Source organism: Streptomyces sp. NPDC048370 (assembly GCF_043200825.1).
GTDB lineage: Bacteria > Actinomycetota > Actinomycetes > Streptomycetales > Streptomycetaceae > Streptomyces.
Genome location: NZ_JBICYI010000013.1, coordinates 166,366 through 224,036, shown reverse-complemented (window position 1 = coordinate 224,036; position 57,671 = coordinate 166,366). Strand labels below are relative to the sequence as shown.

The 57,671-nt window shown below is 70.1% G+C and carries 44 protein-coding genes and 1 pseudogene (2 of these 45 only partly in view); 28 read left to right on the top strand and 17 right to left on the bottom strand.

What is annotated here, in order from left to right; all coding sequences use genetic code 11:
• Positions 1–1,752: the 3' portion of a xanthine dehydrogenase subunit D gene (pucD, locus tag ACGFYP_RS26640; RefSeq protein ID WP_393498381.1), read on the top strand. The gene continues 660 nt to the left of window position 1, outside the view; 1,752 of the gene's 2,412 nt are visible here — the last part of the coding sequence; the start codon falls outside the window, past its left edge; the stop codon is at positions 1,750–1,752.
• 386 nt (positions 1,753–2,138) lie between these two features.
• Here the strand turns inward: pucD and ACGFYP_RS26635 are convergent, their stop codons facing one another.
• Entirely contained in the window at positions 2,139–4,799 is a 2,661-nt protein-coding gene (locus ACGFYP_RS26635; protein WP_393498378.1) for a hypothetical protein, read from the bottom strand.
• A 188-nt stretch (positions 4,800–4,987) separates the two neighbouring features.
• Here ACGFYP_RS26635 and ACGFYP_RS26630 point away from each other — a divergent pair, with 188 nt between their 5' ends.
• Positions 4,988–5,554: a hypothetical protein gene (locus ACGFYP_RS26630; RefSeq protein WP_393498375.1), complete on the top strand. Its 567-nt coding sequence runs from the start codon at positions 4,988–4,990 to the stop codon at positions 5,552–5,554.
• A gap of 217 nt (positions 5,555–5,771) precedes the next feature.
• On the opposite strand, the gene ACGFYP_RS26625 is transcribed toward ACGFYP_RS26630, so the two are convergent.
• Positions 5,772–6,308, bottom strand: a complete 537-nt coding sequence (locus ACGFYP_RS26625; protein WP_393498372.1) for a hypothetical protein — start codon at positions 6,306–6,308, stop codon at positions 5,772–5,774.
• Positions 6,309–6,332: 24 nt separating this feature from the next.
• Between ACGFYP_RS26625 and ACGFYP_RS26620 the strand changes: the two genes are divergently transcribed.
• Positions 6,333–7,295 (top strand): helix-turn-helix domain-containing protein, encoded by a 963-nt coding sequence (locus ACGFYP_RS26620; protein ID WP_393498369.1) that lies wholly within the window; start codon positions 6,333–6,335, stop codon positions 7,293–7,295.
• Between the two features lie 21 nt (positions 7,296–7,316).
• Here ACGFYP_RS26620 and ACGFYP_RS26615 read toward each other — a convergent pair whose 3' ends face one another.
• From ACGFYP_RS26615 to ACGFYP_RS26590, 6 genes are all read right to left on the bottom strand, one after another.
• A complete protein-coding gene (locus tag ACGFYP_RS26615; protein ID WP_393498366.1) occupies positions 7,317–9,053 on the bottom strand; it encodes a type IV secretory system conjugative DNA transfer family protein in 1,737 nt (578 codons plus the stop codon).
• 39 nt (positions 9,054–9,092) lie between these two features.
• A complete protein-coding gene (locus ACGFYP_RS26610) occupies positions 9,093–11,222 on the bottom strand; it encodes a peptidoglycan DD-metalloendopeptidase family protein (RefSeq protein ID WP_393498363.1) in 2,130 nt (709 codons plus the stop codon).
• Between the two features lie 6 nt (positions 11,223–11,228).
• Positions 11,229–11,921: a hypothetical protein gene (locus tag ACGFYP_RS26605; RefSeq protein ID WP_393498360.1), complete on the bottom strand. Its 693-nt coding sequence runs from the start codon at positions 11,919–11,921 to the stop codon at positions 11,229–11,231.
• A gap of 290 nt (positions 11,922–12,211) precedes the next feature.
• A complete protein-coding gene (locus ACGFYP_RS26600) occupies positions 12,212–12,997 on the bottom strand; it encodes a DUF4913 domain-containing protein (RefSeq protein ID WP_393498357.1) in 786 nt (261 codons plus the stop codon).
• Positions 12,994–13,620, bottom strand: a complete 627-nt coding sequence (locus ACGFYP_RS26595; RefSeq protein ID WP_393498354.1) for a hypothetical protein — start codon at positions 13,618–13,620, stop codon at positions 12,994–12,996. Before ACGFYP_RS26595 ends, ACGFYP_RS26600 begins: the two co-directional genes overlap by 4 nt.
• Positions 13,621–13,634: 14 nt before the next feature.
• Entirely contained in the window at positions 13,635–14,180 is a 546-nt protein-coding gene (locus ACGFYP_RS26590; RefSeq protein WP_393498352.1) for a hypothetical protein, read from the bottom strand.
• A gap of 291 nt (positions 14,181–14,471) precedes the next feature.
• Between ACGFYP_RS26590 and ACGFYP_RS26585 the strand changes: the two genes are divergently transcribed.
• The 10 genes and pseudogenes from ACGFYP_RS26585 to ACGFYP_RS26540 all read left to right on the top strand — a co-directional run bounded on the left by ACGFYP_RS26585 (position 14,472) and on the right by ACGFYP_RS26540 (position 25,449).
• Complete coding sequence (locus ACGFYP_RS26585) at positions 14,472–16,160, top strand: conjugal transfer protein (RefSeq protein WP_393498349.1); 1,689 nt, start codon at positions 14,472–14,474, stop codon at positions 16,158–16,160.
• A 24-nt stretch (positions 16,161–16,184) separates the two neighbouring features.
• Positions 16,185–16,514, top strand: coding sequence for a TrbC/VirB2 family protein (locus ACGFYP_RS26580; RefSeq protein WP_393498423.1), 330 nt, complete (start codon positions 16,185–16,187; stop codon positions 16,512–16,514).
• 73 nt (positions 16,515–16,587) lie between these two features.
• A complete protein-coding gene (locus tag ACGFYP_RS26575; RefSeq protein WP_361965801.1) occupies positions 16,588–17,157 on the top strand; it encodes a hypothetical protein in 570 nt (189 codons plus the stop codon).
• Positions 17,158–17,164: 7 nt separating this feature from the next.
• Complete coding sequence (locus tag ACGFYP_RS26570) at positions 17,165–20,176, top strand: ATP-binding protein (protein WP_393498345.1); 3,012 nt, start codon at positions 17,165–17,167, stop codon at positions 20,174–20,176.
• 42 nt (positions 20,177–20,218) lie between these two features.
• Positions 20,219–20,758, top strand: coding sequence for a hypothetical protein (locus tag ACGFYP_RS26565; protein WP_393498343.1), 540 nt, complete (start codon positions 20,219–20,221; stop codon positions 20,756–20,758).
• Positions 20,759–20,918: 160 nt separating this feature from the next.
• Positions 20,919–23,048 carry a hypothetical protein gene (locus ACGFYP_RS26560; protein WP_393498341.1) on the top strand — a complete coding sequence of 710 codons (2,130 nt, stop codon included), beginning with the start codon at positions 20,919–20,921 and terminating at the stop codon, positions 23,046–23,048.
• An 11-nt stretch (positions 23,049–23,059) separates the two neighbouring features.
• On the top strand, positions 23,060–23,674 hold the full coding sequence (locus ACGFYP_RS26555) for a hypothetical protein (protein WP_393498338.1): 615 nt from the start codon (positions 23,060–23,062) through the stop codon (positions 23,672–23,674).
• Positions 23,675–23,789: 115 nt separating this feature from the next.
• Positions 23,790–24,026 (top strand): annotated as a pseudogene (locus ACGFYP_RS26550) (hypothetical protein); the annotation flags it as partial.
• Positions 24,027–24,410: 384 nt separating this feature from the next.
• Positions 24,411–25,196: a hypothetical protein gene (locus ACGFYP_RS26545; RefSeq protein WP_393498426.1), complete on the top strand. Its 786-nt coding sequence runs from the start codon at positions 24,411–24,413 to the stop codon at positions 25,194–25,196.
• Positions 25,197–25,209: 13 nt separating this feature from the next.
• Complete coding sequence (locus ACGFYP_RS26540; protein WP_361668352.1) at positions 25,210–25,449, top strand: hypothetical protein; 240 nt, start codon at positions 25,210–25,212, stop codon at positions 25,447–25,449.
• Here the strand turns inward: ACGFYP_RS26540 and ACGFYP_RS26535 are convergent.
• Complete coding sequence (locus ACGFYP_RS26535; RefSeq protein WP_393498334.1) at positions 25,446–26,576, bottom strand: threonine synthase; 1,131 nt, start codon at positions 26,574–26,576, stop codon at positions 25,446–25,448. The genes ACGFYP_RS26540 and ACGFYP_RS26535 overlap by 4 nt on opposite strands.
• 178 nt (positions 26,577–26,754) lie before the next feature.
• On the opposite strand from ACGFYP_RS26535, the gene ACGFYP_RS26530 reads away from it, so the two are divergent.
• Positions 26,755–28,332 carry a S8 family serine peptidase gene (locus tag ACGFYP_RS26530; protein WP_361965789.1) on the top strand — a complete coding sequence of 526 codons (1,578 nt, stop codon included), beginning with the start codon at positions 26,755–26,757 and terminating at the stop codon, positions 28,330–28,332.
• An 83-nt stretch (positions 28,333–28,415) separates the two neighbouring features.
• Here ACGFYP_RS26530 and ACGFYP_RS26525 read toward each other — a convergent pair whose 3' ends face one another.
• On the bottom strand, positions 28,416–29,900 hold the full coding sequence (locus ACGFYP_RS26525) for a translation initiation factor 2 (RefSeq protein WP_393498331.1): 1,485 nt from the start codon (positions 29,898–29,900) through the stop codon (positions 28,416–28,418).
• 90 nt (positions 29,901–29,990) lie between these two features.
• Between ACGFYP_RS26525 and ACGFYP_RS26520 the strand changes: the two genes are divergently transcribed.
• Positions 29,991–31,187 (top strand): DUF4190 domain-containing protein, encoded by a 1,197-nt coding sequence (locus ACGFYP_RS26520; protein ID WP_393498328.1) that lies wholly within the window; start codon positions 29,991–29,993, stop codon positions 31,185–31,187.
• Between the two features lie 119 nt (positions 31,188–31,306).
• Here the strand turns inward: ACGFYP_RS26520 and ACGFYP_RS26515 are convergent, their stop codons facing one another.
• A complete protein-coding gene (locus ACGFYP_RS26515; RefSeq protein ID WP_393498325.1) occupies positions 31,307–32,680 on the bottom strand; it encodes a glycoside hydrolase family 18 protein in 1,374 nt (457 codons plus the stop codon).
• A 225-nt stretch (positions 32,681–32,905) separates the two neighbouring features.
• Here ACGFYP_RS26515 and ACGFYP_RS26510 point away from each other — a divergent pair, with 225 nt between their 5' ends.
• The 6 genes from ACGFYP_RS26510 (at position 32,906) to ACGFYP_RS26485 (ending at position 39,783) form a co-directional block, all read left to right on the top strand.
• On the top strand, positions 32,906–33,658 hold the full coding sequence (locus ACGFYP_RS26510) for a GntR family transcriptional regulator (RefSeq protein ID WP_393498322.1): 753 nt from the start codon (positions 32,906–32,908) through the stop codon (positions 33,656–33,658).
• Positions 33,659–33,957: 299 nt separating this feature from the next.
• Entirely contained in the window at positions 33,958–35,667 is a 1,710-nt protein-coding gene (locus ACGFYP_RS26505) for a purine-cytosine permease family protein (RefSeq protein WP_393498318.1), read from the top strand.
• A 156-nt stretch (positions 35,668–35,823) separates the two neighbouring features.
• A complete protein-coding gene (locus ACGFYP_RS26500; RefSeq protein ID WP_361965777.1) occupies positions 35,824–36,003 on the top strand; it encodes an SPOR domain-containing protein in 180 nt (59 codons plus the stop codon).
• A 46-nt stretch (positions 36,004–36,049) separates the two neighbouring features.
• Positions 36,050–36,493, top strand: a complete 444-nt coding sequence (locus ACGFYP_RS26495) for a (deoxy)nucleoside triphosphate pyrophosphohydrolase (protein ID WP_361965775.1) — start codon at positions 36,050–36,052, stop codon at positions 36,491–36,493.
• Positions 36,494–36,636: 143 nt separating this feature from the next.
• A complete protein-coding gene (locus ACGFYP_RS26490) occupies positions 36,637–37,056 on the top strand; it encodes an ATP-binding protein (protein ID WP_361965773.1) in 420 nt (139 codons plus the stop codon).
• 147 nt (positions 37,057–37,203) lie between these two features.
• Positions 37,204–39,783 (top strand): SpoIIE family protein phosphatase, encoded by a 2,580-nt coding sequence (locus ACGFYP_RS26485; protein ID WP_393498312.1) that lies wholly within the window; start codon positions 37,204–37,206, stop codon positions 39,781–39,783.
• Positions 39,784–39,860: 77 nt separating this feature from the next.
• On the opposite strand, the gene ACGFYP_RS26480 is transcribed toward ACGFYP_RS26485, so the two are convergent.
• Together ACGFYP_RS26480 and ACGFYP_RS26475 are read right to left on the bottom strand one after the other, a co-directional pair.
• Complete coding sequence (locus ACGFYP_RS26480; RefSeq protein ID WP_393498309.1) at positions 39,861–40,568, bottom strand: PspA/IM30 family protein; 708 nt, start codon at positions 40,566–40,568, stop codon at positions 39,861–39,863.
• Positions 40,569–40,603: 35 nt separating this feature from the next.
• Positions 40,604–42,676 carry a TPM domain-containing protein gene (locus ACGFYP_RS26475; protein WP_393498420.1) on the bottom strand — a complete coding sequence of 691 codons (2,073 nt, stop codon included), beginning with the start codon at positions 42,674–42,676 and terminating at the stop codon, positions 40,604–40,606.
• A 150-nt stretch (positions 42,677–42,826) separates the two neighbouring features.
• Here ACGFYP_RS26475 and ACGFYP_RS26470 point away from each other — a divergent pair, with 150 nt between their 5' ends.
• Positions 42,827–43,867: a hypothetical protein gene (locus ACGFYP_RS26470; RefSeq protein ID WP_393498306.1), complete on the top strand. Its 1,041-nt coding sequence runs from the start codon at positions 42,827–42,829 to the stop codon at positions 43,865–43,867.
• A 62-nt stretch (positions 43,868–43,929) separates the two neighbouring features.
• Here ACGFYP_RS26470 and ACGFYP_RS26465 read toward each other — a convergent pair whose 3' ends face one another.
• The 4 genes from ACGFYP_RS26465 to ACGFYP_RS26450 all read right to left on the bottom strand — a co-directional run bounded on the left by ACGFYP_RS26465 (position 43,930) and on the right by ACGFYP_RS26450 (position 47,790).
• Complete coding sequence (locus ACGFYP_RS26465; RefSeq protein ID WP_393498303.1) at positions 43,930–44,700, bottom strand: succinate dehydrogenase/fumarate reductase iron-sulfur subunit; 771 nt, start codon at positions 44,698–44,700, stop codon at positions 43,930–43,932.
• The gene (locus ACGFYP_RS26460; protein ID WP_393498300.1) at positions 44,697–46,589 is read right to left on the bottom strand and encodes a fumarate reductase/succinate dehydrogenase flavoprotein subunit; all 1,893 of its coding nucleotides are present in this window, start codon (positions 46,587–46,589) and stop codon (positions 44,697–44,699) included. The genes ACGFYP_RS26465 and ACGFYP_RS26460 overlap by 4 nt, the downstream gene beginning before the upstream one ends.
• Position 46,590: 1 nt before the next feature.
• Entirely contained in the window at positions 46,591–47,427 is an 837-nt protein-coding gene (locus ACGFYP_RS26455; RefSeq protein WP_393498297.1) for a hypothetical protein, read from the bottom strand.
• Positions 47,428–47,562: 135 nt separating this feature from the next.
• Positions 47,563–47,790 carry a hypothetical protein gene (locus ACGFYP_RS26450; protein ID WP_393498295.1) on the bottom strand — a complete coding sequence of 76 codons (228 nt, stop codon included), beginning with the start codon at positions 47,788–47,790 and terminating at the stop codon, positions 47,563–47,565.
• A gap of 264 nt (positions 47,791–48,054) precedes the next feature.
• On the opposite strand from ACGFYP_RS26450, the gene ACGFYP_RS26445 reads away from it, so the two are divergent.
• The 6 genes from ACGFYP_RS26445 to ACGFYP_RS26420 form a co-directional block, all read left to right on the top strand.
• Complete coding sequence (locus ACGFYP_RS26445) at positions 48,055–50,562, top strand: ABC transporter substrate-binding protein (RefSeq protein ID WP_393498292.1); 2,508 nt, start codon at positions 48,055–48,057, stop codon at positions 50,560–50,562.
• Positions 50,563–50,961: 399 nt separating this feature from the next.
• Complete coding sequence (gene typA / locus ACGFYP_RS26440; RefSeq protein ID WP_393498289.1) at positions 50,962–52,863, top strand: translational GTPase TypA; 1,902 nt, start codon at positions 50,962–50,964, stop codon at positions 52,861–52,863.
• A 490-nt stretch (positions 52,864–53,353) separates the two neighbouring features.
• Positions 53,354–54,973 carry an ABC transporter substrate-binding protein gene (locus tag ACGFYP_RS26435; RefSeq protein WP_361965753.1) on the top strand — a complete coding sequence of 540 codons (1,620 nt, stop codon included), beginning with the start codon at positions 53,354–53,356 and terminating at the stop codon, positions 54,971–54,973.
• A gap of 128 nt (positions 54,974–55,101) precedes the next feature.
• Complete coding sequence (locus tag ACGFYP_RS26430) at positions 55,102–56,031, top strand: ABC transporter permease (protein ID WP_361965751.1); 930 nt, start codon at positions 55,102–55,104, stop codon at positions 56,029–56,031.
• Positions 56,024–56,968 carry an ABC transporter permease gene (locus tag ACGFYP_RS26425; RefSeq protein ID WP_393498284.1) on the top strand — a complete coding sequence of 315 codons (945 nt, stop codon included), beginning with the start codon at positions 56,024–56,026 and terminating at the stop codon, positions 56,966–56,968. Before ACGFYP_RS26430 ends, ACGFYP_RS26425 begins: the two co-directional genes overlap by 8 nt.
• A 14-nt stretch (positions 56,969–56,982) precedes the next feature.
• Positions 56,983–57,671, top strand: partial view of an ABC transporter ATP-binding protein gene (locus ACGFYP_RS26420; RefSeq protein ID WP_393498281.1) — the 5' portion only. It continues 370 nt past the right edge of the window; the window shows 689 of its 1,059 coding nt (coding positions 1–689); its start codon is at positions 56,983–56,985; its stop codon lies beyond the right edge, outside the window.

The following is a 57,671-nucleotide window of genomic DNA, read 5'->3' as shown; positions in this document are numbered from 1 at the left end:
GGCCTCGCCGTGCCGTCCGAGGACGGTGGTGTCGACCTGTACGTCGCCACCCAGTGGCTGCACTCGGACCTCAAGCAGATCGCCCCCGTCCTCGGCCTGCCCGAGGAGAAGGTCCGTATGACGATGGCGGGCGTCGGTGGCGCGTTCGGTGGCCGTGAGGACATCTCGATGCAGATCCTCGCCTCCGTACTCGCGCTGCGCACGGGCAAGCCGGTGAAGATGGTCTACAACCGCTACGAGTCCTTCTTCGGCCACGTCCACCGGCACCCGGCGAAGCTCTGGTACGAGCACGGTGCCACCAGGGACGGCAAGTTGACGCACATGCGGTGCAGGATCGTCCTCGACGGCGGCGCCTACGCGTCGTCCACCGCCTCCGTCGTCGGCAACGCCGCGTCCCTGTCCGTCGGCCCGTACGTCGTCGACGACGTCGAGATCGAGGCGATCGGCCTCTACACGAACAACCCGCCGTGCGGCGCGATGCGCGGTTTCGGCGCGGTGCAGGCGTGCTTCGCGTACGAGGCGCAGATGGACAAGCTGGCGGCGAAGCTGGGCATGGACCCGGTGGAGCTGCGCCGGATCAACGCCATGGAGCAGGGCACGATCATGCCGACCGGCCAGGTCGTGGACTCGCCCGCCCCGGTCGCCGAGCTGCTGCGGATGGTCAAGGAGCGTCCGCTGCCGCCCGAGCACCAGTGGGCGGTCGCCGACGGCGACGCCGACGTACGCGCGCTCCCGGGCGGTCTGTCGAACACCACCCACGGCGAGGGCGTCGTACGGGGCGTCGGGTACGCGGTCGGCGTCAAGAACGTCGGCTTCTCCGAGGGCTTCGACGACTACTCGACCGCGAAGGTACGGCTGCAGGTCATCAACGGCGAGCCCGTCGCGATGGTCCACACGGCCATGGCGGAGGTCGGCCAGGGCGGTGTCACCATCCACGCCCAGATCGCCCGCACCGAGCTCGGCGTCCAGCAGGTCACCATCCACCCCGCCGACACCCAGGTGGGGTCGGCCGGTTCGACCTCGGCGGCCCGCCAGACGTACATGACAGGTGGTTCCGTCAAGAACTCCTGCGGGCTCGTCCGGGAGCGGGTCATGGAGATCGGCCGGCGCAAGTTCGGCTCGCACCAGCCGGCGTGGGCCGCCGCCGACCTGCTCCTGGAGGGCGGCAAGGTCGTCACCGGCCGAGGCGAGGTCCTGGCCACCCTCGCGGACGTCCTGGAGGACGAGGTCGTGGAGATCGAGGCCGAGTGGCGGCACCGCCCCACCGAGCCCTTCGACCTGGTCACCGGCCAGGGCGACGGCCACGTCCAGTACTCGTTCGCCGCGCACCGCGCGGTGGTGGAGGTCGACACGGAGCTCGGCCTGGTCAAGGTCGTCGAACTGGCCGTCGCCCAGGACGTCGGCAAGGCGCTCAACCCGCTGTCCGTCGTCGGCCAGATCCAGGGCGGCACCGTCCAGGGCCTGGGCGTCGCCGTGATGGAGGAGATCATCGTGGACCCGAAGACGGCGAAGGTGAAGAACCCTTCCTTCACGGACTACCTGCTCCCGACGATCCTCGACACGCCCACGATCCCGGTCGACTACCTCGAACTCGCCGACCCGAACGCCCCGTACGGAGTCCGGGGCATCGGCGAGGCCCCGACCCTGTCCTCCACCCCGGCCGTCCTCGCGGCGATCCGGAACGCGACGGGCCTGGAGCTCAACAAGACACCGGTCAGGCCGGAGCACCTGATCCGGGGGCTCGCGAGCTAGGGCCTTTCGTTTGGATCAGGCCGGATCAGGGAGCGGGGTCTGGTGCGTGCGATCGCAAGGCGGAGGAGGGAGTCAACGCGGAGCGTTGGCGACCGACGACAACGCGGCGAGCGCGCGTGCCAGGGCCCGCGAGCCCGGCATGATCCAAACGAAAGGCCCTAGTTGTCGAAGTACGGTTCCCAACCGTTCCACGTGTCCGTGTCCGCGTCAGCGTGGGCGACTGCCGATGGGTGATGGCGCCTCGGGCTGCGGGACTGGGTACGGACGAGGGTCCGGGGGTGGGTTCCGGGGTCGGTTCCGGGGTGGTTCAGGTCGTTCCAGGTCCAGGGGGAGCGTCCGCTCGAACCCGGCGTACGGCTGATCGGCGAATCTCCGGCCACCTCTCGTCAGTCACCCAGACCGGGCCCCCGGTTGGGCCCTGGGCGGTGGTGGTCCGGGGGCGACTGCTGGGGCTGGGGCTGGGGCTGGGTGGGGGCGGGCCTGCTCGGCCTGCGGGTCTGGGGGATGCCCACCTGCCACTGGTGCCCGGGGCGCGGCTCTTGGGGGGCCGGTGCCGGCGCAGGCTGCTTCGGGATCTCGGGCGCGGCCTCCCGCTGGGGCGTCGTGGGCGTGAGAGTGGGCGTGAGGGTGGGTGCGGACCCGGGTGTGGGTGAGGGCGTGGTGGCGGACTCCGCTGCCGTCTCCGGGCCCGGCCGCTTCCAGCGGTCCGGGACGTCGGGCCTTCGCCGTACGGCGTTGGCGTCCCCGGCCTGTTCCGCCGCCGCGGCGCGCGCCCGGAGCGCGCTCTGCCGGGCGATGGGGGAGAAGCCGGGCGCGGCGTTGCCGGTCTCGGCCGGCAGTGCGCGGGCGCCCATCCGGTTCAGTTCTCCCTGCAGGCCGAGCTCAGGGGGGAACACCTCGCGCGGAAGCTGCCAGGAGGCTGCTCCGTCCACGTCCACGCGGTGTTCCCGGCCGTTCTCGGTACGGAACGTGAGCCCGTAGCCGATGTACTGGTCGTCCTTGTCGAACATCAGGTCGCCGCTGACCGCCCCGCCGTTGTCCCGGACGTTGTCGGCCAGTTCCTGTACGGCGGGCGGGAGCGGGTTGGTGCGGCCGAGACTGGAGACGAACCCGTCGCCTTCGAGGGCTCCCGGCTCATTGGTCCCCCTGAGCACGTAGGGGAGCCGGAACGAAGCCTGCCCGTTCCCGTCCCGGACCGTTTCGATGGCACCCACGTCCGCTTCGATGAAGGTCAGACGGTCCTCGAAGTCCTTGCGCATCTGCGGGTACTGCACCTGGTGCATCAACGCGCCCGGTGGTCGTCCGCCGATGATGGTCACCTTCGCGTCAGGGTTGCTCGTCAGGATGATCTCCGCGTTGGCGACCCCCGTGCCGCCCGAACCGGCGACGATCCAGAACTCGGCGTCCCCCGCGTCGAAGCGGTTCTCGGCGACCTCGTCACCCATCAGCGCCCGCCCGGGTGCGGCCTCCCGAGCGGCCTCCCACTGCTCGGTGGCTTCGAGGGCGGTGAAGCAGCTGTGCATGCGCGCGGTGGGGGCGCCTTCTGCAAGACCTTCGAAGAGGGCTTCCCGTAGCTGGGGGGAGTTCAGCTCATGGAGGACCGTCGCGGCGCCGGATCCGTTCCGTTCGCCTGCGGTGAGCCGCTCGCGAAGTTCGTGTACTCCGGCGACACCCTGCTCCTCGAGCGTGTGGAGCCGCTCGCTGATCAGCCGTACGGCCTCGCTGCGGCTCTCCACGCCAGGCACGTCGGCGGTGTCGCGAACGATCCCGGGGACCACCTCAGGCGTCAGGCCGGTCGCGATGCGGGGAGTTCCGTCGACAGCCACCCACAGAGGGGCTCCATCGCGTTCGTTGCGGTCCCGATCGAACGGCCGTACCTCGGCCCAAAGGTCACCGCTCTCGCTGATCCTCAGCAGTGCGCGGCCGTTCACCACGTCTCCCTGGGTGGCCAGTTGGTCCTCCCAGAGCCGTACCGCGTCGATGGAGATCCGGTCGCCGGGCTTCCTGACGGCCTGGTACGGATCGACGCCCATCCACTGCGCCAGGTCCCTGTCCTGGTCCGCCGACTGCACGATCCCGTCACCGGGGTCCAGGTGCCACCGGCCCACGCCGTCCACGAGCAGGGCGCTCGGGTCCAGCCCGGTCAGGCTCGCGCCACCGCCGATCACGACCTGGCGGGGCGGGAACTGCTGGGCCGCGTTCTGGTTCTCCAGCGCCTGGACGGTCCGGTCACTCACCTGCGCGCGGTACTCCGCCCACTGCTGGGCGGCCGTTTCCAACTGCTCGCGGGGGAGCGGCACCCCGTTCTGGTCGTAGCCCGGCATGGGCATGGTCACCTCGCGACGCCCGATGAACGCCTCGACCTGCCGCTGCGCGACGAGCGCCGCCTCCCGGGAGGCTTGGAGGGCGGCGGCGTCGGTGGGGGCGAGTTGTTCTATGGGGCGGGCGAGCTCGCGGAGGAGATCCTTGGCCTCGACGGACAGGTGGCCCCTCGAGGCGAAGTGCCGGGCCCGTGCCGCTTCGCCTTCGGACTCGTGCGCCTCAAGATCGTTCATCGGCGCGATCGGCCGGAGGCCGCATTGATCAAGGTAGGCGGACATCTCCGCACGTGCCGCAGTCCGCTGCTGCTCCGGAAGCGTCGCGTCAGCGGCGAGGCCGGCAAGCCAGTTCAGTTCGCCGATGCGTCCGTGGTCCTGACTGGACAGCTCGGGCCGCTCGCCGATCTCTGCCCCTTGTTCCAGAAGGCTCTGGCGTACGGGCGCCATTCCTTGGCTGGACCGGTCTCGTACGGCGATCAGTTCACCGAGCTCGTGGGCGAGGATCCGGGGTAGATGCTCCTGGGGGAGTCGGTCGGACATGTGCAGGCTGTAGTGGTTCGACGTCGTGTTCGTCGCCGTCTCGGCGATGGTGCCCGTCACCATCGGAACGGCATCGATCAGGATGTTCGCCGACTGCCCTTGGATGTCCTTGAGGACGAAGATTTCCCGCCCGCGGACCTGTTTCCTGTCCAGCGAAGCGAACCGTTCGCCCAAGACTGCGGCTGCCACTGTCGCCAGCTCACTCGCGGCGGCGTCCACCAGCGCTGCCTGACGGGCACTCCACTCCAACCCGTCGGCCCGTTCGGAATCCGATGGCAGTACGTCCGCCGGCAACCGGGGATCGGCCGACCTGTCCATGCGATGCTCCCCCGTACTCTTCCTCTACGCATTCAACGAACAGCCCGTAGAATCATGCCATGTTGACTGCGCGTTCGTCGTTCGAAGCACATCTGTACATGGATCTGCATCACTGTCCGTCGTGCGGTTCTGGCGACTTCGATCGCCGGCATCGGCTGGAGCAGCAGGGTGATGACTTCGTGGCGGTGTACGAGGGTGCTTGCGGGCAGTGTGGGACGAATCGGCGTTTCGAGTTCCGGATGGCCGAGGAAGTTCCCCCGCCGCCACCCGCTTTCGGTGGGGCTCAGCCGTCGCAGATCATCGACCCCGGGGAATTCGAGGAGGTCGCGTTCCGTATTTCTGAGTCTGCCGGCATCCAGCTTCTCAACACTCCGAAGTCCGAGCGCTACAAGCTGCGTGATGCGGTGGCATATGCGGTTTCGGCGTTCGAGGAGATGCTGAAGTTCTTGCCCCCGGGAGAGGACGCCATTCCCGCCAGTGCGTTCACCTCTGAGGTGGGCAAGGCCCGCTACCGTCGTGAACCGCGTAACTTCGGTCGCAGGATGCTGGAGATGAACGTTCAGCAAGCCCGCGAGGTCCTCGCCGACGTCGACAGGGCCGGCCGTCCCCCTCATGACTCGAATTGAGCCTGGCGCCGTACGCTCGGTCCGCACTCGATTGTTGCTGCTTAGTGGTCGGCTCCGGAAGTCCTTCGGGCGTTGACTCTGACGTCGGCTTCGTCCCGTACTCGGGGTAACTGTCGAGTGTTGATGGCACGCTGGAAGCCCCCTGGCGATCTGAGGCTCTCCGAAACCTGCCCGTCGGACTCCTCAGCTGTGGGCCGCTCGCGTCCGTGGGTTCGGGTCAGTGATGCGGTGTCGTCCGGCTGCGGTAGGAGTGCGCAGCGATGAGAAGGCCAATTCCCCAGACCAAGAACTGTGGGATCCCGTAGGCAACGATCCACCGGCTGAAGATGCCGGGGGCGTTCCATTGAATGACGGTCAGGATGGCGGCCCAGACGGTGTAGAGAAGCAGGAGAGCCGCGACCGTGAAGGCCGTGGAGGCCAGTATCCGTGGCGGGACCCTGCGTCCGGCCACAAGCGGCACCCAACTCGGGAACACAAGCCCCCACGGCCGGACCAGGCTCAACGCCAGGACGCCAGCCATCACGGCCATCCCACTGAGCACGAACAGGTAGGGACCGCCGCCGACGGCGTACCAGTCGCGAAACTTGTTCTTGTCGACCCACAGCGGAATGCCGAGTGCCCACACCAAGTGCAACGGGATGAAGCCTACAGTCGCGGAGAACGCAGAGGCGTACGCGGCCCTCACGGCCCGCCGTGAGGGCCGCGGAATATCGGCTACTGCGGGTTCGGGGCGTAGAACGGCGGCCTTGGACATGAACGGACCCTCCTGGAACAGGCAATGAATAACGCGCTCACGTCGCACTGTTCCAGAGGCCCGCCGACCACCACATCCGCGCTCAGGTTGACGACCACTCATGCCCGAGAGCGACTCCGGCGTGGGCTTCCTCCCCCACGGAGGGGAGACCATCGGCAGGCCTGTTCGCAGTTGTCCCAGGCATCTGGCCGCCGTCTTGATTGCGCGGCGTGTCGCGTGGGCTGGTCTCGTCCGAGGCGTCAGGCTGCGGTTCGCCGTGATCTACTTCTCTTGATTGGCCTGTCTGCCATGCCTGTTGCCGCCCGCCCGATATCTCCGACGGCCGCCGAGCAGCACAGGTTGAAGAAGGCGGCCTGGGGCCACAAGACACCCCACCAGCTACGGCAACGCGCTCACATCGTGCTGCTGGCGGCGCATGGGCGCTCGAATGCCGCCATCGCCGCAGAAATGGGCGTGCACCCGGACACCGTCCGCCGCTGGCGCGGCCGGTGCGCCGACCAGCGACTACCAGGTCTGGCCGACCGCAAGCGATCCGGCCGGCCTCGCTCCTTCACTGCCTTGCAGCGAGCTGAGGCCAAGGTGCTGGCCTGCCAGCTCCCCGCCGAGACCGGAGTACCGCTGTCGCGCTGGTCATGCTCGGAACTGGCGGCCGAACTGACCGCGCGCGGGATCACCGGCACCATCTCGGCGTCCACCGTGCGCCGCTGGCTGCACCGGGACGCACTCAAGCCCTGGCAGCACCGCTCGTGGATCTTCATCACCGACCCGCGCTTCCGCGACAAGGCTGAGCGCGGCCCGATACCGGCGCGATCCGGGCAACTTCGATCGCGACATCCTGGAGATGAATGTCCGGCAAGCGCGCGCCGTGCTCGACGACATCGACGAAGTCAGCCGGCCCCCGCACACCCCCCAATAGCCGAAAGCGGCGAGGCCCCTGTGCCCCGCCGCTCTCTCCGTATCAACCGATCCGTAACAGCTGATTCGTGACAACCGATCCGTGACAACCGGTCAGCGCCTCGCGCCCGGGTCGTACTTGGCCAAGGAGGCCTGGACCGAGGGGGCGTAGGGGCCTTCCCACCAGGGGATCGTTTCCACCAGGACCGGCTTCGTGCCCGAGGCCAGGACCAGGGCTCGGCCGGGGGGCATGGAGCCGAGGTCCGAGACGTGGAGGACGCGTTCGCGGCGGACGGACTCGTTGACCGTGCGGTTGCCCGACCATGAGCCGTGTTCCGACTCTCGGGTCGTGGAGTAGTCGCGGTGTTCGTACTCGCCCGCCAGGTCCGAGAGGTCGCCCAGGAAGCGGGTGTCCGAGACGCCGCCGCCGTACACGCGGATGTTCGCGGCCGACCACAGCTTCTCCATGCCGCGGTCGCCCCACACCTCGACCCCCTGCGCCCAGGACTGCAGGATCGTCATGAGGATGATGCCGCGCGAGCCGTAGTGCGAGTACAGGTCGGGCAGGGCCCGCCAGCGGCAGACGTTCGCCGCCTCGTCCAGGACGCCGACCAGGGGCTGCGGGAGGCGGCCGCCGCGCTGGGTGGTCGCGTACTCCTCGGCCGCCTCGACCGTCGCCACCGTCAGGGCCGTCACCAGGGGGCCCGCCGAGTCCGTGCCCTCGCGGGAGAGGGAGTACAGGGTGCTGGGGCTGCGGACGAACTCGTGCGGGTTGAACTGCGGGCGGGTGTCGTCCGGGCCGAGCGGGGTGACCCACTTGTTGATCTCGGGGTTGATCAGGCAGGACGCCATCTGCTGGGCCACGCCGTAGATGCCGCTGCGCTGCTTGTCGGGCGCGGTGATGACGCCGTTCAGGGCGTCGGCCGGCATCGTGTGGCCCGCGCCGCGCAGGATGCGCTCCGGGGTGTCGTCCTTGGGGTTGGAGAGCCAGGTGTAGATCTGGGTGACGGGGGCGTTTCCGGTGGCCGCGGCGAGGAGCAGGTTGGCGAGCAGGTCCTGGCCGGCCGGGTCGAAGAACGCGTCCGTCGAGGCGTTCGGGTCGCGCGAGCCCGACGCGAAGTGGTCGGCGAGCTTGCGGGCCTTGGCGACGTCCGTGACGTACGAGAGCGGGTTCCACCACCACGCCGGCGGCTCCGTCGCCACCTGCTGCGGGTCGAACACCCAGACCTGGCCGACGGCCTGGCGCGGGCCGCGCGTGGCGTCGACGATGTCCCGCTTGTTGGACGTCACGAGGACCGCGCCCGGGCCGTCGAGGATCGCCGGGATGGCGCGCCGCGTGGTCTTACCCGTACGCGGACCCCAGATGTCGACGTGCATGTCCTCGAAGGAACCGAAGAGCGGCTGCTTGCCCTTGACCGAACGGCCGATGAAGACGCCGGGGACGCGGCTCATCACGCCCAGGCGCTCGGCGATGGCCGCCGCGCCCTTCATCGTGAGCTTGCCCAGCTGCTCGCCCTTGGCCAGGTGGTGGGCGGCCGCGTCGACGTCCGGCTTCTTCTTCGCGCGCTGGCGCAGGCGGTAGCCCGCCAGGATCAGGATGCCCAGCAGGACCGCTTCGCCCGCCGCCACCGCGCTCGCCGCGCTGCCCGGCCACTCGTAGTCGCCCTTCGCGAGGGCCACCGCGAACGAGAAGGGGTTGCCGGGCGGAGTCGGCGCGTCGTCGAAGGACGCGCCGAGGTGTGCGGCGCCCCACGCGCCGCACAGCACGACCAGGACGACGGCGACGAGACCGGCTATCTCGTACGTCCAGTCGTTCTCCGCGCGCGGTTTCTTCTTCTGCTCAGCGGACATCTCTCTCAGACCTTCCTTGGGTCACGCAGGTCACGCAGGTCACGCATGCTCGTTGCCGTTGGCCTCGCCCGGGTCGGTGCCGGCCGGGATCGGAACCCGGTACACGCCCGTGATCTTGTCCTGGACGTCCCAGGTGCTGAACTCGACGTTCTTGCCGGGGCGCGGAGCGTGCAGGATCTTCTTGCCCTTCGGGTCCCAGACGAGCCCGACGTGCTCCGAGCCCCTGGGGCCGGGCCGGAAGAAGATCACGTCGCCGGGCTGAGCCTCGCTGAGGTCGACCTTGTACGCGGCGAGCTTCTTCTCCTGCTCGTACGTCACGACCCCGATGTTGATCTTGCCGCCGCTCGCCTGGTAGTACGCCCACTGCGTGAGGCTGGAGCAGTCGAACGATACGGGGTTGTCGCCCTGGAGGCGCGGCGCGCCCCACACGTACGGGAGGCCGACGCCCCGCTGCGCCCAGCCGAGCGCCGCGCGGACCACCGGGTTGTCGGAGTCGGGCAGGACGCCCGTGATGCCCGCGTTGTCGGGCGCGACCGGGGTGCCGCCGCTGCCCTCGGCGCAGTTGGCGTAGTCGGCGTCCCGCCCGTCGCCGTTGTCGCCGCCCGGCACACTGCCGTAGTCGGGGTTGGCGGTGATCTTGCCGTTCAGCCAGTCCTGGGGGTCGACCATGCCGGGGCCGTTGTCCTGGCCGCCGACGAACGGGTTGTCGACGCCGGGGACCCGGACCTCCCAGTGCAGGTGCGGTCCGCTGGTGTTGCCGGTCATGCCGACGGCACCGATCTGGTCACCGCGCTTGACCTGGTCGCCGACCTTGACGTCGAACCGGGACTGGTGGGCGTACTGCGTGATGACGCCGTTCGCGTGCTGGATGTGGGTCTCGTTGCCGTACGCGCCGCCGGAGCCGGCCTTCACGATCTTGCCGTCGGCCGGGGCGTAGATCCCCGTCCCGACGGAGGCCCTGAGGTCGAGGCCGGTGTGGTAGCCGAGGCTCCACATGCCGCCGCTCTGCTTGTACTTGGCGCCGAGCGTGTACGTGCCGTCCTTCAGCGGCCACTGCCAGTCCTTGCCGGTCGCGGGGCCGGTCGGGTCGTCGGGCTTGGCGGGAGCGAGAGGCGCGGCGGCGAGAGAGAGCGGGACGACGTCGGAGCCGCCCTGGGCGTCCTGGAGGCGGTACGAGGCGGCCATCGCCTGCGTGGTCGTCCCGCCGTCACCCGGCAGCGGCGGCGTGGACCAGGAGCGGGCCGGGGACGTCGAGATGCTGAGGGCCGTGTTCGGGTCGGCGTTGTTGCCGACGGGCTCCGGGATGTCCGACTGCTGGCCGAGCGTCGGGAAGGCGGGGTTCTTGTCGACCGTCGTCTTGAGGTGCGCGTACCACTTCTTGATCAGGTCCTGGTCGCCGGTCAGGGGGCCGCGGTAGCGGGCGGCCTGCGTCAGGACGACACGCATGTAGATCGTGTTGCTCGGGCGGGAACCCGAGTAGCGCATCAGCGCCTTCCAGGCGTTGGTCTCCGCCTTCATGGCGTGCAGGAAGTTGGCGGCGGCGAAGGCCGCGTCGTCGACGTTGTAGAGGTCCTTCACGCCGTCGCCGTTGCCGTCGGCGCCGTAGTCGTGCCAGGCCGGCTTGCCGAACTGGAGGATGCCCATGTACCCGGCGCTGTTCTTGCCGCCGGGCGCCGCGGACGGGTCCTGCCCGTACTTGGTCTCCTGGTACATCTGTCCGGCGATGAGCGTCCAGTCGAGCCCGTCGTAGCGGGCGGCCGCACGCATGGCGGCGAGGATCATCTTCGGGGGTATCTCGTGCCGGGCCGTCTCGCTCGGCATGTACATCTTGCCCGCAGGCATGATCGGCGAAGTGGCGGCCGCGTCACCGGTGTTGCCGGCCTGCGCGTTGTCGCTGTAGTCACCGCAGGCCGCCTGCGCCCCACCGCCGCCGAGTCCGCCGACCAGTCCGCCGATCATGACGAGGACGACGAAGCCGACGCCGCCGATCGGCAGCGCCCCGCCGGCCCCGAGGAGCAGCAACCACTTGAGGTTGCTCTTCTTCTGTTCGCCGGGGCCCTGTCCGCCGCCGCCTCCGCGCGCGGTCTGGGCGGCGTCCTTGGCGGCCTTCGCGGCCTTGGCGACCTTGGCGGCCTTGGCGGCGGCCGCGAGAACGGCAGGAGCAACCATCGGTGCCTACCCTCCCGCCTGGTCGGACGCGCCCACGTCGCCGAGTCCGAAGATCGAGACCGAGGACACCCGCCACGTGCCGCCGCTGTCGCCGCGGACCGTCACGAGCCAGGAGTTGGTCTCCGTGCCGGAGTTACGGCCGTCCTCGCTCCGGGTCGCCGTGACCTCGACCAGGCTGGAGAGCGTACGGCCCCCACCGCGGACGAGATCGTCGGCGACCATCGCGTCGCGGAGCACCTTCGCCGTGCCGCGCGAGGCGCACTTGGCGGCCACGCAGGTGTCCCAGGCCTTGCCGGTGGGCAGGGCCGTGTCCTGCTTCAGCTGGGGGTCGTTGGTGGTGAGCGCGAGCAGGGGCGTGGCCCATGCGGAGCTCTTGTCGGTGTGCGTGTACGTGTTGATGCCGGCCATGTAGTCGGTCATCAACTTGTGCGCCTCGGCGGCCTCGGCCTGCGAGAGGATGGGCGCGACCGCGCCCGCGCCGGACGCGTTGCCGTTCGAGGGCTTGCCGTCCGTGCCGGCCGTGCCGCCGCCGGAACTCCCCTCGGGGGCCGTGCTGGTGGACGGGTTCCCGGACGCGTCGTCCGAGGTGTCGTCGTCCCCGTCGAAGACGGTCAGCACCACGAGGGCGCCGACCATCAGGAGCCCCAATATCGCCAGGGCGAGTGCCGCAGTTCGCTTGTTCTCGGCGGGTGACTCCACCGTCCCGGGCCTCCCTCAGTCAGGTTGCCGAGACACGGTAGGGGGAGAGAGGTGCTGGGGACCGCATGTTTTCCCCGGCGAGGAAAGTGGGGGAATGGGTGAGGAAAGAAGGGGAATCGGGGGCGGGTCGGGCAGGTGGGGAGGGGTGTGGCGAAGTGGTGCAGGCCTGGGTGAAGGATCATCACGGACTCTTCAGGACCGACTCTTCAGGGGGCGGTCCCTCCGGACCCCCGGCTCCGGACCCCCGGCTCCGGGCTCCCGGCTCCGGACCACGGCTCCGGACTCCGTACTCAGACCAGCGGGTCCTGGCTCGCGTCGTACGGCTCCACGGGCAGGGGATCGAAGGGGTAGGCCGTGTGCCCGTCCTTGGGCGAACACGCGGCGAACGGCCCCATGTCCGGGTCCAGGAGCACCCGCAGGTGCGGGTCCGCGTGGTGCAGCCACCAGGTGGACATGCCGGTGCCGGGCTCCTGCCGCAGGTACTCCCACGCCAGCCAGAGAGCGGTCAGCCGCGCACCGGCCTCGGGGTGCGCCCACCAGCGGGGACACCAGGTGGCGGACGAGCCGTTGATGCGGCGGCGCAGCATCTGGGAGAGGTACTCGGTGACGAAGACGAAGACGTCCGCGTAGAGGAACTCGGGCTCACCGCCCTCCTCCGTCACCTCCGCCGACGTCTGGGAGTACTCCGCTTGCTGGACCGCATGCTGCTGGGGCGGCTGCGGGGGCTGCGCGGGCTGCGAGACCGGCGCAGCGGGCTGGTTGAGCATCGGGAAGGCGGCCAGCAGCTGGGCCGTGGCATCGCCGCGGTGACGCAGTTCGGCGAGGACCATGCCGCTCAGCTCGGCCTGGGCGTTCGTATCGGCCATCGGGTCCCCGGTCGCGCGAGCGCCGAGCAGGCGGGCCTTCCACAGGTGCAGTTGATGGCTGTGGTGCGCTTCCTCGTGGGAGGACCGGGCTCCGGCCAGGAAGAACGTCAGGTTCCGGTGCATGGACTCCCAGGCCTGGGAGTCCGCGAGGAGGACCACCTGCTGTGCCGTGGCCTGGGCCAGGAGGGTGTGGTCGGTGTCGCTGGTCATGAGGTCTCCGAAGACTCGGGCGGTGCCCAGAGGTTGAGCGTCAGGGCGGAGCCGCCGGGCCTGGTCGTGGTCCGGGTCGCGGGGTGGATCGACTGGTGCAGCACGACCCACGGCCGCCCCACCTCGTCCTCGGCCGGCTTCCAGTGCGCCAGCGCGTGAGGACTGCGGTGCTCGAGCCGGTAGGACCCGTCCGCCCAGTACGAGCGGTCCGGGGGCTCGGGGAAGTCCGGCGCGTTCCACGACCCCGACCAGGTGGGGGTGCCCAGGACGGATTCGACGGCCTTCACGTGGAGCGGCCAGTCCTGTGTGGCGCGGGTCAGGACCGCGTCGTTCTCGGTCGGATCGCCTGCCCTTGTGCGCCACGCGTCATGGACCACCCTCCGGACCCGGAAGAGGGTGTCCATCTCGATGGTGAGATGTGCGCCCGTACGGGTCCGTACGGGGACGCTTCCGCGTTCGTGAACGGGGACGTCGTACTCCCAGCCGTACCCCTCGAACAGCCTGTGGAATTCCGGCCCCCCGAGCTGCGGCAGCCCCTGCCACAGCCCGGGCCAGTCGACCGCCAACTCGTCCTTCAGCTCGGCGACCAGGTCCTGAGGGGTTCGCCCCGTGTCTGTCGGCATCGTTCGTGTCCCTGTCAGGTGAGGAAGATGCCGAGGAGCAGCAGCGCCACCACCACGCCGCCCATGATGTAGCGGGCCTTGGGGTCCTCGCTCTCCCAGAGCTCGTGGACGACCGCCCAGCCTGTGAGGCGGGCGGCGCGGCCCTCGTGGAGGCTGGCGGCGGAGGACGCGTCGGGGCGGTCCTCGTCCGCCGGGCCGCCGACGGCGTCCGGGTCGTCCGGGTCGAGGTCGCCGGTGATGCCCTGCTGCTCCTGGGCCACCATCACCAGGCCCTCGAGGAGTTCCGGCATCGTGTTCGGGGTGAGGGGGTACGCGACGGTGCCGAACTCGGTCTGGAGGACGAGGCGCGACTGCCAGGGGTTGCCGGGTTCGTAGCCGTCGATCCAGGCGTGCTGGGCGTCGTACGACGGCACAGCGGGCGCGGCCGGCGCGACGGGCGCGACGGGCGCCGCCGGCTCGGCCGGCGTGGCCGGTGTGACGGGTGCGTACTGCTGGGGCGGCGCCGCTGCCGCCTGGGCGGCAGGTGCGGGGTGCTGAGGTCCTGCGGTCTGGTCGCTCAACTCTCGTCCTTGGAAGGTCGGGGACGCTTCGGCGCGCCCGGCGGCGCGTGGCCAACCCCCGCATTGTGCCGAGCCCGCCCGAGGGCCGGGTCTTCTTGAGTCCCGGGGGCACGTCACCACTCCCGTCCGGATTCCTCGACTTTCCTCGGCCGCGTGCCTCCTTTTCCTCGATGGGGAAAACGAGGCGTTGTTGTCCCCTCCGTTTGCCACACTGCCCTCCGCACCTGAGCTCACCAGGGCCCGCCGCGCCCGATCGGCGGCCGGGATCACACGCGGGGGGAGATCGAGCCGATGACGGACCACAACAGCCCTGCCGGCGGCAACGGCGGGAATCAACCACCCGTGCAGCCCGAGCAGTTCGGGCCGCCGAACATGGCCGCCGGGCAGCAGCAGCCGCCGCAGCCGCAACAGCAGCAGCAGCCTCAGCAGGCCCAGCAGGTGCCGCCGCAGGCGCCCGGGCCGTACGGCTACCCGGCCCCGGCTGCCCAGGGCCCCGCGCCCGCCCAGCAGCCGCCGATGGCTTCCGAGGCCGCGCGTGCCCAGGTGGCCGCCGCCTGGACGCGGCGTGCCCCGCAGGCCGCCGTGCCGCCGGGCGAAGCCGCCGTACCGACTCTTCCGCCGCGCCAGAGCACTGCCCCGGGCGCTGCGGGTTCGAGCAAGAAGGACCGGCGCGAGCAGGCGAAGGCCGAGCGGAAGGCCGCGTACGAGGCGAAGAAGGCCCAGCGGGAGAGCCGTAAACGCGGCGGAGCCCCGGCGGCCGCGCCCGCGCCGGTCGGAGTCTCGGCCACGCACGCCCCCACCGGTACCGCCTCCACCGGCACCGCCCCCGCGCGCCCCTCCGCCGGTTCCTCCTTCGACGTCCCCCGGCCCGGTGGCCGGCTGCCGGCGACGGGCCGCGGTACCCACGTCGCCCTCCGCGCCACCCTGCTCTTCACCACCTGCGCCTTCGCGCTCGGTTCGTGCGGGGTCGTCGGCCTGGCGATCGGCAAGTCCTCCACCGCGCCGACGGCCGCGCTCGACAAGAAGGACGTCCAGAAGTACCGGCTCACCGAGTTCCCGACCCGGTCCGCCGCGACCTTCGCGGAGAAGTACGCGACGCTCTGTCTGACGTACGACGCCAAGACGGCCGACCAGCGGCGCGAGGAGCTCGCCCGCTACACGACCGCAGGCGTGGACCGCGAGTGCGGCTGGAACGGTCAGGGCACGCAGACCGTCACGGGCGCCGCCTGGGACGGCAGCATCGAGGACCTGCCCGAGTACGGGAAGAACGGCCGCTACCTCGGCGTCCAGGTCACGCTCTCGACCGGGCGCGTCACCACCGTCTCCGTACCGGTGTACGTGGCGAACACCGTCTCCGGCTCGGGGCTGCGGGTCGTCGGCAACGTCGGCGAGATGCCGCTGCCCGGCCGGGGCACCGCACCCGAGGTCGACCGTGACTCCGAGATCGTCGACGACGCCCTCTCGGACCAGCTCAAGGAGAAGGTCCTCCAGGGCTACTTCATCGCCTGGGGTGCCTCCGACACCACCTCGATGTCCCGCTTCACGACCACCGACGCCACTGCAGCCGCCACCTCCGGGCTCGCCGGCGCGCTGTCGGCGCCCCAGGTCGAGACGGTCGAGGCGCTCGCCCCGGCCGGTACGGACGACAACGAGACGATCACGTACAAGTACGGGCAGTCCGTGCCGGTACGGGTCACGGTCGTCTGGGGCGGGGCCCGTGCCGAGGGCGGTACCGGTGAGGCAGCCACGACCGAGGTCAAGCGCTCGTACCGGGTGACGGTCGTGAACACCGCTCAGGGCTGGTTCATCAAGGACGTCCGTGGCGCCGTCCTCGACCCGGCGGGCGGACGCGGCGACGGCGAGGAGCCGAGCGCCACCCCGTCCCCGGGTGCAACCGGTACCGGTACGCCGCCGCCCGCCACGGGCGCGGCCAAGCCGCCCACGAACAAACCCGCCACGAAGCCGTCCGGCAAGTCCTGACGGAGGCCCGGCGGTTCCGGGTCCCTGTCCGTCTTCGCCTTCCCGGCTTTTCTTCTCACCACCCCCAGATCGAAAGGACACTTCATGTACCTGGCAGCGACCACGCTGGAGGGCATGTTCGGCGAGATCCAGGACATCCTCCGCACCATCGGAACGATGGTCGCGGTGATCGCCCTGCTCATCCTCGGCATCCGCATGCTGATGTCGATGAAGCGCGGTGACGGTATGCGCGAGGCCTTCCAGGGCTTCGGCATGATCGCGCTCGCCGCTCTGATCATCGGTGGCGCGACCGGCCTCGCCGGCGTCCTGATCAGCCTCGGCGGTCAGATCGGTGGCGGTGGCGGCGGCAACTGAGCCACGCGGCCGGGACCGTGGCGTCCCGGCCCTCGGAGAGGCCGAGGCCGTCGAGAGAGAGGGGGAGTGACCGATGGCGCAGAACGTACAGGGCGAGCCGGAGCCGATGGTCGCGTACGACCACACGGATCTGCTCAACCGGCCCAAGCGCATCTGGAACTGGGGCAACATCCCGCTTCCCGGCCTGCTGCTGCCCGCGCTCGGCGCGGCCTTCGGCTTCGGTGTGGTGTGGATGGTGGCCCTGCTCTCCCTCTCCGCCTTCGTGCCCTTCCTGGGCATGTCGATGCTGACGTCGGTGCTCTACTTCGGGCCGCCCTTCGGCGTCTACTTCATCTGGGGCCGGCCGCTCCCCTCCGCCCTGACCCTCAGCCAGCAGCTGGTGGTCTGGGCCGACTACTGGTGGCAGCCGAAGCGGCTGCAGGGCCTGGCCGCGGACCGTGAGCCGGAGGAGCTGCACTGGCAGGTCATCCTCTGGCAGCCGGGTTCGCGGCGCTGGCAGCAGAGTTACGAGCAGGCGCTCGCCGAGGCGGCGGCGCACGGTTCGTCGTACGCCGGTACGGGCCCGGTGATCCCCGCGCCCGGCACGGCTGCCCACGGGTCCCTGGCGAACACCGCCGTACCTTCCTCCGAGACTGCGGGATGACTCCTCCATGTTCATGATGATCCTTCTGGGCGGGGCGGTCGCCTTCTTCGTGATCGCCATGATCATGGCCGCCAGCTCCTCCAAGGCCAAGGCCGCAGGCGGCAACCAGGGCGGCGGGAAGCAGGGCTCCGGCTCACGCGGCTCCGGCTCCGGCAACCGCGGGCGGTCGCAGAGCGACCGCGAGCAGGCCCGCCGCGAAGAGATGCGGCTGCCGTACCGCTACGCCGACGACATGATCTTCGTCCACGGCGACTCGGTGTGGACCGGCATCGTCCTGCCGACCTCCATCGACGAGTACCTCAACGCCACCGAGCTCCAGGCCATGGCCGAGGCCCCGGCCCGTGCGCTGCTCAACCTCGCGCGCGGTGACCGGAACGTCGAGTGCCACTACCGCAAGGTGTACCGGCCGATCACCGCCGTCGGCTGGGCCGAGGAGCTCAACGCCGTCGCCTGGGACCCGACCGAGAACTACAAGGCGTACAACTTCCGCAAGGCCGAGTACCAGGAGCGCATCGGTGCGATGCGCGAGCGGAACATCCTGCTGGTCAAGCTGGGTTCGCTGAAGCGCGGTTCCAACGACGGCAGTGGAGTGCTGCCCGGCGGCGACGACCCGGTCGAGGAGCTGGCGCTGTCCCGTGCCCTGACCGGTGCGGCGGACAAGGCGGCGGCCGGCGCGACCGGTGTCCACGGTGAGTACCTGTCGCCGGGTCTGCTGGCCCAGTGGACGCAGGTCGCGCGTGAGGTGCACGAGAGCCTGGAGAGCCTCGGCGGTACGCCGCTGGCCCGCGAGGAGCTGGTCTGGCTGATCCGCAAGCCGCTCCACGGCGACCTGCCGGTGCCGCCCGAGCCGGTGCTCGGCTCGCGGTCGTGGGGGCCGGACCAGTTCGACCTGGTGGTCGACTTCTCCGGCGAGAACCGTAAGACGCACATCGTGCTGCACCAGTACGACGAGGTCACGGGCGAGAAGCACACCAGCTACACGACGACGCTCGTCGCCGCCAACTGGCCGACGGAGACCCGCTTCCGCCAGTCCACGGCGTGGGCGCGGTACGCGTCGCAGAACGTGGAGTTCCCCGTCGAGATCGACATGCGCTTCACCCTCATCCCGTACATGAGGTTCAAGGACCGCGCCGGAAAGATCAGCGGCAACCTCGTCGACGAGATGAACGACATGGCCAACTCGGGCCGTTCGCCCGACACCCGGCTCGCCAACCAGGTCACCCGCGCCCAGCACCTCGTCGACGACATCGAGGAGCACAAGATGCCGGGGATGGAGGCGCAGATCCGTTTCACCGTCTCTGCGTCCGACCCGGCGGAGCTGGAGCGGCGGCGCCGCATCCTGGAGATGCAGTTCAAGCAGGACCTGAAGGTGACGCTGCTGCGTCCGACGCGCCAGCAGTGGCGGCTGCTCCAGTCGCAGCTGCCGGGCAACGCGCCGAAGCTGCCGATCGCGCCGTACCTGCGGCTGCAGGAGGTGGAGCAGCTCGGCGCCGGGCTGCCGACGGCCGGCACGGAGCTGGGCGACAACCCCGAGCAGCGCTCGGGCAAGAAGCTCGGCTGGGTGGGCAACCTGGTCGGCTGGGCGGGCAAGATGCCGGTCCACTACTCGCTGCACGTCGGCCCCGCCCGTAACGACGGCGGTGGCCTCGCCATCGTCGGCGCGTCCGGTGGTGGAAAGTCCTCGCTGGCGCTGCAGAAGTTCTACGAGGAGTCCGAGTCGGGCGTCCGCTGCCTGGTCATCGACCCGAAGACGGACTTCGCGCAGCTCTGCTACTACCTCGGCTACGGCGCCCAGGTGAACGACCCCGAGTTCGCGGCGGACGCGGAGCGGGGTGTGCTGGGGACGCCGGAGAGCCGGTTCCAGCCGGTGAACCCGGAGTTCTGGGCGGAGACGGAGGTCGTCGACCTCCTCAAGGGCCAGGCCGGTGTGCTGGACCCGTGGGTGATCGCCCGCGACGTGCCGTCGGGCCGGCTGCTGGCCGAGTCGATGCTCCGGGGCTTCCTCGGCGACGAGGACTACCAGCGCGTACGACTGCCCGTCATCGAGGCGATGGCGACGGTCGTCGGTTGGTACAACTCGGCGATGCGGCAGGCGACGGAGCAGGGCCTGAGCGCCCGCGACGCCGAACAGCGGGTGCCGAGGCCGACGCTGTGGAGCGTCGTCGACGAGGTGGTACGGGCGTACGACCACGCGCTCGCGACGAACGACCGCGAGGCGGCCAAGGACCTGAAGCTCGCGCAGATGCTGCTCACGGAGCTGCGGACGCTGCCGTACGCGCGACTGGCGTTCGCGGAGACGCCGCAGACCCTGTCGGCGATGCGCAAGCGCCGTACGGTCATCACGCTGCGAGGCTTCCAGTCGCCGGCGGCCTCCGACCCGCGCAACTGGAACCCGGCCGAGCGGCTCGCGGCGACGGCGCTGATGGCGGTCGTGGAGCTGGGCAGCCAGATGCTCGACGTCGGGTACGAGAAGAACCCGGTGACGGGCGAGATCGGTCTGCGCCCGAAGGCGCTGTTCGTCGACGAGGCGTACGTCGTCACGGCGACGGAGAGCGGCCGGGACCTGATGCGACGGGCGCTGAAGCAGGGCCGTTCGTACCTGGCGGTGACGGTACTGATCACCCAGCAGGCCATCGACCTGGTCCAGATCGAGGACTCCGAGGCCCGGAGCGGTGGCGCGAACCAGATCCACACGGTGTTCGCGTTCAAGCAGAAGTCCGCGCAGGAGGCGTCCCTGGTGGCGCCGCTCCTCGGCCGCCCGGAGTCGGACGCGAAGGTGGTGGCCGCCCTCCAGGAGCTGCGTACCGGTGTCTGCCTCCAGCGGGACGCGGACAAGCGGGTGGGGACGGTGGCGGTGGACCTGGTCTTCAAGGAGATCCTCGCGGCCACGGACACCAACGGCACGACCCGCCCGTCGCGCCAGGGCGTGAACCCTCCGCTGAGCGTCTGGGACTGGACGTTCCTGCAGGAGGCGAACGACCCGTCGCCGACCCCGTCCCAGGCCACGGCCACGGTCTGACCAACCCGGCCCACCCCCGAACCGACCCAAGGAGAAACCCTCATGCGCCTGACCAAGACCGTCGCAGCCGGAGCCGTCGCGCTGAGTGCGCTCGTGACCCTGACGGGGTGCGGCGGCAACGACAACCCCACGGACGACCTGGGGCTCCCGGAGGCGAGCGACATGACCTCGCTTCAGAAGGTCGTCGAGGACCGGGGAGTGTCCTGCACCGAGCTCCAGACAACATCGAGCGGCGCGGTCGAGGAGATGGAGAAAGAGGCGAAGGACCCTGCCTGGTCCATCAAGGAACGCGGGATCTGCAAGGGGGCGCCCGGCGAGTGGATCGTTCTGCTGTCCATCGACGACATGTCGAAGTTCCAGACGGCCCTCAGCCAAGCACAGGCGAAGGGGCAGGGGGACGCTTTCCTGGTCGGAAAGAACTTCGCGATCGCGCCTCAGGAGGAAGACACCGTGGCGGCGCTGATGCAGGGCGGTCTGCTCATGATGTCCTGCGACCCCAAGCATCGTGAGGGCATCCCCAGCGGATCCAAGGTCCACGAGGCCCAGGTCAAGCCCTGCTTCCTGACTGACCGCATCTCCTAGCAGCGGATCTGCACCCGTCTCCATGTCGTGAATCTCCGGAAGGAAACCGATACCCGTGCGTCGTAGGGCCACGTCACGTGGAGCCATCGCCGATGCTCCTTCACTGCGCCATCGGGTGCGCGGGGCCGGGCGGATCGTCAGGACTGGCCTCTTCCTGGTCATGGCGCTGTTCGCGCTGACCATGGCCGCGCCCGGCACCGCGCACGCGGACTTCACATGCCAGTTCACGGGCGACGACGACTATGAGATGGACTCGCCGGGTGCCAACGGCGAGGGGATCTTCCCCGCGGTCAACCAGTGGACCGACGGCACGCAAGCCAAGAGTCTCAGTGAGAACACCGGCATGGTCACCGGAGCGGTGAACATGCCGAAGGATCCTGAGAAGTACACGATGTACGAGCTCAACGGCGTGCGGGGGCTGAACTGGTCAGGGACGCAGCGGGGAATCGAGGATGCCTCTCAGACGGACTCGCGATGGGATGCCAGCGGCGCCGACAATTGCTCGATCATGGACATGGTCAACAACGGGATCGCGAACATGGTCTTCGACGGGACCAAGCTCCTGACCCGTGTGGCCATCTCCATCAAGGAGGCCGCGTCCAACCCGAGTCCCCTCAGCGGCCTGTACGAGGGGCGCGACACCGTCGTGAACACCCTCAAGCAGAACGTGTTCATTCCTGCCGTACCCGTCATGGTCATGCTCACCGGCCTCTGGGTGTTCACCAAGTGGCGCCAACAACAGATGCGCGAGGTCTGGTCGGGTGTCGGCTGGGCTTCGCTCACGACCATCGCCGTAGTGGCCCTGCTGACGGGCAGCAATTACGACAAGGTCATCAGAGAAGCCGACTCGAGTATCGCCCAAGCCAATGCGTTCCTCACCGAAGCGGCGCTCAGCGGAGCAGGCGGAACCATGGAGCCTCCCTGCGATCTGCCGGCCGGTGAGAAGCCCAATCGAGGTCTCCGCACGTCGAGCTGCGCGATGTACGACACCCTGGCCTTCAGGCCGTGGGCACTCGGCCAGTTCGGTTCAGGCGGGACCAACTGCATCTTCAGGAAGGACGGGGGCGAGGTTGTCAATGGCGAATGCAAGCCCGCCGACCCCGGAGAAGACTGCTACTGGGGCTTGGGTGCCCGCTGTGAGGACGTGCGGGTGCGTCAGTTGGTCTCCCAGTCCATGACGAACAAGGATGTGTTCCCCGAGAAGAACCGGGGGGACATCAACAAATACAAGGGCGAGTGGTACGACGTTCGGCAGGACATGGCTGGTGGGGAGGGTGCGAATGACGCGAAGAAGAACCAGGCCATCTACCCCGTGGCATTCGAGGAATGGGCAGGGAAGAACGCCGGCAGTCGCGTCGGCATCGCCTTCTACTCCCTCATAGCCGCCCTGATCGTCGGCCTAATGGTCATCGTGCTCAGCGCGCTCACCCTGCTGTGGCATGCCGTCACACTCATCTTGATCATCCTGCTGCCGTTGATCGCGACGCTCGGTATCCACCCGTCCCAGCAGAAGCTGCTCAAGGGCTGGCTGCAGACGTTCATCCACAGCTTCGTACTGCGGGCCGGCTTCGGAATCATCCTGACCGTGCTGTTGGTGCTCTACCAGATGATCCTGCCCGCCCGGATCTCCCTGGGTATGCAGCTCCTGATGCTCCTCCTCGTCACGGTCGCCGTCGTGATGATGCTGAAGAAGCTCATCGCCGGGAACTTCAGCCCGCAGATAGCCGGCGCCGCCGACCTCGGCATCGGGGACATGCCGGGTGCGGTCACCGGGAAGGCCGGCTCGATGATCGGGGCGGCCGGAAGCACTGTGAAGTCCACGACGGGGCGGGTCGCCTCCGCTGCAGGCGCCGAGGCTACGCGCAACTTCGACAAGAAGGTGCTCGGGGGACGGCTGCAGAAGGGTGGCTGGATCGGGGACTCCAAGCGCCAGCAGCGGAAGGACGGCATCGAGGCGCGCGAGGCCTCGCGGAGGCAGCAACGCCCCGACGCCAACCCTTCGCAGCAGGGGCAGGGAGAGGCCGCACCTTCCGGAGAAGGCGCACCGCAGCAGCAGGCCCCCCGCCGCACCGGCCGCGTCAGCCAGGGCAGTACCCCTCCGGCCGCAGCCACGGCGCCCACCGCCACACCCGCTCCGGCGCCCGCCCCCGTGCCGCAGCAGCCCGAGGCGCCCCGCCCCCCGCGGGTTCAGCCGCCGCAGCAGCCCGTGGTGCAGCCGCCCGCGCAGACGCAGCCGCCGCAGTTGCCGCCGCAGCAGCCGCCGCGTGACGGCAACCGGATGCCCCGATAGGAGGACCGTTCATGTCACGATTCGACTCGGTCGCCGGGGCTCTGCGCCGGCTCGTCCGGCAGGAGAAGAGCGACGCGTGGGCTGTGAAGCTCCTGCCCCGCGTCGTCCTCGGGATCGCGGGCGCGTACACGCTCTTCATCCTGGCCTCCTCCAGCATGAGCTCGTTGATCACGATCAGCGCGCTGATCGTTCTCGGGCTGGTCGTGTTCCTGTTGCGCCGCCGCGGTCAGTTGCTGCTTGCGGTCGGGTCGACGGTCGTGACCGCCGCGTTCGCCGGGTACCTGGCGGCCGTGGGGGACATCGCACGAGGTACTTCGTCCGGACTGCTCAGCGGGCAGGCCGTGTTCGGGTACTGGGCGCTCGCCGGGATGGCGCTGCTCGGGGCATGGGTGGTCAAGGAGCATCCCGGGCGGCGCGGGGTCACCGTCGTGTTCGCCGATGTCGTGATCCTGCTGGTGGCCGCGGTGGGCACGGTCGTCCCCGCGGCCGCCGTGCCGCTCGGTTTCGCGGGCATCGTCGCCGTGCTCATGTTGCGAGGTGGTGGCGGCGCGGCCGCCGGCCGTCTGGTGCGCCGCGTGCTGCGACGGTCCACGCCCGACGCCAAGGCGAAGAGCAAGCGGGCCTGATGCCGGGTCAAGGAGTTTTGGAGCAACTCGGTTACGGTTTGGAACAGCTTTGCGGTCGCCATTTGCACTGCTCTAGAGTCCCCAGGTATCAAAAATTGCCACGGGGGGCACTTTCATGGTCACAACCGCTCGCAGGACCCTTCCCTCACCAGCCATATCCACCGGAGCCGGCGCCGGCACCGCTTCCCTGCCCTGCCACCGCCGACCGGATATTTTCCGCCATCCCCTTCTGGAGAACCCGCCCGTCGCCGCCGCCGAGCTGCCCCTGCAGGGTCGGCGCGTCCAGGCGCTCGCGCACGCGGCGCGGCAGCTCTGCGCCTCCTGCCCGCTCCGGCAGGAGTGCCTGCGGGACGCCGTCCTCCGCCCGGATCCGGGCGGGTACCTCGCCGGGACCACCGAGCAGGACCGGCGGCTCATCCGCCGTCGGCTCGGCATCGGTACGCCGCAGGGGGACCTGACCACACCCGTCGACCTCCGGCACCGTGCCGCCGAACTGGCCGCCGTACTCGACGCTTTCGCGCCACTGCACGCGACCGCACTGCACGCGACCGGTCACGCGACCGCACTGCACGCGACCGGTCACGCGACCGCACAGCACGGCGCCGGTCACGCTGCCGCACAGCACGCGGCCGGTCATGTGGCCGGTCAGTCGGCGCGGCCCGCGCGCTGGCCCGCCCGTTCAGGTCCCCGGCCCGTGATTCCACCCCAGAAGACACACCACGTAGCAGAGGTATCCATGGCGGTTCCGGCAGGCGAACGGATCACCTTCGCTCTCGACGATCCCGTTCTCGCCGTGCGGAAGGGCGTCCTCGCGCCGCTGCTGCACGCCGCGCTCCCCGCCGTCGAAGCCACCGAGCAGCTCGCCGGGATGCTGGCACACGTGCCGTCCGCCGGGCTGACGCCCGAGCTCGCCGAGGCCTGCCGGCGCGCGCGTGGCTGCCTGGAGACCTGGCGCGCCGAGAACGGCGAGGACGCGTCCCGGCTTCCGGCGGACACCGGGCTCGTCGGCTCGGTCAGCGTCGAGCTGGCGACCAGCGACCCGATCACCGCCCTGCGTCAGGACCTTTTCGAGCCACTGCTGCGCCGGGTCTCGGAGTCGATCGTCCGTATCGAGGCGGTCATGTCGGTCCTCGACGGACCGGACCGTACCGACGGGACGACTCCGACGGACCTGCGGGTCGCCCTGCGCGAACTCGCCGTCCGCATCGAGGCGTACGAGGCTGTCGCGCCCGCCACCACCGCCGTCCCGCGCCTGCGCGCCGTGGACAGCGGGGACGCGGTCGTACGTCCCTTCCTGCCCACCACGAGCCTGCGCCAGGCCGTGGACCGGGCGGTCGCGTCGTTCCCCGGCCCGTTCACGGCCCGCGACGTCCTGCTCGCGCTGCCTCCTGAGGTCTTCCAGGAGTCGGCCAAGTCGATCAGCAACGTTCTCTCCGCCCTGGTGAAGTCCGGGCGGCTGCGGCGCGTGTCCCGGGGTACGTACACCATGGATCCCGAGCACCCCCTTGCCGCGCACTCCTGAAAGGACCCCAGTCGTGCAGCCCACGCCCCCGGCGGCCGAAGTCCGCATCTTCTCTCCCAACGCGGGCCTGATCGACGGAGTTCCCGTCACCGCGCCTCCGTACGGCGACATACAGGAGGTCGTCATCTCGATCCTCCAGCAGCGCGCCCAGCAGTTCGGCGCCCCGGCCGCCGCCTCCATCACCGACGACCGGTACGGCGGCGCGATCCGTCTGCTCATCCACCCGGACGGCACCACGGAAGCCCTGGACTAGGGCCTGTCCGTACGGGCAGGGCTCAGCCCCGTCTTCGCCCCCGCCCCGCACAGCGGCAGCACCGTGAGGCCCGACCGGGCGGGTGTCGCGCGGACCGCTGCCCAGCAGGCGACGCCCGTCGACTCGACGAAGAGGCCACGTCGGGCCAGGTCGACCTGGGCGGAGTGGAGTTGGTCCTCCGTCACGGTCAGGAAGGTGCCGCCCGTCGCCCGTACCGCCCGGAGGATCTGGGCGGCGCGCGGTGGGTTCGGGATCGCGATGCCCTCCGCGAGGGTGGGGCGTGCGGGGGCCGGCTCCAGGAGGGCGTCGGCGCCCGCTTCGAAGGCCCGCGCCAGCGGAGCCACCGCCTCCGCCTGGACGGCGATCAGCGCGGGGCGCGTGTCGATCAGGCCGTGACCGTACAGCTCCTCGACGGCCAGGGCCGCGCCCAGGAGGAGCGTGCCGTTGCCGACCGGGACGACGAGCGTGTCCGGGAGGCGGCCGCCGAGGTCCTCCCAGAGTTCGTACACGTACGTCTTCGTCCCGTGCAGGAAGTGCGGGTTGTACACGTGCGAGGCGTAGAAGGTGCCCGGCTCGTCGGCGGCCGCGCGGGCCGCCCGCGCCGTCGCCTCGCGGTCGCCGGGCACGACGGTCAGCCGTGCTCCGTGCGCCCGGATCTGCTCCAGCTTCTTGGCGGACGTGCCCTGCGGTACGTAGACGACGCAGTCGAGGCCCGCCCGCGCGCAGTACGCGGCGATCGCCGTGCCCGCGTTGCCGCTGCTGTCGGCGAGGACGCGGTCCGGAGCGAGCCGGCGCGCGAGCTCGGCGAGCATGACCGCGCCCCGGTCCTTGAAGGACAACGTCGGCATGAGGAAGTCCAGTTTGGCCGAAACGTCCTCGGTCAGCGGGATCAGGGGCGTGCGGCCTTCCCCGAGGGTCACCTCCGGGGCGCCCGTCGCCAGGGGCAGCGCTTCCTTGTAACGCCACAATGAATTCACGCGTGACGCAAGGGACGTGAGTGAAACGGGGGCGCTCGTGAATTCGAGGTCCCACGGGCCCCGGCACCGCGGACAGCACCAGGTGAGGGCGTCGGCGGGGGCGTGAATCCGGCATCGGGGGCACACGTAGGCCGTCATGGGCGCCAGCATGGCAGCTGTGTGGCACACGTGTTACGGGGCGCTCAGGACTCTTGTGTGATTCCTATGGATCCGTCAATCTTTCGCTCGGCGGCCGGATGTACGAAGCGGCTTGGACACTTCACGTCGCTTTGTCATGCGCCTGCCATACCCCCACAGCAGCGCACCACCTATGAGGAGGATCCCTCACATGTCAGTGATGCGTGACTCGCGGCGCAGACTCGCCGCGGCCAGCGCCATAGCCGTCGCCGCCCTGGCTCTCGGCACCGCCGCCACCTTCCCGGCCACCGCGGCCGAGGCGGCTCCCGAAGGCGTGATCCAGAACGCCGGAGCCCCCGGCACGATCGCGGGCAGCTACATCGTCACCCTGAAGGAGTCCGCCCCGGCGGAGACCTCGAAGGGCCGGGCGGTCGCGGCCAAGCACGGCGCGACGATCAAGAAGACGTACACCGCGGCGCTCAACGGCTACAACGTCGAGCTCTCCGAGGCGCAGGCGAAGAAGCTCGCCGGCGACCCGTCGGTCGCCTCCGTCGTGCAGAACCGCGTCTTCACGGTCGACGGCACGCAGCCCTCCCCGCCGTCCTGGGGCCTGGACCGCATCGACCAGCGGGCCCTCCCGCTGAACCAGAGCTACACCTACCCGGACAGCGCGGGCCAGGGCGTGACGGCGTACATCATCGACACCGGTGTCCGCATCTCGCACAGCGACTTCGGCGGCCGGGCGTTCAACGGCTACGACGCCATCGACAACGACAACGTGGCCCAGGACGGCCACGGCCACGGCACGCACGTCGCCGGCACCGTCGCGGGATCCTCCTACGGTGTCGCCAAGAAGGCCAAGATCGTCGGCGTCCGCGTGCTCAACAACCAGGGCTCCGGCACGACCGCCCAGGTCGTCGCCGGCATCGACTGGGTCACGCAGAACGCCGTGAAGCCGGCCGTCGCCAACATGAGCCTCGGCGGTGGCGTCGACACCGCCCTCGACACGGCCGTGCGCAACTCGATCGCCTCCGGCGTCACCTACGCCGTGGCGGCGGGCAACGACAACTCCAACGCCTCCAACTACTCGCCGGCGCGGGTCTCCGAGGCCATCACGGTCGGCTCCACGACCAACACCGACGCCCGCTCCAGCTTCTCCAACTACGGCAGCGTGCTGGACATCTTCGCCCCGGGCTCGTCGATCACCTCGTCCTGGAACACGAACGACACCGCCACCAACACCATCTCCGGTACGTCGATGGCCACCCCGCACGTCGCGGGCGCCGCCGCCGTCTACCTCGCCGACAACCCGTCGGCCACGCCGGCCCAGGTGTCGACGGCCCTGACCGGCGCCGCCACCCCGAACGTGGTCGGCAACCCCGGCAGCGGCTCGCCGAACCGCCTGCTCTTCGTCGGTGGCGGCGGCACCACCCCGCCGCCCGGCAAGAAGTTCGAGAACACCGCGGACTTCGCCATCAACGACAACTCGACCGTCGAGTCCCCGGTCACCGTCAGCGGCGTCACGGGCAACGCCCCCGCCGCCCTGCAGGTGCCCGTGAACATCGTCCACACGTACATCGGTGACCTCCAGGTCCAGCTGATCGCCCCCGACGGCTCGGCGTACACGCTGAAGGGCTTCGGCACCGGCGGCAGCTCCGACAACATCAACACCACGTACACCGTCAACGCCTCCTCGGAGGTCGCGAACGGCACGTGGAAGCTGCGGGTCACGGACAACGCGAACATCGACACCGGAAAGATCGACTCCTGGGCGCTTCAGTTCCCGTGAGCACGGACAGGGACTGACAAGGACTGACCAGGGATGACTACTGGGGGCGGTCGCCGGCTTCGGCGACCGCCCTCTCGTGCGTGTCAGGGGCAGTCGAGCGGAGGGCGGTCGAGCAGCCCGTACATGGTCTCCCTGGGAAGACCCGGATTCGCGGCCGCCTCCTTGGACAGCTCCTCGTCTTCGAGGAGTTGAAGAAGCCGCTTCGGCGGGAGGGCGGGGTTGCGGGCCGCCCCGGCACGCACGCGTGCGTCCGGATCCCGTGTGAGCGCGTCCAGGAGCGTCGGGTCCGTCTTCGGGTCCAGGGTGGCCAGCAGGCGTACGGCGGGGTCCTCGGCGGTCCCGAAGCGCGCCCCGAGCCCGGCGACAGGGAAGCGCGGCAGGCCGAGCAGCCGGTCGCGGTTCTTCCCTCCGTACTCCAGATAGCAGCGCAGGAGCAGCTCGGCGGGGGCCTCGGGGTGGTGCTGCGCGAGGATGATCCGTACACCCGGGTCCTCGTCGGCGGCGAGGAGCGCGACGAGCTCGGTCGGCAGCTTCGGGTTGTACGCGACGCGGCGGCGCAACAGGGGATGCGCCGAGCGGGCGAGCGCGAGCGGCGCCCGGTACGGATCCTGGCCCACCTGGGCGACCTCGTGCGGCTCGACGACGTAGTCGATGGCGGCCCGTTCGGCCTCGGTCAGTTCGGGGCGTACGGAGACGGCGGTACGGACGCCGGGGTCCGGGTCGCGCGCGAGGAGGTCCACCAGTTCGTGCGGGAGGTCCTTCCGCCGGGCGACCTCCCGCCGGGCCTCGGGGTCGCCGACGCGGGCCACGTGCGCCACGACGTCCGGCGGGGTGCTGTAGTTGTGCGCCAGACACCACAGGTCGTCGTCCTCGCGCTCCTTCAGCAGCTCGTCGACGACGGCCCGGGAGAGGCGGCAGTTGACGAGGATGTGGTTGCGGGCGTGCGAACGAGTCTTGGGCATGGCGCGCAGTCGCCGTTCCATCTCCGCCGCGTCGTCCTCCTCCGCCCGCCGGGCCCGCGTCCGCGCGGCGGCGGCCCGCACGTCGGGGTCGGGGTCGGCGAGCAGGGCCGCTCGGCGTTCCTCGGTCAAGGCCGACCACATCTCGGTCCCGTGCACGCGGATCTCGGCGACCGGGTGGGTGGCGTGCGCGAGGCTCGTGCTGTACGGCACCTGGCGGGAGGCGAAGAGCTCCTGGAGTTCCTCCCCGTTGTACGTCGTGAGCATCCGGTCGATCACGTGGTCCGGCAGGTACCGCGGCCAGACCTCGTACCCCGGCCCCGAGGCCAGGAGTCCGCGGACGAGCCAGTGCTCGTCGTCGACGAGCCGTCCCCGCACCTCCCCGGGCACGTGCGGGTTGCGCGCGAGAGCTCCACGCGCGCGTGGAGCCGGGTGCGCGACGATCGCGTCCACGACCTCCGGGGGCAGCTCCCGGCGCCACCGGCAGAGGGCCGACCAGACCGCCTCGTAGGGCGGTCCGAGCAGCCGCAGGAGGAGGTCGACAGGGGCAGCCGGATTGAGGGCGAGGCCCTCCAGGGCCGCCGGTGTCCCGATCGTCGTGGATGTCACCCGTATACCGTCCCCGCCCCTTGACCACGTACGATGCGCGCGCCCGATCGCACGTTCGTACCACCCCGCCTCTACAGGAGCACCGTACTCGTGGAGCCCTCCCAGCCGCCCCAGGATTCCCAGCCGCCCCGTCAGGGCTGGCCCGCCCCCGGGGTCCCGCCGGCTCCCGGGCCGTACACCTCCGGCACCTACGGCCCGTACGGGCCCTACGGGCCCGGTGCCGCGGGTCCTGGCGCCGGTCCTGGTCCCGGCCCCTACGGGATGCCGCAGCAGGGCACCACGAACGGGATGGCGATCGCGTCCCTGGTCTCCGGCATCGTCTGCTGCCTCCCGCCCCTGGGCCTGATCTTCGGCCTGATCGCCCTGCCGCAGATCAGGAAGAGGAACCAGACGGGCAAGGGCCTCGCCGTCACCGGCATCGTCCTGTCCTCCCTCAGCTGCCTCCTCATAGTCGTCGGTCTCGTCTCCGGCGCCTTCGGCGACGTGTGGCGCGGCTTCCAGAAGGGCATGGACGAGGCGGCGCGGTCGGATTCCGCGTTCTCCCTGCGTACGGGCCAGTGCTACAACGTCGACGGCGAACTGGAGGCGGAGACCTCCGAGGTCGAGGTCGTCGACTGCGCGAAGCCGCACGAGGGCGAGGTCACCGGCGGCTTCAAGCTCACCGGCTTCTCCAAGTGGCCGGGCGAGACGTCCATCGACGACATCGCCGCGAAGCGCTGCGGCGACATCGGCAACGCGTACGCGCTCGACAGCTGGGCCTTCCCCGAGTCGGTCTACGACTTCTACTACATGCCGAGCCCCGAGAGTTGGCGTCTCGGCGACCGCGCCGTGACCTGCTCGTTCGTCATCGACGGCGGCGACCCGATGAAGGGCTCGCTGCGCGCCGACAAGACCACCCTCGACGCCCACCAGCTCCACTTCCTCACCACCATGAACCGGATCGACGACGCCCTGGGCGAGGAACCTGAGGACGACGCGGAGGAGGACCTGGCCGCCAACAAGGCCTGGGCGGGGAAGGTCCACGACGCCGTCACCGCCGCGAGCCGGGGCCTGAAGGACCACTCCTGGCCGGCCGCCTCCACGACCGACGTGCGGGGGCTCGTCAAGGAGCTGGACGCCTCCGCGAAGCAGTGGGACAAGCTGGCGAAGTCGGCCGACGCGGACGCCTTCTGGGAGCTCTACGACCAGGCCTACGCCGAGACCTCCTGGCACTCGGAGCCGAAGGTGCGGGCGACCCTGAAGCTGGCGGCGACCGCGCCGGTGTCCGAGTCCGATTCCTCCGCCTGAGCGGTGCCCGAGCGCTGAGCGGTGCCCGCGCGCGCGACGGGGCCGGGGCTCCTTCCTGGAGTCCCGGCCCCGTCGTCGTACCGGTGGGCGGGCCGCCGGAGCGGGCCGCCCGACAGCCTCTAGCGGCGGCCGAGGACGCGGTCGACGGCCGTGATCAGCTCACCGTCGGGGGTGTCCCCGTCCAGCGACCAGAACATTGCGCCGCCGAGCCCCTTCGCCCGGACGTACGCCGACTTGGTGCCCAGCACCCACGGGTCGTCGTACGTCCACAGGGTCGTGCCGTCGAAGAGCCAGGCGTGGCCGTTGCGCCAGTCGCGGTGCACCTTGTACGTGCCCGAGTCCGCGAGCTTCCGCAGCGCCTTGTAGTCCTCGTAGCCGTTCGCCCAGGTGGCGGGTGCGGGGCCGGTCGCGGGCCTGCCGAGTCCGTTGCCGCCGCCCGTGACGCCCGTCCAGCCCTGGCCGTAGAACGGCATGCCCACGACGAGCTTGCGGGCGGGCGCGCCGCGCCGCAGCCAGTCGTTCACGGTCTGGTCGACGCTGAAGTCGCCGGCCTTGGCGAAGAGCGCGGACTGCTGGGCCGTCGTGGACTCCCAGGAGCCGTGGAAGTCGTAGCCCTGGAGGTTCACGAAGTCGAGGTCCCGCATGATCCGGGGGACTTCGAAGCCCGCGTCGATCTTGGCGGGCGCGGTGGGGACGAAGGCGGTCAGTTCGTAGTGCGTGCGCTTGCCGCCGCGCTGCTGCTCCTGTTGCCGCGACGTGGCGTACGCGTCGAGCTGCGTGCGGAACTCCCGTACGAGCGCGGTGAAGTTCTGCTTGTCCTCGGGGCGGAACACGGTGTCGACGTCGCCGGCCGAGCCGGGCCACTCCCAGTCGAGGTCGATGCCGTCGAAGAGACCCGCGGCGGCTCCCGCGCCGCCACGGGCGCCGTCGGTGGGCAGGTTGCCCTTGATGTAGAGGTCGATGCAGGAGGCGACGAAGGCCTTGCGGGAGGCGGGTGTGCGGGCCGCGTCGGAGAAGTGGGTCGACCAGCTCCAACCGCCCAGCGAGATCAGGACCTTGAGCCCGGGGTGCTTCGCCTTGAGCTCGCGCAGCTGGTTGAAGTTGCCTGCGAGGGGCTGGTCGGCGGTGTCGGCGACGCCGTCCACGGAGCCCGCCGCGTCGAGCGGACGCACGTAGTCGGCCCACGCGTCGGCCTCGCCGGGCGTGTTGCCGGTGAAGCACTTTCCGTCCGGACTCACGTTGCCGAAGGCGTAGTTGATGTGGGTGAGTTTGGCCGCCGTGCCACTGGTCTCCAGGTCCTTGACCTGGAAGTTCCGTCCGTAGACGCCCCATTGGGTGAAATAGCCGACCCGCTTGTACGCCGCGCTGTGCGACGTGCGGTCGTCGTCGCCGCGCGACGGCGCGGGGTCGGCGCCCGCGGCGGGGGCGAGGCCGGCCACGAGGCCGAGGGAGAGGGCGGCGATCGTCAGCCGGGCAAGGGTTGTTCGACGCATGAGGCTCGTTTCCTGTGCGTGTGCCGGAAGGGAGCGGTGCTCAGCGGTGCGCACAGGAAGTTATTGGTCTGGACCATTTACGTCAAGATGTTGGGCGGCTATACCTGCGGTAAGCGCAGGCGTAAAGGCAAATCATCACTTCGAGTGAAACCTTGGCCCATGCTTGCGGGTGGACACCGAGGGTTGTCAGTCTGTAGCTGTCCGTCAACCTGAGGGGAGTGTCCTGTGACGTTCGGTGAGCAGCCCGCCTATTTGCGCGTGGCGAGCGATCTCCGGAAGAAGATCGCCAACGGCTCGCTTCCGCCGCATACCCGTCTCCCGTCGCAGGCGCGTATCCGCGAGGAGTACGGAGTCTCGGACACCGTGGCCCTGGAGGCCCGCAAGGTGCTGATGGCCGAGGGGCTCGTCGAGGGCCGCTCGGGTTCGGGGACGTACGTCCGGGAGCGGCCGGTGCCGCGCCGGATCGCCCGCTCCGGATACCGGCCGCCGTCCGGAGCCAACCCCTTCCGGCAGGAGCAGGCGGCCGACGGGGCGCGCGGCACATGGGAGTCCAGCAGCGAGCAGGACCACGCGAGCGCCGCGGTGGCCGCCCGGCTCGGCATCGAGCCCGGGGAGCGGGTGATGCGCACGCGGTACGTGTACCGGGACGCGGGCGAGCCGATGATGCTCTCCACCTCCTGGGAGCCCCTCTCGGTCACCGGGCGGACGCCCGTGATGCTGCCCGAGGAGGGGCCGCTCGGCGGCTGCGGGGTCGTGGAGCGGATGGCGGCGATCGACGTGGTCGTGGACAACGTGGTGGAGGAGGTCGGCGCCCGCCCGGGGCTCGCGGAGGAGCTCCTCGCGCTCGGTGGCGTCCCGGGGCACGTGGTGATGGTCGTGGAGCGGACGTACTACGCCTCGGGGCGGGCCGTGGAGACGGCCGACGTCGTGGTCCCGGCCGACCGCTACCGCATCGCCTACCACCTGCCGGTGCGGTGACGGGGTCTTGTCGGAGGCGCGGGGGTGCGGGGGCGCGGAGGCGTGGTGACCCGGGAGGCGGGGGCGCGGGGGCGTGGTGACCCGGGAGGCGGGGGTGCGGGGGGGTGCGGTGACCCGGGAGGTGGGGGAGTCGTCGTGACCGCTGGGCGGACGGGGTCGTCCGTCGCGCGTTTCCCGGAGTTTACGAGGCGTCAACTCCCGTAACCCCGAGGCAACCGTGCGCTGTCCCGCGCCGTCACGCCCCGCTCCTACCTTCCTCGTCCGTACCCGCAATCCGGTCGGACGACAGGAACCCTCACATGACCGATACGGTCACCCCAGCCGAGTCCCCGGCGGCCGAGGCACCGCCCCGCCGCAGTTACGCCAAGCTGGCCGCCGACGAGAGCCGCGAGGACTACTCGCTCCGCTACGCGCCGCACTCCTTCCGGCGCTGGTCCCCGTCGATGGTGGCCGGCACGGCGCTCGGCGGCATCGCGTATCTCGCGGACTTCGCCATCGGTGCCTCGATCGTCTTCACCTACGGCTTCACGAGCGGCTTCGCCTCGATCCTCACCGCGGCGGCGATCATCTTCCTCACCGGCATCCCCATCGCCAAGGCGTGCGCGACGTACGGCCTGGACATGGACCTGGTGACCCGCGGCGCCGGCTTCGGCTACTTCGGCTCCACCCTCACCTCCCTCATCTACGCCTCCTTCACCTTCATCTTCTTCGCGCTCGAAGGCTCGATCATGGCCCAGGCCATGCATCAGGCCGTGGGTCTTCCGGTCGAGATCGGCTATCTGGTCACGACCCTCATCGTGATCCCGATCGTCTTCCGGGGCATGGGCGCCCTCGCCAAGGTGCAGGCGTGGACCCAGCCGATCTGGCTCGTCGGCATGGTGCTGCCCTTCGTCGTGCTCGCCTTCGAGGCCCCGGACGCCTGGGGGGCCTTCGGCTCCTTCGGCGGTACGGAAGGCGCGGGCTCGGGCTTCTCGTGGATCGGCTTCGGCCTCGGCACGGGCGTCGCTCTCTCCCTCATCGCCCAGATCGGCGAGCAGGCCGACTATCTGCGCTTCATGCCCGCGAAGACCGAGGCCAACAAGCGGCGCTGGAACCTGGCCGTGCTCGCCGCAGGGCCCGGCTGGGTCATCATCGGCGCGGCGAAGCAGCTCGGCGGCGCCTTCCTCGCCTTCGTCGCCCTGGAAGCCGTCGGCAAGACCCACGCCCTGGAGCCGATCGCCCCGCAGATCGAGGCGCTCAAGCCGTGGCTCGGCACGTTCGCCCTGCCCGCCGCGGCGATCTTCGTGGTCGTCTCGCAGATCAAGATCAATGTGACCAACGCCTACAGCGGCTCGCTGTCCTGGTCGAACTTCTTCTCCCGCGTCACCCACCGGCACCCCGGTCGGGTCTGGTACATCTTCCTCAACCTCGCCATCGCCCTGACGCTGATGGAGATGAACATGTTCGCGGCGCTGGGCAAGCTGCTCGGCTTCTACTCGAACGTCGGCATCGCGTGGATCGCCGCCGTCGCCGCCGACCTGGTCATCAACAAGCGGGCCGGCTGGAGCCCGCCGTACATCGAGTTCAAGCGGGCGTACCTCTACTCCGTGAACCCGGCCGGTTTCGGGTCCATGGTGATCGCCTCGACCGTCTCGATCCTCGCCTTCTTCGGTCTCTTCGGTCCGTACGCGCAGGCCTTCTCCACCTTCATCGCCGCCGGTCTCGCGCTGGTCCTCTGCCCGCTGATCGCCTGGGCCACCAAGGGCCGCTACTACCTGGCCCGTCCCAATCCGGTCAACGGACCGGGTGTCGACGTCCAGGACGTGACGGCCACGCACACCTGCTCCGTCTGCGAGACGGCGTACGAGCTTCCGGACATCGCCGACTGTCCCGTGCAGTCCGGGCCGATCTGCTCGCTGTGCTGCTCGCTCGACGCCGAGTGCGGCGACGTCTGCCGCAAGGACCCCGAGGCCGCCGGACCGGTGCTGATGCCCGTGCCGACCGTCCCGCAGGCCGCCCCCAGGGCCTGATCTTCGGCCTCCCTCCGTCGGTTCCCGGCCGGATCCGTACCTCTTTGTGAAAACCCGTATCCGCTGTGTAAAGGTCAGGCGTAAGGTCGGGCATATGCGGATTGCCATTTCGGGGAGATCCAAAGAGAGGTCCGGACCGGCGGAGGGAGTAACCCGATGACCGACAGCGGCCCTGTCCTGCCCTGGTTGGTCATACGGCAGGACGACAACGGCAACCGCTATCGGGTCGGGCGGTACGCAACGGAGGACGAGGCGCAGAAGGTGGCCGACAGCCTCGACGACCGGGGGCACAAGCAGCTCTACTGGGTGGAACGCATCGGCCAACCTGCGGTCTGACCCGCACCGCCCCGCGCTCCGACCCGCGCGGGTTACGCTCCGGCACATGACAGAGAGCACGTCCGACCACGTGGCCGACCACGTGGTCGTGGTCGCCGGAGCCCTGTACGACCGGGGGCGCCTGCTGGCCGCGCGCCGCAGCGCCCCCGCCGAGCTCGCGGGCCGCTGGGAGCTCCCCGGCGGCAAGCTGGAGCCGGGGGAGAGCCCCGAGGAAGCCCTGGTCCGCGAATTGCGCGAGGAACTCGGCGTGGAAACCGCGCCCGGCGAGCGCATCCCCGGCGAGTGGCCGCTGAAGCCCGGATACGTCCTCCAGGTGTGGACGGCCCGCCTGCTTTCCGGCGAACCCCGCCCGCTGGAGGACCACGACGAGCTGCGCTGGCTGGCCCGCCACGAGCTGGACTCCGTCGACTGGCTCGACCAGGACCGGCCCGCCGTCGCCGAGGCCGGCCTGCGCTGGCCGTCCGGCGCAGCCGACGGAGCGCGCGGCTGAGGTTCTACGCCGTTCGTGCCACCGTGCGCCCACTGAGCCCCTCCCCGCGATATCCCGCCCCGAATATCGGGTATGTGCTGATTAACCCCCCGAAAAAGGACGTGGGCCTTCCTTCTGGTGATGGGCTGGGGAAGTGATCGGGCGTGATCGACACCGAGGGCGACTGCGTCGAGTGGAAATTCCCGGCGGAGGCCAATGCCGTGCGCACGGCACGCCACGCGGTGCGCGACACGCTCCGGAGCTGGCAGATCGACTCGGTGGTCGGTGATGTCACCGTCCTGCTGGTCAGCGAGCTGGTGACCAACTCCCTGCGGTACGCCTCCGGCCCGATCGGGGTCCGGCTCGCCCACCTCCGGCCCGGCGCGGACGACACCGCCCACCGCCCCGCCTTGCTCGTGGAAGTCTCCGATCCGCTTCCGGATGCGCCCACCGAACGCGCCGCCGGCCCCGACGACGAGGGCGGTCGCGGACTCCAGCTCGTGGCTTGTTCCGCGCAGCGCTGGGGCATCCGCAAGGGCAGATCGGGCAAGACAGTGTGGTTCGAGCTGGCCCTGCCGGGTTAAGAGAGGGTTGGGACAACGATCACCATGGTCTCGGCCGGAAATGAACGAGACCACCCTGTGATCGTGAACGTCGTGCCGTCGGGGGCCGTAGTGCTGAATACTGCGGGCATGGCCGGTCCGGTGCGGTGAGCTGGAGGGGACGGTCGCGTGAGCGAGATACCTGAGACGGCGAGCGGCGTCGTGTGGCAGAGCAGCCCGCCCGGCTCGATCTATGACTACATCCGGGTCGCCTCCTTCTCGATAGGCCCCGACGGGCTCGTCGACCAGTGGAGCAGGCGGGCCGTCGACCTCTTCGGCGTGCCCGTCGAGCAAGCCGTCGGCAAGGACCCGGTCGAGGCCTTCATGCCCGCCGACCTGCGAGAGCGTGGTCGGCGCAGGGTCGCGGAGATCCTCGACGGCAGGGAGTGGACGGGCCTCGTCCCGTTCCGGATACCCGGGCCGAACCGGCGAGACGGAATCGCCGAGATGTACGTCATGCCGAGCCGGACGCCGACCGGTGAGCGGGCCGCGCTCTGCATCGTCGTGGACGTGCGGGCGCTTCGGCACATCGAGACCGACCTCGCCGCCTCGCAGGCGATTTTCGGCCAATCGCCCTTCGGCTTTCTTCTCTTCGGCACCGACCTCACCGTGCAGCGGGCCAACCGGCGCTTCGCCACGGTCTTCGGCGGCTCGGCCGACGACCACCGGGGCCGTACCGTCCACGACTACCTCTCGCGCCCCGAGGCCGATCGCATGACCGCCGCGCTCCAGCGGGTCCTGGAGACGGGCGAGTCCGTCACCGAGCTGCAGATCGTCGGCGCCCCGCCCGGCTCCACCGACCGGCGCCACTGGTCGATCAACCTCTACCGCGTGCACAGCGGCTCCGGCCGGGCCGTCGGCGTCGCCGGTCTCGGCATCGACGTGACCCGCAGACACAACGCGGCCCGCGAGGCGGCCAGCGCCCGCCGCAACCTCGCCCTCCTCAACGAGGCAGGGGCCCGCATCGGCAACTCCCTCGACCTGGAGGCCACCGCCCGCGAGCTGCTCGACGTGGCCGTCCCCGGCTTCTGCGACCTCGCCTCCGTCGACCTCTACCAGGGCCTGCTGACCGGGGACGAGGCCCCGCCCGGACGCTGGGGCAGCTCCCACGACGTCGGCTACGGGGCGGGCAGCGCCGAACTGCGCCGGGTCGCCTTCGCCAGCGCCGTCTCCGACACCCCGCTCCGGACCCCCGAGGTCACCGCCGGCTCCGACGCCGACGAGGGCTGTTGCGGCACAGGGCCCGTCGAGGTCGGATCCGTCCACCGCTACCCGTTCAACTCGCCCTGCGCCGGGGCGCTCCGCACCGGCCGCGTACGAGCGATCCCGGGCGGCGACGGCAGTCTCGTCCAGTCCACCCTCGTGGTGCCGATGGTCGCCCACGACACCGTCGTCGGCCTCGTGCAGTTCTCCCGGACCAAGGGCAGTGAGCCCTTCGGGGAGCGGGACCGGGCCCTCGCCGTCGAACTGGCCGCCCGCGCGGCGGTCTGCATCGACAACGCCCGGCTCTACCGCCGCGAACACGAGCGGGCCCTGATCCTGCAGCGCAGCCTGCTCCCGCCCGGCGACCCCGAGGCCGCCGGCCTCGACATCGCCTGCCGCTACCTCCCCGGCACCACCGCCACCGAGGTCGGCGGCGACTGGTTCGACGTCATCGAACTCCCCGGCCACCGCACCGCCCTGGTCATCGGCGACGTCATGGGCCGCGGTCTGCGCGCCGCCGTCGCCATGGGCGAACTGCGCACCGCCGTCCGCACCCTGGCCCAGCTCGACCTGGAACCCGCCGAGGTCCTCTCCCACCTCGACGAGATCGCCCGCGGCCTCGGCGCCCCCGCGGGCGCCCAGCAGAGCGCCCGCGCCCACAAGGCCAGAGGCCCGGAACTCTCCGAGGTCTACCTCGCCACCTGCGTCTACGCCGTCTACGACCCGGTCACCCGGCGCTGCACCTTCGCCAACGCAGGCCACCTTCCGCCGGTCCTCGTGGAACCGGGCGAGAAGGCCCTGCTGCTCGACGTGCCCCCGGGGATGCCGCTCGGCGTCGGCGGCGAGCCCTTCGAGGAGGTCGAGGTCGAGCTGCCCGAGGGCGCCCTGCTCGCCCTCTACACCGACGGCCTCGTCGAGTCCCGCGACCATCCCCTCGACGAGGGACTGACCGCTTTCCGGGGCGCGCTCACGGACACCGTCCTGCCGCTCGAAGACGTCTGCGACCGCGTGCTGACCACCCTCCACACCGGGCACGGCGAGGACGACATCGCCCTCCTGATGGCCCGTATCCAGGGACTGCCGTCCGAGGCGGTGGGGGACTGGCGGCTGCCGAGAGAACCCCGCTCGGTCGGCCGGGCCCGCGAACTGGCCCGCGCCCAGCTCAACGCCTGGGACCTCGACGCACTCGTGGACACCGTCGAACTGCTCGTCAGCGAGCTGGTCACCAACGCGCTGCGCTACGGCGAGGGCGAGATCAGGCTCCGGCTGCTGCGCGACCGCACCCTCGTGTGCGAGGTCTGGGACTCCGGGCTCGTCCAGCCGAGACGCCGCCGCGCCCGCGACACCGACGAGGGCGGGCGCGGACTGCAACTGGTCGGACTCCTCAGCGCCGCCTGGGGCTCGCGCCGCACCCCCCGGGGCAAGACCGTCTGGTTCGAACTGCCCCTGCCGGACGGCGACGGAGCGGCGGAGCCCACGGTGGAGCAGCTCCTGAGCATGTTCTGACCAGCGCCGCAGCTTCCCGCGGGCGCGGTCGAACAGCCACCGTGCCCGCGAGCCCCGCCCGGGCGGCGGGCCGGCCGCTACCTCTTGAGCGCGGCGAGCCGCGCCTCGATCTCCGCGCTGTCGCCGAGCGTGTCCAACTGCTCGAACTGGGCGTCCAGCGAGGAGGCGGCCAGCTCCTGCTTGCCCATGGCCTTCGCCTCCTCGCGCCTGACCTTGTCCTCGAAGCGGTTCAGCTCGCTCGTCGGGTCCAGCACGTCGATGTTCTTCACGGCGTCCATCATCGTGTTCTGCGCCTGCGCGGTCCTGGCGCGGGCCACCAGCTCGTCGCGCTTCGACCGGAGCTCGCCCAGCTTGCCCTTCATCTGGTCGAGTCCGCTCTTGAGCTTCTCCACGACCTCGGTCTGCGCCGCGATCGTCGGCTCGGCCGTGCCGGCCTCCTTCTCCGACTGGAGCTGACGCCCCAGCGCGACCTTCGCCAGCTGGTCGAACCGGTCCGCCTCCGCCGTCTGCCCGGCGGCCCGCAGCTCGTCCCCCTTCCTGCTCGCGGCCCGTGCCTTCTCGCCCCACTCCTTCGCCGCGCCCACGTCCTCCTGATGGTCCTGCTCCATCAGCCGCAGATTGCCGATCGTCGTCGCGACCGCCTGCTCGGCCTCCGAGATGTTGTTGCTGTAGTCGCGGATCAGCTGGTCCAGCATCTTCTGCGGATCCTCGGCCTGGTCCAGCAGGGCGTTGATGTTGGCCTTCGCCAGCTGGGTGACACGGCCCAGGACGGTCTGCTTGCTCATGGTCCTTCTCCTTGAACACGAGGGAACTGAAAGGGTCAGAAACGGCCGCCGCCGCCCAGCCGGCCGCGGGTTCCTCCGCCACCGAAACTTCCGGGTCCCCCACCGAACCCGCCCCCGCCGAAACCTCCACCGAACCCCCCGCCATGGCTGCCGCCTCCCCTTCCGCCGCCGAACAGTCCGCCGAGGATGATGCCGCCGAGCACCGCACCGCCGAGCCCGCCGCCGCCACCTCCTACCCCTGTTACACCGCCCAGGCCGTTCGGGTTCCCATACGTACGGACGTCCTGCTCGGCGAGTTCCTGCGCGAGCCGGGCCAGCGCGTCGGCCTGCTGGGCCTCGGCGAGCGCGGACTGCGGGTCGTCGGCGGCCGCGAGGGCGTTGGCCTTCTCCAGCCGCCGCTGGGCCTCGGCCAGTCGGGTCCTGGCCTCGCTGCCGACGGCGCCGCGGTGGGTCGTGACGTAGTCGGCGGCCGCCCCGATCGCGGAGCGGGCGGTCAGCATCGCCTGGTCGAGGAGCGCGCGGGCGCGCCGCGTGCCCGACTCGCGCTCCCGTGCGCCGGTCAGCGCCTCGTCGAGCGCCGCGTCGGCCTCCTCGACCCGGCGCAGCGCGTCGAGCGGGTCGTAGCGGCCCGCGTCGACCGTCCGCCGTACGTCGGCGAGGACCGCGTCCGCCCGGGCGATGCGGCCCTGGAGGTCGGCGGTGGAGACGCCCTCGGCCGTGCCCTGGAGCAGGCCGCGCGCGTCGGCGAGGTCCGCCTCGGTCTCGGAGAGCGCGGTCGGCAGCTTGCCCACGGCCTCGGCCAGCTCCTGCGCCCGGCGGTCCACGGCCTCGCTCAGCCGGGCCGCCTGGTCGACCGCCCCCTCGGCCGCCCGGATGTGGACCGCCGCCGCGCCGTTGTCGCCCGCGTCCACGGCCTGCCGGGCCTGGTTCAGATGGGTCGTCGCGAACACCAGCCGGTCCTTGGCCTGTTCCGCGTCGCCGGCGACCGGCGAGGCGGCCGACTCGGCGTACCGCTCCCGCATCGCGGCGAGCGCCGCCTCCGCCGTACCGACCCGCCCGGTCTGCTCGCGGAACGCGGCCTCCGCGTGGGCGAGCGCCTCGGGGGCGTTGTGTTCCAGAGCCCGGAGCTGGTCGAAGGCCTCGGACTCGGCGTCGAGCCGGGTGTTCGCCTCGTCGCAGCGCCGGAGGATCTCGTCCAGCATCGACCGGCGGGTCGCGTCGTCCTCGGGGAAGGCGTCGTCGAGCTTCTGCCGCAGCCGGAACGCGGCCGTCAGCTCCTCCTTCGCGAACGCCACCGCGTCGGTGAAGGGACGGGCCGCCTCCTCGCCGAACTGGGCGGTCGCGAAGCCGAGTTCCTCCTGGCTCGTACGGACGGCGTCGTCGGTGTCGACGAGCGCCTGCCGCGCCTGCGCGTCCAGTTCGTTCAGCGAGGGGGGCGCGGGCTCCTTCGGAGCGCCCCAGCCCGGCCCGGCCTGTGGCTTCGTGGTGCCGCCCGGGCGGGTGCCGCGTCGGCGCCGGGTCCAGGCGTACGCCGCGACGGCGCCCGCCCCGCCGACGAGGACGACGGGGAGGACGAGGTCCGTCCCGGACGCGCTCCCGTCCGCGGCGCCGCCGGGGTCGGCGGGGCCGGGGGTGATCGTGGGCGTGGGCACGGGCTGTCCCGCGAGCACGGCGCCGTAGCCGTTCGCCGCGCCGATCGCGGCGCCCGCCCAGTCGTTCTGCCGCAGCGCGGGCTCGATCGCGGTCCGCGCGACGTCGTCGAGCTGGGTGGTGGTGAACCGGGAGTCGGGGTCGGCCGAGTAGCCGTACTGCCGGTCGTGCGTGGCCACCGCGAGCAGGACGTCGTCGACGCCGAGTCCGTTGCGGACGGCGGTGGCGTCGGCCCAGCTCTGGCCCGAGCGCCCGGAGAAGTCCCGTACGTACACGACGAAGAGCTGCACCCGCCGGTCGTCGTAGAGCTGGTCGAGGGCCTGGGTGACCGCGGTCCTGCGGTCGCCCAGCGCACCCACCTTGTCGGTGATCTGCCCGTCTCGGGAGAGCACGACGGGGTCGTCGGCCCGGGCGCCGTGAACGGCCGGCACGACCAGCCACCACGCCGCCACCAACATCGCGAGAAGGGCTCGGGTGGCTGTTCGCGTCACAGGGGGAGGTTATGTCCCGGTACGTCCGCTCGCGACCGGGGCTGAAACCATTCTCCACAGCCCTGCGTCACTGTCTGTAGCCGCCGCTACGGTGGTGCTCACGTAAGGAACACGATCTTGGGGGCTCGGGTGGACGGTCGCGTACGACGTTGGTGGCGGCGGGGGCGCTGGGTCGCGCTCGGCCTGGTCCTGCTCCTGGTCCTGCCCACGGCGGGCAGCGCGGTGGCGCTGCGCCTCAACTACGCGGGCGACCTTCGGGAAGGGACCAAGACCCGCGGCAAGGACGCGATCTGGCTGGGCCACGCCTGGGTGGACGGCCGGAAGAAGGACGCCGACCTCGCCGCCTTCGCCGCCCGCATCAAGGGGACGGGGATACGGGACCTGTACGTGCACGCGGGCCCGCTGGAGCACGACGGCACCCTGCCCGCCGCCAAGTACCCGCGCGCCAAGTGGTTGATCGACGGCGTCCACCGGACGATGCCCGGCATACGCGTGCACGCCTGGCTCGGCGACATCCTGGCCAACGAGGGCCCTGACGGCCCCGAAGGGCTGCGCCTGGAGGTCGCGGCCTCACGGGCCGCCGTCGTCGGCTCGGCCCGGCAGATCCTCGACGCCGGCTTCGACGGGGTCCACTTCGACCTGGAGCCCCTGCTCTCGGACGACGCGAACTATCTGTCCCTCCTCGACGACCTCGGCGAGCTGACCAGGGCCCGCAAGGCCCCGCTCTCCGTCGCCGCGCACCAGATCGACCCCCTGCCCGCGCTGCACTCGGTGAACGGCGCGGTCAGCGGCAGCGAGAAGTGGTGGTCGCAGGAGTTCTTCGGACAGGTCGCGCGCCGGGTGGACCAGATAGCCGTCATGTCGTACGACACCTGGATGCCGCTGGAGGGCATGTACGGCGGGTACGTCGCCCAGCAGACGAGCCTCGCCCTGGAGGTCACGCCCGAGACCACCGACCTGCTCATGGGGCTGCCGTTCTTCCACGAGGACGACCTCGGGCACCACGATTCGGCCGAGACCGTCGCGGCCGCGATCCGTGGCACCCGGCTCGGCCTGGGCCGCACGGACCACGACCGCGAGCGGTTCGGGGTCGCGCTCTACGTCGACTTCGCCGCGAAGGAGGAGGACTGGGCGTCCTACCGCCGCGACTGGCACTGACGGCCCGCCGGGGACGGGCCCGGGCCCGCTCGGCCCAGGCCCACCGGCCCAAGCCCGGTGGCCTACGCCCCCCGTCGCCGGATCTTGTTCCCCAGCCATACCAGGGGGTCGTACGAGCGGTCCACGACCCGCTCCTTCAGCGGGATCAGCGCGTTGTCGGTGATCTTGATGTCCTCCGGGCACACCTCCGTGCAGCACTTCGTGATGTTGCAGTAGCCGAGCCCGTGCTCCTCCTGCGCCGTGCGCTTCCGGTCGAGGCCGGTCTCGGCGGCCCCGTCCAGCGGGTGCATGTCCAGCTCCGCGACCCGCATCAGGAAGCGCGGCCCGGCGAACGCCGTCTTGTTCTCCTCGTGGTCACGCACCACATGACAGGTGTCCTGGCACAGGAAGCACTCGATGCACTTGCGGAACTCCTGCGAGCGCTCCACATCCATCTGCCGCATCCGGTACTCGCCCGGAGCCAGACCCTCCGGTGGCACGAAGGCCGGGATCTCCCGCGCCTTCGCGTAGTTGAAGGACACGTCCGTCACCAGGTCACGCACCACCGGAAAGGCCCGCAGCGGGGTGATCGTGAGCGTCTCCGAGCGGTCGAAGGTCGACATCCGGGTCATGCACAACAGCCGTGGCCGCCCGTTGATCTCGGCGGAGCACGAACCGCACTTGCCCGCCTTGCAGTTCCACCGCACGGCGAGATCCGGGGCCTGGGTGGCCTGCAGGCGGTGGACGATGTCGAGGACCACCTCGCCGTCGTTCACCTCGACCGTGAAGTCCGTCAGCTCCCCGCCGTCGGTGTCGCCCCGCCACACCCTGAAGTGCGCGTCATAGGTACTCACTCGTACAGCTCCTCCTCGGCGAGGTACTTGACCAGCTCCTCCTTCTCGAACAGCGCGAGGAGGTCCGGACGGATGGGTTCCGTACGCGTCCGTTCGAGCGCGATGCCGGCGTCCGTCGAGCGAGCCGGGTGGCAGAGCAGGTTGACCGGCCGCCACCCCCGCTCCATCGACGGGTAGTCCTCCCGGGTGTGCCCGCCCCGGCTCTCGGTCCGCTCCAGCGCCGCGCGGGCCACGCACTCGCTCACCAGCAGCATGTTCCGCAGGTCGAGCGCCAGGTGCCAGCCCGGGTTGAACTGCCGGTGCCCCTCGACCCCGGCCCGCCGCGCCCGGACGCGCAGCGCGGCGATCCGCTCCAGGGCCTCGGCCATCTCGCCCTCCCGCCGGATGATTCCGACGAGGTCGTTCATGGTCTGCTGGAGCTCCTGGTGGAGGGTGTACGGGTTCTCGGCGGAGGGTTCCTCCGCCGCGCCGAAGGGCGCGAGCGCCTCGGCCGCCGCCGCCTCGATCCCCGCCTCCGTGACCGACGAGCGCGGGACGGACGCCGCGTACTCCGCCGCGTGCCAGCCCGCCCGCCGCCCGAAGACCAGCAGGTCGGAGAGCGAGTTGCCGCCCAGCCGGTTGGAGCCGTGCATCCCGCCCGCGACCTCACCGGCCGCGAAGAGCCCCGGGACGCCGACCGTGGCCGCCGTGTCCGAGTCGACGGCGACGCCGCCCATCACGTAGTGGCAGGTAGGCCCGACCTCCATCGCCTCCGCCGTGATGTCGACGTCCGCCAGCTCCTTGAACTGGTGGTACATCGAGGGCAGTCGCCGCTTGATCACCTCGGCCGGCATCCGGGTCGACACGTCCAGGAACACCCCGCCGTGCGGCGAGCCGCGCCCCGCCTTCACCTCGGAGTTGATGGCCCGCGCCACCTCGTCGCGCGGCAACAGCTCGGGCGGGCGCCGGTTGTTGTCCGGGTCCTCGTACCAGCGGTCGCCCTCCTCCTCCGTCTGCGCGTACTTCTCCTTGAAGACGTCGGGGACGTAGTCGAACATGAACCGCTTGCCCTCGGAGTTGCGCAGCACACCGCCGTCGCCGCGCACCGACTCGGTGACCAGGATCCCCTTCACCGACGGCGGCCAGACCATCCCGGTCGGATGGAACTGCACGAACTCCATGTTCACCAGCGGCGCGCCCGCGAGCAGCGCGAGCGCGTGGCCGTCGCCCGTGTACTCCCAGGAGTTGGACGTCACCTTGAAGGACTTGCCGATCCCGCCGGTGGCCAGGACCACGGCCGACGCCTCCAGGACGAAGAAGCGGCCGGTCTCCCGCTCGTAGCAGAACACCCCCGCCACCCGCCCCGACTCGTCCCGCAGGACCTGGGTGACCGTGCACTCCTGGAAGACCTTCAGCCGGGACTCGTACTCCCCGGTCTCCCGGAAGTCCTCCTGCTGGAGGGCGACCGTCTTCTGCTGGAGCGTACGGATCAGCTCCAGGCCGGTCCGGTCGCCGACGTGCGCGAGGCGCGGGTACTCGTGGCCGCCGAAGTTGCGCTGGGAGATCCGGCCGTCCGGCGTACGGTCGAAGAGGGCGCCCCAGGTCTCCAGTTCCCAGACCCGGTCGGGCGCCTCGCGCGCGTGGAGCTCCGCCATCCGCCACTGGTTGAGGAACTTGCCGCCGCGCATGGTGTCGCGGAAGTGGACCTGCCAGTTGTCGTGGGGGTTGGCGTTGGCCATGGAGGCGGCGATTCCGCCCTCGGCCATCACCGTGTGGGCCTTGCCGAACAGGGACTTGCAGATGACGGCCGTCCGCGCGCCCCGCTCGCGCGCCTCGATCGCGGCCCGCAGCCCGGCGCCGCCCGCGCCGACCACGACCACGTCCCACTGCTGCCGCTCGACTCGCGTCATGTCAGAAGATCCTCGGGTCGTCGAAGGTGCCGGTGGCGAGCAGGTACACGTACAGGTCACAGACCGCGACGGAGATCAAGGACGCCCAGGCGAGCACCATGTGACGGGTGTTGAGCCGTCCGACCAGGCTCCACAGGCGGTACCGCACCGGGTGCCGGGAGAAGTGCTTCAGCCGCCCGCCGACGATGTGCCGGCAGGAGTGGCAGGAGAGGGTGTACGCCCAGATCAGCACGATGTTGATCAGGAAGATCACGGTCCCCAGACCCGCGTGGCCCCACTCGTACGAGGAGTCCCGGAAGGTCAGCACGGTGTCGTACGTGAGGATCGCGGCGACCGGCAGCGCCGTGTAGAAGAAGTACCGGTGGACGTTCTGCAGGATCAGCGGGAAGCGGGTCTCGCCGGTGTACGTCGTGTGCGGCTCGGCGACCGCGCAGGCCGGCGGAGAGGCCCAGAAGCCCCGGTAGTACGCCTTGCGGTAGTAGTAGCAGGTCAGCCGGAAGCCGAGCGGGAAGATCAGGATCAGCAGGGCGGGCGAGAGGCCCCACCAGCTGCCGAAGATCTCCCAGTTGGGGCCGCCCTTCATCGGGACGCAGTTCTCGGCGAGGCAGGGTGAGTAGAACGGCGAGACGTAGGGGGCCGCGTAGTAGTCGCTGTTGGCGAAGGCACGCCAGGTGGAGTACGCGACGAAGGCGAGCAGCCCGGCGGCGGTGGCGGCGGGCGCCAGCCACCAGCGGTCGGTCCTGAGGTGGCGCGGTGCGATGGCCGCACGGGAAGGGGAGTGCACGCCGGTGGCGCGCACCCCCCTTCCGGTGGACGGCGGTTCGGTTCCTGTGGCCAAGATCGGTCTCCTGGGTCCGGGATCGGTCCGGGATGTCCTAGCGCCGGGATCTCCTGGGCGGCCCGGGATCCCTTGAGCCCGAGATCCCTCAGCCCCGAGATCCCTAGGTCTGAGATCTCCTAGCTCCGGGATCCTCTAGGGCGCGTGCCGGTCGCGTGCTCCCAGGCCCTCGTCGTCCGAGTCCGTCCAGAGCCCGCTGTCGTAGGGGGTGTCGGGGATCGTCACGAGGTTCTCGGGGCGGCCGGGGGGTGGCGCCGCGGTGCCGCCCCGCTCCGCCGCGATGCTGCGTTCCAGCTGTCCGACCGTACGGACCAGGTCTTCGAGGCAGCGCTTGACGGCCGCCAAATCGTCCTGAAGGGACATGGATTGCCCTCACTTCCGCGAGTGCGGGTGGCGAACACGCGATGGGGAGAGAGTGTCGCGTGTCACATCCCGCTTGTGAAGCCATGTGTACGGGATTCCACTCGTCCGGAGAGCGGCGCCGCCCGGCGGTTGGGCCGCACGGGTGGGTTTGCCCCGTCCTGCCGCCGTGTCGCCGTGGCCGGATCCGATCCGTCCTTTTCAGTGTATGAGCAATAGGTGTGATCATCGCCAAATGCCATAAAACTGGACGAAGGGGTACAAGTCATGTCCCAGGTCGGCGCCCCTCGCGGGAGGACATGCTCCAGGAGCCCCCGCTCCCGCACGCTCCGCTCCGTCGCCACGCTCACCAGCGCCGTGCTCGCCATCTCCGTCCTGGCCGGATGCAGCTCCGCCGACGAGGCCGACGAGGCCCCGGCGGCCGCCCCGGACCACGCGCCCGCCGCGCGCGACCGGGTGAAGGACGGGGGCACGCTGAACTGGGCCGTGGACGCGATGCCCACCACGCTCAACGCCTTCCAGGCCGACGCCGACGGCGCCACCTCCCGCGTCGCGGGGGCCGTCCTGCCCGCGCTCTTCACCCTCGACGAGCGCGGCCGGCCCCAGCGCAACGCGGACTACCTGGAGTCCGCGCAGGTCGTCGAGACGGAGCCCAAGCAGGTCGTCCTCTACAAGCTCAACCAGCAGGCGGTGTGGAGCGACGGCCGCGAGATCGGTGCCCCCGACTTCGTCGCGCAGTGGCGTGCCCTGAGCGGCCGGGACACCGCGTACTGGACCGCCCGCAACTCCGGCTACGAGCGGATCGAGAAGATCGAGCGCGGCAAGAACGACCTGGAGGTACGGGTCACCTACGCCAAGCCGTACGCCGACTGGCAGTCCCTCTTCACCCCCCTGTACCCGAAGGAGGTGATGGGCACCCCGAACTCCTTCAACGACGGCGCGCGGACCACCCTGAAGTCGACCGCAGGACCGTTCCTGCTCAAGGCCTCGGACAGCAAGGCCGGCACGGTCACCCTCGTCAGGAACCCCCGCTGGTGGGGGCAGCCCGCCAAGCTCGACCAGCTCGTCCTGAAGGCCGTGGAGCGCGAGGACCGCGTCACCGCGCTCGCCGACGGCAACCTCGACCTGGCCGAGATCGACCGGGCGGCCGCCGACCGCATCGCCCTCGCGGTACGGGACGCCCGCTCGGGACAGGGTGGCCCGCAGGTCCTCTCCCACGGCCCGGGTGCCGCGATCACCCCGTCGGCGGCCCTGAAGTCCTGGGCGCTTGCGAACGGCTCCGACGAGGAGAAGGCGGAGGTCGTCCAGGCCGCCCGCGAGAAGAACCAGAAGGCCATCGAGCGGTACGCGGCCGAGCAGCGGGCGCTGGGGACCTTCGTGGTCCGCAAGTCGCTGGAGCCCGCGTACACCCAGCTCTCCCTGAACGGCGAGTCCGGTCCGCTGGCCGACGAGCGGGTACGGCGGGCGGTGGCCCGCGCGCTCGACCGTCAGGAACTGGCCGAATCCGTACTCAAGCCGCTGGGCCTTCCGGCTCGGCCGCCGGGCAGTCACCTGGCCATGGCGGGGCAGGCGGCGTACGCGGACAGCAGTGACGCGCTCGGCGACCAGGACACCCAGGAGGCGCGGGCCCTGCTCGCGGACGCCGGGTGGGTGCCGGGCGGCGCGGCGAAGAAGCCCGCGGGTACGAAGGCGGGCAGCGAGGCCGAGGCGAAGAAGACGGACGCGGAGAAGAAGGCGGACGCCGAGAAGAAGACGGACGCGGAGAAGAAGACGGACGCCGAGAAGAAGGCGGACGCCGAGAAGAAGTCGGACGGCGCGGCGAAGACCGACGCCGACAAGAAGACGTCCGACAAGGCCAAGAAGCCCGAGGCCGACGCCGCATCCGACGAGGGCCTCTACATCGTCGGCGACGACAAGCCCGGCGGCACCGCCGTCCGCGTCGACGACAAGGCGGGCGACCCCGTCCCCGCCATCGGCGCCGGCGGCCCGGAGAACGGCACCAACATCCTCGCCCCCGCCCCCGGCGCGGCCCTGCAGAACGTGGCCCTGCTGCGCCAGGCCGCCCTGCTCGACACCGGTACGAGCAGGGGCTCGGAGACCGAGGCCAAGGGCCAGAACCCGGCCCGCCCCGACGCGGGCGTCGCCGGTGCCTACGCCCCGCGCGGCACCGCCGCCCCCGCCGTGCCGGCGGCCGCGGGCCAGGCGCTCGGCAAGGACGGCAAGCCGCTCAGCCTGCGCTTCGTCCTCCCCTCGGGCCCCGGCTCGGAGTCGCTCCGCGCGGTCGGAGACAAGATCGTCCGGATGCTGGACGAGGTGGGGATCCGTACGGAGATCACCAAGGTCGCCGACGAGAGCTTCTTCAAGGACCACATCGCCGCAGGCGACTACGACCTGGCCCTCTACTCCTGGCCCGCGACCGCCTTCCCGGCGACCGACGCCCGGCCGATCTTCGCCAAGCCCGAGCCGGCCTCGGACGGCTCGCTCCTGGTCGAGCAGAACTACGCCCGGGTCGGAACGGACCGCATCGATCAACTGTTCGACCAGGCGGTGGCCACCCTCGACGAGGAGGAGGCCCGTGACCTGGTCCGCCAGGCCGACGCCCGGATCTGGGCCGCCGCCGGATCGATTCCCCTCTATCAGCGCCCCCAGCTGGTGGCGGCAAGGCCCGACCTCGCGAACGCGGGCGCCTGGGGCTTCGCGGCCCCGCGCTACCAGGACATCGGCTACAAGAAGCCGGAGTCGGTGAAGGGCGCGGAGAGCAACACGAAGAAGTAGGCGCACCGCCAGGAAGGACCGCCTGGACCCACCACCGCCACCCACCACCGCCACCCGCCACCCACGACGCACCACCAACAAACAGGCGAAACCGCAGGTGGCAACCTCAGAAGCCGCTCAAGTTCCTTGCCCGCCGGTGCCCCCGGCGGGCAGGATCGCGTCCGGCCCCTTGACCCGGCCGGTTCCGCACGCTCAGTGCCCCCACTCCCCCCACCAGCCGCACGCACCACTGCACCACCATGAGGTCCCCAAACCTCCTAGTAGACCCTCTCGAATCCGGGCGGGGAAGCCCTCTGTGCGGCGGCCCCGTACCATAGGACATAGCCGTGGCGCGTCCGCCCGGCGGGCGTAAGAGGAACTGACGCCGCATCCCACGATCCGAGAGAAGCGCAAGCACCCATGCCCACGCGCCACGACATCCGTAACGTCGCCATCGTCGCCCACGTCGACCATGGCAAGACGACCATCGTCGACGCCATGCTCAAGCAGGCCGGTGCCTTCGCCGCCCACCAGCAGCTCGACGACCGCATGATGGACTCGAACGACCTGGAGCGTGAGAAGGGCATCACGATCCTCGCCAAGAACACGGCGGTGAAGTATCACCCCAAGGACGGCGGGGCCCCGATCACGATCAACATCATCGACACCCCCGGCCACGCCGACTTCGGTGGCGAGGTCGAGCGCGGTCTCTCGATGGTGGACGCGGTCGTCCTCCTCGTGGACGCATCCGAGGGTCCGCTCCCGCAGACCCGCTTCGTGCTGCGCAAGGCCCTCCAGCAGCGCAAGCCCGTCATCCTCTGCATCAACAAGACGGACCGCCCGGACTCCCGGATCGACGAGGTCGTCAACGAGACCTACGACCTCTTCCTCGACCTGGACGCGGACGAGGACCAGATCGAGTTCCCGATCGTCTACGCCTGCGGCCGTGACGGCATCGCCTCGCTGACCAAGCCGGAGAACGGCACCGTCCCCGCGGACAGCGAGAACCTCGAGCCGTTCTTCTCCGCCATCCTGGAGCACGTCCCGGCCCCGGTGTACGACGAGGAGGCCCCGCTCCAGGCCCACGTCACCAACCTGGACGCCGACAACTTCCTCGGCCGTATCGCGCTCCTCCGCGTCGAGCAGGGCGAGCTGCGCAAGGGCCAGACGGTCGCGTGGATCAAGCGGGACGGCACGATCTCCAACGTCCGCATCACCGAGCTGATGATGACCGAGGCGCTCACCCGCAAGCCGGCCGAGGTCGCGGGCCCCGGTGACATCTGCGCCGTCGCCGGTATCCCGGACATCATGATCGGCGAGACCCTGGCCGACCCGGAGAACCCGATCGCGCTGCCGCTGATCACGGTCGACCAGCCCGCCATCTCCATGACCATCGGCACCAACACCTCGCCGCTCGTCGGCCGCGGTGGCACGGGCAAGGGCGCGGACGCCAAGTCCGCGGTCAAGCAGCGCAAGGTCACCGCCCGCCAGGTCAAGGACCGTCTGGACCGCGAGCTGATCGGTAACGTCTCGCTCCGCGTCCTCGACACCGAGCGTCCCGACGCCTGGGAGGTCCAGGGCCGTGGTGAGCTCGCGCTCGCCATCCTGGTCGAGCAGATGCGCCGCGAGGGCTTCGAGCTGACCATCGGCAAGCCCCAGGTCGTCACCAAGGAGGTCGACGGCAAGATCCACGAGCCCGTCGAGCGCCTCACGGTCGACGTCCCCGAGGAGCACATGGGCGCGGTCACGCAGCTCATGGGTGTCCGCAAGGGCCGCATGGACAACATGTCGAACCACGGCTCCGGCTGGGTCCGCATGGAGTTCGTCGTTCCGTCCCGTGGCCTCATCGGCTTCCGTACGGAGTTCCTGACCAACACCCGCGGCACGGGCATCGCGCACTCGATCCACGAGGGCCACGAGCCGTGGTTCGGCACGCTGACGACCCGTAACAACGGCTCCCTGGTCGCCGACCGCGCGGGTGCGGTCACCGCCTTCGCGATGACCAACCTCCAGGAGCGCGGTGTCCTGTTCACCGACCCCGGCACCGAGGTGTACGAGGGCATGATCGTCGGCGAGAACTCGCGCTCCGACGACATGGACGTGAACATCACCAAGGAGAAGAAGCTCACCAACATGCGCTCCGCCTCCGCCGACTCCTTCGAGGCGATCGTCCCGCCGCGCAAGCTCTCCCTGGAGCAGTCCCTGGAGTTCTGCCGCGACGACGAGTGCGTCGAGGTCACCCCGGAGGCCGTGCGTATCCGCAAGGTCGTCCTGGACCAGAACCAGCGCGGTCGCACCGCGTCGCGCGCCAAGAACAGCTGACGCCGAGAACAGCCGACGCACATCACAGGTGTGATCTCGGCCGCTGACGTCGGCTGACACCACCTCAGGTACGCCTCGGACGCACCTCAGGCACACCTCAGGCAAGAGGCCCGGACCCCCACGCTCACTGTGGGGGTCCGGGCCTTTCGTCAAATCCATTTCATGGGCGCGGTGTCCGGATATCGGCCGTCGCTCTCCGGAACGTGTGTTAACGGTCCGTTTCGCGGGTGTCTGTCTGTGATCGCTTTGTCCGGATTTCGGTCTCATGACCCCTGGTGATGTTGTCAAAACGAGACCACTTAAGTGTGGTTTACAGCCCGGGCGTACTTAATAGTTGGCTCCATTGAGCTCGGGTCAATGGGTCACGCACTGTGGGGAGTGCCGACTCACGAGCACACTCGGGGCACATGAGTGCAACGCCGTCAGGGGTGTCGGCGTACTCGGAAGTGCCCCACTTTGTAGTGACAAGTGGACTCATGAGGAGGAACCCATGCGCGGTGCCAAGAGCGCCAAGTGGGTAGTGGGCGCGACCATCGTGGCCCTGGCAGCGACCGCCTGTGGCGGGGGTAGTGGCAGTGACAACGCCTCGAAGGAGAAGGGCAAGCCCGAGGGCTATGTCTCGATCGACGTCGGTGAGCCTCAGAAGCCGCTGATCCCGGCCGACACCAATGAGTCGCTCGGTAGCTACGTCATCCAGTCGGTCTTCACCCAGCTGCTGGACTTCGACGCCCAGGGCAAGATCGTCTACACGAACGCCGAGTCGATCAAGACGACCGACTCGAAGACGTGGACCGTCAAGCTGAAGGCCGGCTGGAAGTTCCACGACGGCACCCCCGTCACGTCGAAGTCCTACGTCCAGGCGTGGAACTGGTACGCGAACATCGAGAACAAGCAGCAGAACGCCTTCTGGTTCGAGGACATCGCCGGCTACGGCGACGTGCACCCGGAGAAGGGCGCCCCGACGAAGAAGGAGATGTCGGGCCTGAAGGTCGTCGACGACACGACCTTCACCATCGAGCTCTCGAAGCCGGTCCCGTACTTCGAGTACAAGCTCGGGTACACGACCTGGGCCCCGCTGCCCGAGGTCTTCTACAAGGACCCCGCGGCCTTCGGCCAGAAGCCGGTCGGCAACGGTCCCTACATCTTCGAGAAGTGGGACCACAAGAAGCTCATCCAGGTCAAGGCCAACCCTGACTACCAGGGCCCGAACAAGGCCAAGAACAAGGGTGTCCTCTTCAAGAACTACGCGACCGTCGAGGCCGCGTACCAGGACCTCCTCTCCGGCAACCTGGACATGATCCGCCAGGTCGGCCCGAAGGACCTGCCGAAGTACAAGCAGGACCTCGGCGACCGCGCGATCGAGCAGCCGTACGCGGCCATCCAGAGCCTCGTCCCGACCTTCTACTCGAAGACCTTCAAGGGCATCAACCCGAAGGTCCTCCAGGGTCTGTCGATGGCGATCGACCGGGACACGATCACGAAGACCGTGCTCAACGGCACCCGCCAGCCGGCCACCAGCTTCATCCCGCAGGGTGTCGCCGGTAAGCAGGACCTCGGCAGCGACGTCTTCAAGTTCAACCCGGCGAAGGCCAAGCAGTTCGTCACCGAGGGCGGCGGCGTTCCGGACAACAAGATCTGGATCCAGTACAACGCCGACGGTGGCCACAAGGAGTGGATCACCGCGGTCTGCGAGTCGATCCGCAACTCCACCGGCGTCGAGTGCATCCCGGACGCGAAGCCGGACTTCCAGACCGACCTGGAAGCGCGTGACAACGACAAGGTCAAGTCGATGTACCGCGGTGGCTGGGTGGCCGACTACCCGGTGAACGCCAACTTCATGCGTGAGCTCTACGGCTCGACGGCCGAGGCGAACAACGGTCGCTTCTCGGACCCCGAGGTCGACGCCGCGTTCAAGAAGGGCGACAACGCGAAGTCCCTGGAAGAGTCGATCAAGTTCTACCAGGACGCCGAGAAGCTGGTTCTCACCAAGATGCCGGCCATCCCGCTGTGGGAGTACAAGATCAACGGTGGTTACTCCGAGGCTGTCGACAACGTGACCGTCGACTTCCACGGTGACTTCAACGTCTACGACGTCACCGTCAAGAAGTAACGAGCCCTACGGGCCCACCCCCACTCGGCCGTCACCCCGCCACCGCAACTGGCGGTAGGCCCCCGGGGCCGCTTCCCGCATCAAGGAAGCGGCCCCCGGGGCTGTAGGTATTCATAACGGAGGCAAACATGGGGCGTTATGTCGCGCGGCGACTGCTCCAGATGATCCCGGTCTTCCTCGGGTCAACCTTGCTGATCTTCTCCATGATGTACGTGCTGCCCGGCGATCCCGTGCGCGCGCTCGCCGGAGAACAGACCGTCGACCCGGCGCAGATCGCTCAGATGAAGAAGGATCTCGGGCTCGATCAGCACTTCCTGGTGCAGTACTGGAACTATCTCGTCAACCTGCTCCAGGGCGACTTCGGCACGCAGATCGCCAGTGGGCAACCGGTCGCGGACATCATCGCGGACGCGTTCCCCATCACGATCAGACTCACCCTGTTCGCCTTCACCTTCACCGCCCTCGTCGGTATCTCCCTCGGTGTCTTTGCCGGGCTGAAGGCCGACACGCTCCGGGACCGCGGTCTGCTGGTCCTGACGCTGCTCGTCATCTCCGTCCCCTCGTTCGTCCTCGGCTTCCTGGCGCAGTACTTCTTCGCCCACCAGCTCGGCTGGGTCGACCCCAACGTCAGCGCCCTGGCGGAGTGGAGCGAACTGATCCTTCCCGCCGTCGTGCTCGGTTCGCTGTCGCTGGCGTACGTCGCCCGCCTCACCCGTACCTCGATCGCCGAGAACCTGCGCTCCGACTACATGCGTACCGCGGTGGCCAAGGGCCTGCCGCGCCGCCGCATCGTCGGCGTCCACCTGATGCGCAACTCGATGATCCCCGTCGTCACCTTCCTGGGCACCGACCTCGGCGCCCTGATGGGCGGCGCGGTCGTCACCGAGGGCATCTTCAACGTCCAGGGTGTCGGCTACAACGTCTTCTCCGCGCTGAAGCACCGTGAGGGCTCCACCGTCGTGGGCATCGTGACCCTGATCGTGGTCGTCTATCTCGTCGCCAGCCTGCTCGTCGACCTGCTCTACGCGGTCCTGGACCCGAGGATCCGTTATGCCTGAGGCACTCAAGGAAGCCGTCGCCGAGCAGACTCCGGCCGGCGCGACCGCCGCCAAGCCGGTCGACAAGAAGGACAAGCCGCGCAGCCTCTGGTCGGACGCCTGGTACGACCTGCGGCGCAACCCGATCTTCCTGATCTCCGCCGTCATGATCGTGGTCCTGCTGACCATGGCCGTCTTCCCCGGCCTGTTCACCAGCGCCGACCCGCGCCACGCCGACCTCGCCAAGCACTACCTGCAGAAGCCCAATTGGGGCAGCTTCTTCAACGAGGACTGGTTCGGTTACGACATCCAGGGCCGGTCGATCTACGCGCGTGTCATCTACGGCGCCCGCGCCTCGATCGCCGTCGCCGTCGTCGTCACCCTCCTGGTCACCGTCCTCGGCACGGTCGTCGGCATGCTCGGCGGCTACTTCGGTGGCTGGGTCGACACGATCCTTTCCTGGATCACCAACGTCTTCCTGGGCGTTCCCTTCATCCTCGGCGCGATGGTCGTCCTGACCTCCTTCGAGGAGCGCAAGCTCTGGGTCGTCATCCTGGCCCTGGCCTTCCTCGGCTGGACGCAGATCGCCCGTGTCGCCCGCGGCTCGGTGATCACCATCAAGCAGGCGGACTACGTGATGGCGGCCAAGGCGCTCGGCGCCTCCACCACACGGATCCTGCTCCGGCACATCCTGCCGAACGCCATCGCCCCGGTCATCGTCGTCGCCACCATCGCGCTCGGCGGTTACATCTCGGCGGAGGCGACGCTCTCCTTCCTGGGTATCGGTCTCGCCGAGCCGACCGTCTCGTGGGGTGTCGACATCTCGTCCGGTCAGGAGCAGCTGCGTAACGCGGCCTTCGTCCTGATCATCCCGTCGGTCATGGTGTCGATCACCGTCCTGGCGTTCATCCTGCTCGGCGATGCGGTTCGCAGCGCCCTCGACCCCAAGCTGCGCTGAGGAGGGCGTACAACGTGAGCATCATCGACAAGACCGCGAGCGTCCCCGCCCCCCGCGGCGGCGACGAGCACACCGGGCCCCTGCTCGAAGTCCGTGACCTGCACGTGGAGTTCCACACCCGCGACGGTGTGGCCAAGGCGGTCAACGGAGTCAACTACAGCGTGAACGCGGGCGAGACGCTCGCCGTGCTCGGCGAGTCCGGGTCCGGCAAGTCCGTCACCGCGCAGGCCGTCATGGGCATCCTCGACATGCCGCCCGGCAAGATCCCCAAGGGTGAGATCTTCTTCCGCGGTCAGGACATGCTCAAGATGTCCTACGAGGAGCGCCGGAAGATCCGTGGCCAGAAGATCGCGATGATCTTCCAGGACGCGCTGTCCTCCCTCAACCCGGTCCTCTCCGTCGGCTACCAGCTCGGCGAGATGTTCCGGGTGCACCACGGCCTCTCCAAGAAGGAGGCCAAGGCCAAGGCCGTCGAGCTGATGGAGAAGGTCAAGATCCCGGCCGCCAAGGAGCGGGTCAACGACTATCCGCACCAGTTCTCCGGCGGTATGCGCCAGCGCATCATGATCGCGATGGCGCTCGCCCTGGAGCCGGACCTGATCATCGCGGACGAGCCCACCACGGCGCTCGACGTGACCGTCCAGGCCCAGGTCATGGACCTCCTCGCGGAGCTCCAGCGCGAGTACAACATGGGCCTGATCCT

Bases quoted from the DNA above. Each gene is read 5' to 3' on its own strand.
- ACGFYP_RS26445 (WP_393498292.1), top strand. From the start codon at position 48,055: ATGTCCCAGGTCGGCGCCCCTCGCGGGAGGACATGCTCCAGGAGCCCC.
- ACGFYP_RS26495 (WP_361965775.1), top strand. From the start codon at position 36,050: ATGACAGAGAGCACGTCCGACCACGTGGCCGACCACGTGGTCGTGGTC.
- ACGFYP_RS26595 (WP_393498354.1), bottom strand. From the start codon at position 13,620: ATGCCGACAGACACGGGGCGAACCCCTCAGGACCTGGTCGCCGAGCTG.
- ACGFYP_RS26575 (WP_361965801.1), top strand. From the start codon at position 16,588: ATGGCGCAGAACGTACAGGGCGAGCCGGAGCCGATGGTCGCGTACGAC.
- ACGFYP_RS26545 (WP_393498426.1), top strand. From the start codon at position 24,411: ATGGCGGTTCCGGCAGGCGAACGGATCACCTTCGCTCTCGACGATCCC.
- ACGFYP_RS26460 (WP_393498300.1), bottom strand. From the start codon at position 46,589: ATGACGCGAGTCGAGCGGCAGCAGTGGGACGTGGTCGTGGTCGGCGCG.
- ACGFYP_RS26620 (WP_393498369.1), top strand. From the start codon at position 6,333: ATGAATAACGCGCTCACGTCGCACTGTTCCAGAGGCCCGCCGACCACC.
- ACGFYP_RS26425 (WP_393498284.1), top strand. From the start codon at position 56,024: ATGCCTGAGGCACTCAAGGAAGCCGTCGCCGAGCAGACTCCGGCCGGC.
- ACGFYP_RS26500 (WP_361965777.1), top strand. From the start codon at position 35,824: ATGACCGACAGCGGCCCTGTCCTGCCCTGGTTGGTCATACGGCAGGAC.
- ACGFYP_RS26515 (WP_393498325.1), bottom strand. From the start codon at position 32,680: ATGCGTCGAACAACCCTTGCCCGGCTGACGATCGCCGCCCTCTCCCTC.
- ACGFYP_RS26615 (WP_393498366.1), bottom strand. From the start codon at position 9,053: ATGTCCGCTGAGCAGAAGAAGAAACCGCGCGCGGAGAACGACTGGACG.
- ACGFYP_RS26585 (WP_393498349.1), top strand. From the start codon at position 14,472: ATGACGGACCACAACAGCCCTGCCGGCGGCAACGGCGGGAATCAACCA.
- ACGFYP_RS26625 (WP_393498372.1), bottom strand. From the start codon at position 6,308: ATGTCCAAGGCCGCCGTTCTACGCCCCGAACCCGCAGTAGCCGATATT.
- ACGFYP_RS26610 (WP_393498363.1), bottom strand. From the start codon at position 11,222: ATGGTTGCTCCTGCCGTTCTCGCGGCCGCCGCCAAGGCCGCCAAGGTC.
- ACGFYP_RS26430 (WP_361965751.1), top strand. From the start codon at position 55,102: ATGGGGCGTTATGTCGCGCGGCGACTGCTCCAGATGATCCCGGTCTTC.
- ACGFYP_RS26555 (WP_393498338.1), top strand. From the start codon at position 23,060: ATGTCACGATTCGACTCGGTCGCCGGGGCTCTGCGCCGGCTCGTCCGG.
- ACGFYP_RS26570 (WP_393498345.1), top strand. From the start codon at position 17,165: ATGTTCATGATGATCCTTCTGGGCGGGGCGGTCGCCTTCTTCGTGATC.
- ACGFYP_RS26530 (WP_361965789.1), top strand. From the start codon at position 26,755: ATGTCAGTGATGCGTGACTCGCGGCGCAGACTCGCCGCGGCCAGCGCC.
- ACGFYP_RS26475 (WP_393498420.1), bottom strand. From the start codon at position 42,676: ATGTTGGTGGCGGCGTGGTGGCTGGTCGTGCCGGCCGTTCACGGCGCC.
- ACGFYP_RS26480 (WP_393498309.1), bottom strand. From the start codon at position 40,568: ATGAGCAAGCAGACCGTCCTGGGCCGTGTCACCCAGCTGGCGAAGGCC.
- ACGFYP_RS26560 (WP_393498341.1), top strand. From the start codon at position 20,919: ATGGCGCTGTTCGCGCTGACCATGGCCGCGCCCGGCACCGCGCACGCG.
- ACGFYP_RS26505 (WP_393498318.1), top strand. From the start codon at position 33,958: ATGACCGATACGGTCACCCCAGCCGAGTCCCCGGCGGCCGAGGCACCG.
- typA (WP_393498289.1), top strand. From the start codon at position 50,962: ATGCCCACGCGCCACGACATCCGTAACGTCGCCATCGTCGCCCACGTC.
- ACGFYP_RS26535 (WP_393498334.1), bottom strand. From the start codon at position 26,576: ATGCTGGCGCCCATGACGGCCTACGTGTGCCCCCGATGCCGGATTCAC.
- ACGFYP_RS26450 (WP_393498295.1), bottom strand. From the start codon at position 47,790: ATGTCCCTTCAGGACGATTTGGCGGCCGTCAAGCGCTGCCTCGAAGAC.
- ACGFYP_RS26565 (WP_393498343.1), top strand. From the start codon at position 20,219: ATGCGCCTGACCAAGACCGTCGCAGCCGGAGCCGTCGCGCTGAGTGCG.
- ACGFYP_RS26630 (WP_393498375.1), top strand. From the start codon at position 4,988: ATGTTGACTGCGCGTTCGTCGTTCGAAGCACATCTGTACATGGATCTG.
- ACGFYP_RS26600 (WP_393498357.1), bottom strand. From the start codon at position 12,997: ATGACCAGCGACACCGACCACACCCTCCTGGCCCAGGCCACGGCACAG.
- ACGFYP_RS26435 (WP_361965753.1), top strand. From the start codon at position 53,354: ATGCGCGGTGCCAAGAGCGCCAAGTGGGTAGTGGGCGCGACCATCGTG.